This is a genomic window from Rufibacter sp. DG15C (assembly GCF_001577755.1).
GTDB lineage: Bacteria > Bacteroidota > Bacteroidia > Cytophagales > Hymenobacteraceae > Nibribacter.
This window is the reverse complement of the sequence record NZ_CP010776.1, coordinates 634,386-692,056: the sequence shown is the minus strand read 5'-3', so window position 1 is coordinate 692,056 and position 57,671 is coordinate 634,386. Positions and strand designations below refer to the sequence as shown.

43 protein-coding genes and 3 tRNA genes (2 of these 46 cut by a window edge) are annotated in these 57,671 nt (G+C 48.3%); 15 read left to right on the top strand and 31 right to left on the bottom strand.

Going from position 1 to position 57,671, the window contains the following annotated elements:
- Positions 1 to 78 carry the 3' portion of a methionine--tRNA ligase gene (gene metG, locus TH61_RS02985; protein WP_066512472.1) on the top strand. The gene continues 1,965 nt to the left of window position 1, outside the view, so 78 of the gene's 2,043 nt are visible here — the last part of the coding sequence; its start codon lies beyond the left edge, outside the window; the stop codon is at positions 76 to 78.
- Positions 79 to 195: 117 nt separating this feature from the next.
- Here the strand turns inward: metG and TH61_RS02980 are convergent, their stop codons facing one another.
- The 8 genes from TH61_RS02980 to purL form a co-directional block, all read right to left on the bottom strand.
- Positions 196 to 1,032, bottom strand: a complete 837-nt coding sequence (locus tag TH61_RS02980; RefSeq protein ID WP_066505698.1) for an energy transducer TonB — start codon at positions 1,030 to 1,032, stop codon at positions 196 to 198.
- A gap of 249 nt (positions 1,033 to 1,281) precedes the next feature.
- Positions 1,282 to 2,457, bottom strand: a complete 1,176-nt coding sequence (locus TH61_RS02975) for a lactonase family protein (RefSeq protein WP_066505696.1) — start codon at positions 2,455 to 2,457, stop codon at positions 1,282 to 1,284.
- An 80-nt stretch (positions 2,458 to 2,537) separates the two neighbouring features.
- Positions 2,538 to 3,740 carry an MFS transporter gene (locus tag TH61_RS02970; protein ID WP_066505694.1) on the bottom strand — a complete coding sequence of 401 codons (1,203 nt, stop codon included), beginning with the start codon at positions 3,738 to 3,740 and terminating at the stop codon, positions 2,538 to 2,540.
- A gap of 188 nt (positions 3,741 to 3,928) precedes the next feature.
- The gene (pth, locus tag TH61_RS02965; RefSeq protein ID WP_066505692.1) at positions 3,929 to 4,489 is read right to left on the bottom strand and encodes an aminoacyl-tRNA hydrolase; all 561 of its coding nucleotides are present in this window, start codon (positions 4,487 to 4,489) and stop codon (positions 3,929 to 3,931) included.
- A gap of 793 nt (positions 4,490 to 5,282) precedes the next feature.
- Positions 5,283 to 5,867: a 50S ribosomal protein L25/general stress protein Ctc gene (locus tag TH61_RS02955; protein WP_066505689.1), complete on the bottom strand. Its 585-nt coding sequence runs from the start codon at positions 5,865 to 5,867 to the stop codon at positions 5,283 to 5,285.
- 55 nt (positions 5,868 to 5,922) lie between these two features.
- Positions 5,923 to 6,855, bottom strand: coding sequence for a ribose-phosphate pyrophosphokinase (locus tag TH61_RS02950; protein ID WP_066505686.1), 933 nt, complete (start codon positions 6,853 to 6,855; stop codon positions 5,923 to 5,925).
- A 136-nt stretch (positions 6,856 to 6,991) separates the two neighbouring features.
- Positions 6,992 to 7,064: transfer RNA gene (locus tag TH61_RS02945), tRNA-Gln, on the bottom strand.
- A 94-nt stretch (positions 7,065 to 7,158) separates the two neighbouring features.
- Complete coding sequence (gene purL / locus TH61_RS02940) at positions 7,159 to 9,381, bottom strand: phosphoribosylformylglycinamidine synthase subunit PurL (protein WP_066512471.1); 2,223 nt, start codon at positions 9,379 to 9,381, stop codon at positions 7,159 to 7,161.
- Between the two features lie 362 nt (positions 9,382 to 9,743).
- Here purL and atpD point away from each other — a divergent pair, with 362 nt between their 5' ends.
- The 3 genes from atpD to TH61_RS02925 all read left to right on the top strand — a co-directional run bounded on the left by atpD (position 9,744) and on the right by TH61_RS02925 (position 12,940).
- Positions 9,744 to 11,249, top strand: a complete 1,506-nt coding sequence (gene atpD / locus TH61_RS02935; RefSeq protein WP_066505684.1) for a F0F1 ATP synthase subunit beta — start codon at positions 9,744 to 9,746, stop codon at positions 11,247 to 11,249.
- A gap of 92 nt (positions 11,250 to 11,341) precedes the next feature.
- Complete coding sequence (gene atpC / locus TH61_RS02930) at positions 11,342 to 11,590, top strand: ATP synthase F1 subunit epsilon (RefSeq protein WP_066505683.1); 249 nt, start codon at positions 11,342 to 11,344, stop codon at positions 11,588 to 11,590.
- A 222-nt stretch (positions 11,591 to 11,812) separates the two neighbouring features.
- The gene (locus TH61_RS02925; protein ID WP_066505678.1) at positions 11,813 to 12,940 is read left to right on the top strand and encodes a PLP-dependent aspartate aminotransferase family protein; all 1,128 of its coding nucleotides are present in this window, start codon (positions 11,813 to 11,815) and stop codon (positions 12,938 to 12,940) included.
- Positions 12,941 to 13,170: 230 nt separating this feature from the next.
- Here the strand turns inward: TH61_RS02925 and TH61_RS02920 are convergent, their stop codons facing one another.
- The 4 genes from TH61_RS02920 to TH61_RS02905 are packed head-to-tail and all read right to left on the bottom strand — an operon-like array spanning position 13,171 to position 16,693.
- Positions 13,171 to 14,307: a DegT/DnrJ/EryC1/StrS aminotransferase family protein gene (locus tag TH61_RS02920; RefSeq protein ID WP_066505671.1), complete on the bottom strand. Its 1,137-nt coding sequence runs from the start codon at positions 14,305 to 14,307 to the stop codon at positions 13,171 to 13,173.
- Positions 14,304 to 14,957, bottom strand: a complete 654-nt coding sequence (locus TH61_RS02915) for an acetyltransferase (RefSeq protein ID WP_066505669.1) — start codon at positions 14,955 to 14,957, stop codon at positions 14,304 to 14,306. Before TH61_RS02915 ends, TH61_RS02920 begins: the two co-directional genes overlap by 4 nt.
- The gene (locus tag TH61_RS02910) at positions 14,954 to 15,571 is read right to left on the bottom strand and encodes a sugar transferase (RefSeq protein WP_066505667.1); all 618 of its coding nucleotides are present in this window, start codon (positions 15,569 to 15,571) and stop codon (positions 14,954 to 14,956) included. Before TH61_RS02910 ends, TH61_RS02915 begins: the two co-directional genes overlap by 4 nt.
- Before the next feature lie 12 nt (positions 15,572 to 15,583).
- On the bottom strand, positions 15,584 to 16,693 hold the full coding sequence (locus TH61_RS02905) for a transglutaminase domain-containing protein (RefSeq protein ID WP_066505665.1): 1,110 nt from the start codon (positions 16,691 to 16,693) through the stop codon (positions 15,584 to 15,586).
- Positions 16,694 to 16,875: 182 nt separating this feature from the next.
- Here TH61_RS02905 and ispE point away from each other — a divergent pair, with 182 nt between their 5' ends.
- On the top strand, positions 16,876 to 17,688 hold the full coding sequence (gene ispE / locus TH61_RS02900) for a 4-(cytidine 5'-diphospho)-2-C-methyl-D-erythritol kinase (RefSeq protein WP_066505663.1): 813 nt from the start codon (positions 16,876 to 16,878) through the stop codon (positions 17,686 to 17,688).
- On the opposite strand, the gene TH61_RS02895 is transcribed toward ispE, so the two are convergent.
- The 3 genes from TH61_RS02895 to tgt form a co-directional block, all read right to left on the bottom strand.
- On the bottom strand, positions 17,665 to 18,588 hold the full coding sequence (locus TH61_RS02895; protein WP_066505661.1) for a DMT family transporter: 924 nt from the start codon (positions 18,586 to 18,588) through the stop codon (positions 17,665 to 17,667). The two genes, ispE and TH61_RS02895, sit on opposite strands and share 24 nt — an antisense overlap.
- A 147-nt stretch (positions 18,589 to 18,735) precedes the next feature.
- Positions 18,736 to 19,812: an LptF/LptG family permease gene (locus TH61_RS02890; protein WP_066505659.1), complete on the bottom strand. Its 1,077-nt coding sequence runs from the start codon at positions 19,810 to 19,812 to the stop codon at positions 18,736 to 18,738.
- A 127-nt stretch (positions 19,813 to 19,939) separates the two neighbouring features.
- The gene (tgt, locus tag TH61_RS02885; protein WP_066505650.1) at positions 19,940 to 21,070 is read right to left on the bottom strand and encodes a tRNA guanosine(34) transglycosylase Tgt; all 1,131 of its coding nucleotides are present in this window, start codon (positions 21,068 to 21,070) and stop codon (positions 19,940 to 19,942) included.
- Between the two features lie 168 nt (positions 21,071 to 21,238).
- Here tgt and TH61_RS02880 point away from each other — a divergent pair, with 168 nt between their 5' ends.
- From TH61_RS02880 to rsmG, 3 genes are all read left to right on the top strand, one after another.
- Positions 21,239 to 22,369, top strand: coding sequence for a glycosyltransferase (locus tag TH61_RS02880; protein ID WP_197464089.1), 1,131 nt, complete (start codon positions 21,239 to 21,241; stop codon positions 22,367 to 22,369).
- Entirely contained in the window at positions 22,360 to 22,968 is a 609-nt protein-coding gene (locus TH61_RS02875; protein WP_066505647.1) for an RNA polymerase sigma factor, read from the top strand. The genes TH61_RS02880 and TH61_RS02875 overlap by 10 nt, the downstream gene beginning before the upstream one ends.
- Positions 22,969 to 23,160: 192 nt before the next feature.
- Positions 23,161 to 23,802 carry a 16S rRNA (guanine(527)-N(7))-methyltransferase RsmG gene (rsmG, locus tag TH61_RS02870; RefSeq protein WP_066505646.1) on the top strand — a complete coding sequence of 214 codons (642 nt, stop codon included), beginning with the start codon at positions 23,161 to 23,163 and terminating at the stop codon, positions 23,800 to 23,802.
- Positions 23,803 to 24,244: 442 nt separating this feature from the next.
- Here rsmG and TH61_RS17895 read toward each other — a convergent pair whose 3' ends face one another.
- Entirely contained in the window at positions 24,245 to 26,179 is a 1,935-nt protein-coding gene (locus tag TH61_RS17895; RefSeq protein WP_082780282.1) for a peptidylprolyl isomerase, read from the bottom strand.
- 673 nt (positions 26,180 to 26,852) lie between these two features.
- Between TH61_RS17895 and TH61_RS02855 the strand changes: the two genes are divergently transcribed.
- On the top strand, positions 26,853 to 28,025 hold the full coding sequence (locus TH61_RS02855; protein ID WP_066505631.1) for an MFS transporter: 1,173 nt from the start codon (positions 26,853 to 26,855) through the stop codon (positions 28,023 to 28,025).
- A gap of 237 nt (positions 28,026 to 28,262) precedes the next feature.
- On the opposite strand, the gene TH61_RS02850 is transcribed toward TH61_RS02855, so the two are convergent.
- A complete protein-coding gene (locus TH61_RS02850) occupies positions 28,263 to 30,122 on the bottom strand; it encodes an ABC transporter ATP-binding protein (protein WP_066505627.1) in 1,860 nt (619 codons plus the stop codon).
- Between the two features lie 289 nt (positions 30,123 to 30,411).
- Here TH61_RS02850 and TH61_RS02845 point away from each other — a divergent pair, with 289 nt between their 5' ends.
- Positions 30,412 to 31,245: a serine O-acetyltransferase gene (locus TH61_RS02845; protein WP_066505626.1), complete on the top strand. Its 834-nt coding sequence runs from the start codon at positions 30,412 to 30,414 to the stop codon at positions 31,243 to 31,245.
- Positions 31,246 to 31,331: 86 nt separating this feature from the next.
- A complete protein-coding gene (cysK, locus tag TH61_RS02840; protein WP_066505619.1) occupies positions 31,332 to 32,246 on the top strand; it encodes a cysteine synthase A in 915 nt (304 codons plus the stop codon).
- Positions 32,247 to 32,328: 82 nt separating this feature from the next.
- Here the strand turns inward: cysK and TH61_RS02835 are convergent, their stop codons facing one another.
- From TH61_RS02835 to TH61_RS02810, 6 genes are all read right to left on the bottom strand, one after another.
- Positions 32,329 to 35,382 carry a hypothetical protein gene (locus TH61_RS02835; protein ID WP_066505616.1) on the bottom strand — a complete coding sequence of 1,018 codons (3,054 nt, stop codon included), beginning with the start codon at positions 35,380 to 35,382 and terminating at the stop codon, positions 32,329 to 32,331.
- An 843-nt stretch (positions 35,383 to 36,225) separates the two neighbouring features.
- Positions 36,226 to 36,299 (bottom strand) — tRNA-Ala (locus TH61_RS02830).
- A gap of 184 nt (positions 36,300 to 36,483) precedes the next feature.
- Positions 36,484 to 39,849: a TonB-dependent receptor gene (locus TH61_RS02825; protein ID WP_071887765.1), complete on the bottom strand. Its 3,366-nt coding sequence runs from the start codon at positions 39,847 to 39,849 to the stop codon at positions 36,484 to 36,486.
- Between the two features lie 257 nt (positions 39,850 to 40,106).
- On the bottom strand, positions 40,107 to 41,240 hold the full coding sequence (locus tag TH61_RS02820; RefSeq protein ID WP_066505610.1) for a hypothetical protein: 1,134 nt from the start codon (positions 41,238 to 41,240) through the stop codon (positions 40,107 to 40,109).
- Between the two features lie 71 nt (positions 41,241 to 41,311).
- Positions 41,312 to 43,879 carry a TonB-dependent receptor domain-containing protein gene (locus tag TH61_RS02815; RefSeq protein WP_066505608.1) on the bottom strand — a complete coding sequence of 856 codons (2,568 nt, stop codon included), beginning with the start codon at positions 43,877 to 43,879 and terminating at the stop codon, positions 41,312 to 41,314.
- 374 nt (positions 43,880 to 44,253) lie between these two features.
- Positions 44,254 to 44,916, bottom strand: coding sequence for a C40 family peptidase (locus TH61_RS02810; RefSeq protein WP_231862291.1), 663 nt, complete (start codon positions 44,914 to 44,916; stop codon positions 44,254 to 44,256).
- Positions 44,917 to 44,986: 70 nt separating this feature from the next.
- On the opposite strand from TH61_RS02810, the gene TH61_RS02805 reads away from it, so the two are divergent.
- Positions 44,987 to 46,399, top strand: a complete 1,413-nt coding sequence (locus TH61_RS02805) for an FAD-binding oxidoreductase (protein WP_066505607.1) — start codon at positions 44,987 to 44,989, stop codon at positions 46,397 to 46,399.
- A 100-nt stretch (positions 46,400 to 46,499) separates the two neighbouring features.
- Here the strand turns inward: TH61_RS02805 and TH61_RS02800 are convergent, their stop codons facing one another.
- Together TH61_RS02800 and TH61_RS02795 are read right to left on the bottom strand one after the other, a co-directional pair.
- Positions 46,500 to 47,588 (bottom strand): YaiO family outer membrane beta-barrel protein, encoded by a 1,089-nt coding sequence (locus TH61_RS02800; RefSeq protein WP_197464088.1) that lies wholly within the window; start codon positions 47,586 to 47,588, stop codon positions 46,500 to 46,502.
- Between the two features lie 361 nt (positions 47,589 to 47,949).
- A complete protein-coding gene (locus tag TH61_RS02795) occupies positions 47,950 to 48,912 on the bottom strand; it encodes a YheT family hydrolase (protein ID WP_066505605.1) in 963 nt (320 codons plus the stop codon).
- A gap of 292 nt (positions 48,913 to 49,204) precedes the next feature.
- Here TH61_RS02795 and TH61_RS02790 point away from each other — a divergent pair, with 292 nt between their 5' ends.
- Positions 49,205 to 49,357 carry a hypothetical protein gene (locus TH61_RS02790; protein WP_197464087.1) on the top strand — a complete coding sequence of 51 codons (153 nt, stop codon included), beginning with the start codon at positions 49,205 to 49,207 and terminating at the stop codon, positions 49,355 to 49,357.
- Between the two features lie 79 nt (positions 49,358 to 49,436).
- On the opposite strand, the gene TH61_RS02785 is transcribed toward TH61_RS02790, so the two are convergent.
- The 5 genes from TH61_RS02785 to TH61_RS02765 form a co-directional block, all read right to left on the bottom strand.
- Entirely contained in the window at positions 49,437 to 51,821 is a 2,385-nt protein-coding gene (locus tag TH61_RS02785; RefSeq protein ID WP_082780281.1) for an endonuclease, read from the bottom strand.
- A 64-nt stretch (positions 51,822 to 51,885) separates the two neighbouring features.
- A complete protein-coding gene (locus tag TH61_RS02780; RefSeq protein WP_066505592.1) occupies positions 51,886 to 52,317 on the bottom strand; it encodes an STAS/SEC14 domain-containing protein in 432 nt (143 codons plus the stop codon).
- A gap of 284 nt (positions 52,318 to 52,601) precedes the next feature.
- Positions 52,602 to 53,255: a YIP1 family protein gene (locus tag TH61_RS02775; RefSeq protein ID WP_066505590.1), complete on the bottom strand. Its 654-nt coding sequence runs from the start codon at positions 53,253 to 53,255 to the stop codon at positions 52,602 to 52,604.
- A gap of 169 nt (positions 53,256 to 53,424) precedes the next feature.
- Positions 53,425 to 53,498: transfer RNA gene (locus TH61_RS02770), tRNA-Arg, on the bottom strand.
- A gap of 74 nt (positions 53,499 to 53,572) precedes the next feature.
- On the bottom strand, positions 53,573 to 54,334 hold the full coding sequence (locus TH61_RS02765) for a TVP38/TMEM64 family protein (protein ID WP_071887764.1): 762 nt from the start codon (positions 54,332 to 54,334) through the stop codon (positions 53,573 to 53,575).
- 132 nt (positions 54,335 to 54,466) lie between these two features.
- Here TH61_RS02765 and TH61_RS02760 point away from each other — a divergent pair, with 132 nt between their 5' ends.
- On the top strand, positions 54,467 to 55,606 hold the full coding sequence (locus tag TH61_RS02760) for a cystathionine gamma-synthase (protein ID WP_066505588.1): 1,140 nt from the start codon (positions 54,467 to 54,469) through the stop codon (positions 55,604 to 55,606).
- Positions 55,607 to 55,839: 233 nt separating this feature from the next.
- Complete coding sequence (locus tag TH61_RS02755; RefSeq protein WP_066505586.1) at positions 55,840 to 56,526, top strand: hypothetical protein; 687 nt, start codon at positions 55,840 to 55,842, stop codon at positions 56,524 to 56,526.
- Between the two features lie 251 nt (positions 56,527 to 56,777).
- Here TH61_RS02755 and bglX read toward each other — a convergent pair whose 3' ends face one another.
- Positions 56,778 to 57,671, bottom strand: partial view of a beta-glucosidase BglX gene (gene bglX, locus TH61_RS02750; protein ID WP_066505576.1) — the 3' end only. It continues 1,374 nt past the right edge of the window; the window shows 894 of its 2,268 coding nt (coding positions 1,375-2,268); its start codon lies beyond the right edge, outside the window; the stop codon is at positions 56,778 to 56,780.

Here is a 57,671-nt window from a genome sequence, read left to right as displayed (position 1 = left end):
ATGGCCGAGAACGCTGATGGCTCCCTAGCCTTCATGCAACCGTCCAAACCCGTGGTGAACGGCGGCGGCGTGTCTTAAGTAAATAGAAACTTCGTTTTTGGGCTGTTTCCAGTGAAACAGCCCAAAAACAAGCATCATAAAAAAAGCCTCGCAGAGATTAGTCTGCGAGGCTTTTTTGTGGTTATAGCTGATTCCTTATTTGGCTTGCTTAAAGGTGATTGGCACCGACTGCCTAGTCTTAACCGCTCGCCCTTTGTAGGTGGCTGGGGTCCAGGCCGGAGAAGCTTCCAGTTTGGCAATAGTGGCTTCGTCAAAGGTATAACCCGGTTTATCTAACGGGGTAAAGTCCTTCAAGGCACCTTGCTCATTGATGGTGAACTGAATGTAAATAGTGGTCTGGCTGCCTACCATCACCTCTTTGCTTGGATATGGACAGGCAGAAGAAAGTTGGAACCTGAATACCTCCAAGCCGCCTTTGGGCGTAGCCACCTTGTCTACCTTGGTGTACAGCGTATCTTTCTGAGTTAGTCTGTAAATGTAAGAAGCCACCAAGGCAGAGTCTTTGTACACTGTGATGTTTTGCTCGGTCTTGTCTGCGTTCCAATACGTGTCACGGCCGGCGCCTTTTACCAAGAACGGTTGGTTCTCATTGCCCCAAACCTGGCCATATTTAATCTTTTCTGCTCTGGCATAGATTTCAGAAGACGGCGCGCCCGCATCTGAGTAAGTCTGTACTACTCCTTTTAACTTAGTAAAGTAAGGCTTTACCAGGTTGGAGGCTTGGTTTTTAAGGTACCACAAATAGGCGTCGGCCTCTACAAAATCTGTAGTACCGGTGATGGTGCTTTTTTGGACAAGGTTGCTGTTCTGATAGTCCTCTGCCCGCAACTTATCGCCTTCTACCACATAGCGTCGCTCTTGGCCCGTCTTGGAAGGAACGTTGGCCTGAAAGTTTTTGGAATAGTATCTCACCTCCTGCGCGGACGCAGTATAGGCAAAGAAAAAGAGAAAAAAGAAAGCTAAGAAACGCATGATTGTTTGAATTGGAAATCCAAGATACAAGAAAATTGCGTTTCACAAAACATAAATTAGCTAAATACAGCACCTTGCACGTTAGAAATGACAACTTTATTGCCCAATGACCGTACCCACCCTGCTATTTTTGGCGCATCTTATCTGACTTTACCCATGTAGATTGTGCAGAATACTGGTAAAATAATAATCATAGAGTTGATTTTGGCCTGTTTTCTAGAAATTGCACCAAAACGGAGTTGAGCTTTGTTACTTGGGAGTTGCCATAAATTCGGGCACTACCTGCAAATATACCGGAGATGCCAATTCTATTGATTTTCCGGTGTAGGTCAGTTCTCCCGTCTGCGTGTTTACGTGGTAAGTTGTGATATTATTAGAACGCTGGTTGGCCACCAGAAGCATCTTGCCCGAAGGCGTGAGCGTGAAGTTGCGCGGCCAGTCCCCGTGCGTGCTCACGTGTTGCATCAAGGTCAGCTTGCCAGTCCTCTCGTCTATTTTGAAGACCACAATGCTGTTGTGCCCTCTATTGGAGCCGTACACATAACGCCCGTCAGGCGAGACGTGTATGTCTGCACCAGAAACCCCGCCCGTGTAGCCTTCAGGCAAGGCAGAGACGGTTTCTATCTCAGTGAAAGAACCCTTGGAACTATTGTACTCTAAAGCCGAAAGCGTGCCGTCCAGTTCATTCATGAGGTAGGCAAACCGTTTGTTGGGATGAAAGGTCAAATGGCGCGGCCCTGCCCCAGCCTTCGCCTGAAACGCTGGCTGTGACTGTCTCTCCAACAGGTCTTCAGAACCGGTATTGACTTTGTAGCGGATGATCTGGTCAATGCCCAGGTCAACGGCAAGGACGAACTTATGGGCTGGGTCTGGCAGGATGCAATGCGCGTGGGCGGCGTCTTGCTGGGGCTTCGGGCCTTTGCCCACGTGTTGATCCATGCCGGTGGCACTCTTCAGTTTTCCGTCCTCCTGGATTGGGAAGGCCGTGACGTTGCCGCCCATGTAATTGGCTATCAGTGCCAGCTTATTCTTCTCGTCTACGCTGATGTAGCACGGGGCGCCGCCTAGGCTCAACTGACGGTTCAGCAAGGTGAGGTCGCCGGTTTTGGAGTCAATGGCGAAGGCGCTCACTGCACCGCTTTTCTGTCCCTCATACTCGGTGACCTCATTGACGGCGTAGAGGTGCTTGCGGTCTTTGTCTAAGGCAAGGTAAGAAGGATTGGGCCCGGCTTTTACGCGCAAGACTTGCGTGAGCTCGCCGGTCTCCTCATTCAATTGGTATCCGAAAATCCCCTCGGCGTCTGGCTTGGCGTACGTGCCCACGTATACAAACATTTCTTTCTGCTGTTGGACCTTATTAACGGATGCGCAACCAGAAAAGATAAGAACGGTGAGCAGGAGTAGAACCGCATTGACGTTTTTCATGGAATTGTATTCAAGTGCTGAGTTGAAATAAATTTGTTCGTTTTTGGCCTCTTTTGACCAAAACAGGCCAAAAACGCAGGCTATGCCAAGGCCGTCAGGCGCCTGACTATAAAATAAAACCCGACTGCGGTGGCCAGGCACACGACGCTGGCGCCCCACCACAGGGTGGCAAAACCATGGTTGGCGATGACGGTGGTGCCCACGTAGGGCGCTACAATGTGCGCTGCCGAGTAGGAGAGGCTGTACAGGGCCATGTAAGAGCCCCGGTTCTGTGGGCCAGAGCGCTGCACCGTGAGCGTAGACATGTACGGCATGGCAAAGATCTCAGCTAGGCTCATCAACAGCACAGACACAATCAACACCCAGAACCCGAAGAAGACGTTCAAAAACACGAAGGCCGCCGCCAGCAGGAACAGCCCGAAGACAATGAGCTTCCAGAGAGATACTTTGTCCCCCAGCAAGTACACCAGCACCATCTCAACAAAGAATACAATCAAGCCATTAAACGCCAGCAGCGCGCCAATCTCCAGCTCGCTCAACCTATACACCTGCCTGAAATACAGCGGCATGGTACTGAAAAACTGCATGAAACAGATGGCAAATAGGCAGCATAGCACCGCAAAAAGCACAAAAAGCCAATCCTGATAAGGAGACTTGGATGGTGCTTTGTCCTTTGTTTTGGGTGGAATGGTATGGCCGGTCTTGTTTCTGAAGTAAAAGTAAAACAAGGCGCCCGCTGCCAGGCAGGTGAACCCGTCGGCCATGAACAGAAACTGGTAGGAGATAGTGGCCAGCAGACCGCCCAAGGCCGGACCAATGGAGAAGCCCAAGTTGATGGCCATTCTATTCAAGGAGAAGGCGCGGGTCACGTTCTCAGGGCTGGCATAGTGACTCACCGAAGAGGCGTTGGCGGGACGCAGGCATTCGGTCATGACGCTGAGTAGGAAGATGCCAATGGCAAACAGCGCAAAGGTGTCCAGCTGGATCATGACGAAAAACCAAAGTCCGCCCATCACTAGACTGCCCAGCTGCACCTTAAAATGCCCGATCCTATCTGTAAGCCAGCCGCCCAAGAAGGTGCCGCACATGGAGCCCACCCCAAACAGACTGAGCAAGATGCCCGCCTGCTTGAGCGTAAAGCCCAAAGACTCGGTTAGGTACACGCTCAGGAAAGGCACCACCATGGCCCCGCTTCTATTGATGAACATAACGGCGGCTAGAAACCAGGCTTCTCTGGAGAGGCCCCCGTAAGCGTTGCCGTACAGGGCTAGGATGCGTTTCATGAAATGGAGTTTGCGCCGTAAAAGTAGAGAAACTTCCATTCTTGCAAAGAAAACAACTCAGTTTATCCTAGGCTGTTTTCTTTGCTGAAGGTCTTGCATTTGGTGTCAACCTCTTAAAAAGTGAAGCTCATAAAAAAAGGAACAGCTATTGTTCTGTTCCTTTTTTTATGAGCCTGTATCGGCAATTTCTATTTATTAAAGAAGTTCATGGTGCGCTCCAGTCCAATGGTCCCGAAGGAAAGGCTCATCTCAGCGGCTTTTTCAATGTAGGTGCCCAGGTCAATTTTCTCGTCTTCAGAGAAGGGGCTCAGCACATAATCCACCTGCCGTCCCTTGGAGAACTGCGAGTCCACGCCAAAGCGTAGCCGAGGGTATTCATTGCTGCCCAGGGTCTGTTCAATGTGCTTGAGGCCGTTGTGCCCGCCCGCGCTGCCTTTTGCCCGCATGCGCAGCTTGCCAAAGGGCAAGGCCAGGTCATCGGTGATGACCAGCATCTGCTCTGCGGGTATCTTCAAAACGCTCAGCCAGTGCGCCACCGCCTTGCCGCTCAGATTCATATAGGTGGTAGGTTTTACCAGCGTAAAGTGCTTGCCCTTGTGTTTGAACTCGGTGACAAAGGAATGACGGCCGGTGTCAAAGGAGACCTCCTGCCTCTTGGCCAAATAGTCCAACACCATAAACCCGATGTTGTGCCGCGTGTCTGCGTATTCTGGGCCAATGTTGCCCAGGCCCACTAGTAGATATTTCATGTCTGAAGGTATTGCATCCGTTGGCTGTGGCGGTTTGCTTCCGGTAAGCCAGTTGAATAAACGGTGTAGCATTTTACAAAGGTACTGAACAGGAGACAGCGAGCAATACTGTGTCTTTTGTAAGGGGCAGAAAGGTGCTTCGTTTTTGGGCTGTTTTCTGAGAAATAGGTTGAAAATGGTTTTTTTGGTTAAGGGCTTCTTTATACTCCTTCGAAGGAGGTAGGGGGATGACTTCTTTTTCTGATTATTTATTTAGGCCTTTGCCTCCCAAACCCATCACTACCAATCTCATTTTCCCTTACTTACTGCCTGCGTTTGTTACTTTTCTCCTTGATGCTCAACCTAACCAAAAGAATCAAGAACCCCCGAACTCGCTGACCGCTCGGACAGGGCGGGCTCAAAGTTTTGCACTTGGCCGGCGTGACGTGTTTCATGGCAGGCTTACGCCATTGCCATTTGATAATCCGATGCTTGCTCCCTGCCCATGCTCCGGGCGCACAGCCGATGGCTGCCCTGCGCAAGGTCAGTCGGGGGACTTCTAGGTGGTGAAGGGTTGCAATGCCTGCGTGCGCTGGCGCGGTTTGTAGAGACAATGGCATTGCCTTGTCTCTGGCGCATTGCGGATAAAACGGCAGCGCCAAGGATCGTTTTTCGGCTGATTTCTGGAAAACAGGCTAAAAACGGACTCTGACTGAATTAGGAGAATGTATTACTGATTTAAGGATTTCACTTAAAAAGAAAAATCCTGCCCTGCCGAGGCAGAACAGGATTTTTGAAAAGGGAAAAGCTAAGACTATTTCTTGCCTTTTTTCTCCTCTGTCTGAGCACTCTTCAGGGCTCTTGGGATAGTTACCGTAGCAACTGGAGAAAGTGGGTTGGTCAAGATAGTGTAGCCTTCAGGAGTGATTTTGTTCACTTTGATAGACTTACCTAACTCAAGGTCAGAGATGTCAACCGCAATTGAATCTGGCAAGTTAGCTGGAAGCGCCTTCACGCGTAGTTTACGCAGTTTGGTTACCAATTTACCACCGGCCATTACACCTGGAGAAGTTCCTACGTAACGTACTGGAACGTCTACTTTTACTTCTTTTTCGTCATCTAGCAACAAGAAGTCCACGTGTAACAATTGCTCATTAACTGGGTGGAACTGCAAGTCTTGCATGATGGCCTTGTAGATAGTGCCTTCTACGTTCAATTCTACCTGATACACGTTTGGAGAGTAAACCAACTCACGGAACAAGATAGCCGGTGATGAGAAGTGAACTTGCTCAGAACCGCCGTACAATACACATGGAACTTGAGCTTCCTCACGAAGCGCCTTAGCTTCGGATTTACCGAGATTTGCTCTTTTAAACCCTATAATCTCTAAGCTTTGCATAAAAATTGTTTATAAATAAAAAATGAAAAAACTACTCTTGGATTCTGGTCTCTAACTAAATGAATAGGGACGAGATAGAATCATGGGTCACTACGTTGCTGATGGCTCTGGCAAACAGGTCAGAGAACGTCAGTACTTTTATTTTAGAAGACTGCTGCTTTAAAGGAATGGTGTCTGAAATCACCAGTTCTTCCAAGACAGAGTTCTCAATGCGTTCATAGGCCGGTCCAGACAATACGCCGTGTGTGGCAATTGCCCGTACGCTCTTGGCGCCTTTGGCTTTCAACAACTCGGCGGCTTTGGTAATGGTTCCGGCGGTGTCTACCAAGTCATCTACCAAAACTACGTCCATGCCTTCCACGTCTCCAATCACCTGCATTGAGGCAATCTCATTGGCACGTTTTCTATGCTTGTCGCAGACTACCATCTCCACACCAAAAACTTTGGCAAAGCTTCTGGTTCTTACCACGCCCCCCACGTCCGGTGAGGCGAAAATAAGGTCCTGACCCAGGTTCAAGCTGCGCAGATACGGCACAAATATAGCCGACCCGTCCAGATGATCTACCGGTATGTCGAAGAAGCCCTGAATCTGGCCAGCGTGCAAGTCGCAGGTCATCAAACGGTCAGCACCTACAGACTGAATAGCGTTGGCCATTACTTTGGCTCCAATAGAAACCCGTGGCTTGTCTTTTCTGTCTTGGCGAGCGTAGCCGTAATAAGGCATCACCACAATCACTTTGTGCGCCGAAGCCCTTCTGGCCGCATCTACTAATAACATCAACTCCATCAAGTTGTCTGCCGGCGGAAAAGTAGACTGAATTAAGAATACTTCACAACCACGCACAGACTCATTGAAATGGACAGAAAGCTCCCCGTCAGAGAACCTATTAATCGTTAAGTCGCCTAGCGTAGTACCGTAAGCAGCCGCTACCTGTTCTGCGAAATACCGGGACTCAGTGCCGGAGAAGATTTTTACCGTGGGAGTCATAGTTGTATGGATGAAGGGTTTGGTGGTGCAAAAGTACGGTATAAATACTTGGCTAACACCCTATCCTTCAAAAAAATACAACTGAGCACATAAAAAAAAGACGCCTCTCCGGTTAAGGTAGAGGCGTCTTTTTACGTTGTCCGACCAGGTTTCGAACCTGGACTCTTCTGAACCAAAATCAGACGTGTTGCCAGTTACACCATCGGACAATCTCCCTTAGACAGCATTGCTATCGTTTGGTGATGCAAAGGTAGGAAAGAAATTATTCAGCGCAATACCCCGCGCCAAAAAAAATCAGAAAAATTATTCCATAATCCGCTCCAGCGCGGTGTCATAGCTGTTTTTAATGGTCTCAATGTCATGGAAAACCTCGCCGTCTACCACCACGTTCTTACCAGTCACCACGCCAAGTTGAGTGAAAACCAGACCGTTGCCTGTCAGGGCTTTCTCAAAAGCCTCGCGCTGGGCTGGGCTTACGCTCACCACAATGCGGCCCTGGCTCTCACCAAATAAATAAGCATCCTTCCGGAAATTTTTATCTGTGGCAATCTCAAAACCAAGGTGATGGTACATGGCAGACTCTAGCAAGGTGATGTACAAACCGCCGTCTGCACAGTCATGCGCCGACTGGATTAAGCGGTTAATAATCAGTTCTTTCACTGTTTTCTGCACCAACAGCTCTTTCTCCATGTCAAAGGCCGGGGCCGGAGACAGTTTTACGCCGTGGTAAGAATACAGATACTCACTAGAGGCGATGTCATTTTGGGCTTCGCCTAATAAATAAATGAGGTCACCTTCTTTCTGGAACGCCAGGGTCATGGTGTTTTCCTTGTCTTCAATGAGACCCAGCATACCAATAGTTGGAGTAGGGAACACCGGACCTTCATCTGAGGACTGGTTGTAAAAACTCACATTACCACCCGTCACTGGCGTACCAAATGCGGTACAGGCTTTGCCCATGCCTTTGATGGCGCCCACAAACTGCCAGTACACTTCCGGCACGTACGGGTTCCCGAAGTTGAGGCAGTTGGTAATGGCTACGGGTTCACCGCCGGCGCAGACAATGTTACGGGCGGCCTCAGCGACGGCAATGGCGGTGCCTTGCTCTGGGTCGGCGTTCACGTAACGGCTGTTGCAGTCCACGGTCATGGCCAGGGCTTTGTTAGAGCCTTTCACTTTCACCACGCCCGCGTCTGCCGGACGGTTGGTGGTCAAGGTGGCCGTGCCAATCATGGAGTCATACTGCTTGTACACCCAGCGCTTAGAGGCAATGTTGGGGTGCGTGGCCAGGAACTCGGCTACTTCTTTGTAATTGGTTGGCTCTTGAACAGAGTCAATGTTGAATTTTTGGGCCTCTGCAAAATAAGCAGGCTCTCTGTATTCTCTGTGGTATACCGGGGCGCCACCGCCAAGAACCAAGTCATCAGCGGGAACATCGGCGACCAGTTCGCCTTTTACATAATAGCGCAGACGTTGGGTGTCGGTTACTTCGCCAATCTGGGCGCAGGACATGTCCCACTTGTCGCAGATTTGGTGAATAAGGTCTTCGGCGCCTTTCTCCATGACTACCAGCATACGCTCCTGGCTTTCAGAAAGAAGAATCTCAAACGGTTGCATGTTGGCCTGGCGGGTAGGCACTTTGTCTAGCCAGATTTCCATGCCGTGTTCGCCTTTGGCGCTCATCTCTGAGGTAGAGCAGGTGATACCGGCGGCGCCCATGTCCTGCATACCAATCACACGACCTGTGGCCAGAATTTCAAGGGTAGCTTCTAGTAATAGTTTTTCCTGGAACGGGTCACCCACTTGAACAGAAGGCAGGTCATTTACAGAATCCTCGGTGATGTCTTTAGACGCGAAGGCCGCGCCATGGATGCCGTCCTTGCCCGTAGCCGAACCGATGATGAACACCGGGTTGCCTACGCCATAAGACGTAGCACTGGCCGTTTTGCCTACTTCTACAATACCGGCAGAGAAGGCGTTTACCAGTGGGTTGATGTGGTAGCATTCGTCAAAGAACAGCTCACCGCCCACCGTTGGTATCCCGAAGGCGTTGCCATAGTCGCCAATGCCTTTCACTACCCCGCGTAGTAAACCTTTGGTCTTGTCAGAATTTGGATTGCCGAAGCGCAGAGAGTTCAACTGGGCAATAGGACGTGCGCCCATGGTGAAGATATCACGGTTAATCCCGCCCACGCCAGTGGCGGCGCCTTGGTAAGGCTCAAGCGCGGATGGGTGGTTGTGGGATTCTATTTTAAAGGAGCAAGCCAGTCCGTCACCGATGTCTACCAGACCCGCGTTCTCTTCGCCGGCCTTGGCCAGCATGCGCGGAGAGTCTTTGGGCAGGGTCTTGAGCCAGACAATGGAATTTTTGTAAGAGCAGTGCTCAGACCACATCACTGAGAAGATGCTCAGTTCTGTGAAGTTGGGCGTGCGGCCCAGGATTTCCTTGATGCGATCAAACTCTTCGGGGAGGAGGCCCAGTTTCTGAGCGGTGTCAACAGTGGTGAGCGTGGTCTGGTTTTCCAAAGCAGGTACAGGTTTGGTGAAATGACAAGGCAAAAATAGAGATTCCTTTTGAACGCGCCTGCCTCTTTTGCCTTCGTTTTTAGCCTGTTTTCAGAAAAGTAGCCCAAAAACGGGAGATCGGGCAGAAGATGCTCTTTTGTCACGGCCATAAATGGGAGTGATGGAGCGGTGGCTTGCCTCTGGTTATAACGGGTAAAACAGAGCGGAACGCATATTATAGAGTAGGTGGTGAGGGTAAAGGATTTTCATTGGGGCATAATCCCAAAGATTTTTAGATACTTCTATGGAAATCAAGACAGAATGCTCTATTTTTGCACCCTGATTGAGTACTGTATCTATCTAAATATTTATAAACCAACCAAATGGCGAATATTGGCAGAATTACCCAGGTGATCGGTCCGGTAGTGGACGTTAGCTTCTCGGGTGAGAATTCTAAGTTGCCCAACATCATGGATGCCCTGGTGGTGGTGAAGGCGAACGGTGCCCGCGTGGTACTTGAGACTCAGCAGCACTTAGGCGAAGACCGCGTACGTACCATTGCAATGGACGCAACCGAAGGTCTTACCCGCGGTATGGAAGTAACCGACTTGGCGTCTCCTATCTCAATGCCTACCGGCGATAACGTGCTAGGCCGTCTGTTCAACGTAATTGGCGAAGCCATTGACGGTATTCCACAGCCAGTAAGCGAAGGCGACCTTCCTATCCACAGAAACGCGCCTCGTTTTGAGGACCTTTCTACGTCTTCTGAGGTTTTGTACACAGGTATCAAAGTAATTGACTTGATCGAGCCTTACTCCAAAGGGGGTAAAATTGGTTTGTTCGGGGGTGCCGGTGTAGGTAAAACTGTATTGATCCAGGAGTTGATCAACAACATCGCCAAAGGCCACGGTGGTCTTTCTGTATTTGCCGGTGTAGGTGAGCGTACGCGTGAGGGGAACGACTTGCTACGCGAGATGATTGAGTCTGGCATTGTGCGCTACGGTGACGCCTTCATGGAGTCTATGGAGCACGGTGGATGGGACCTTTCTAAAGTAGACCAGGAAGCCCTGAAAGAATCAAAAGCAACCTTCGTGTTCGGTCAGATGAACGAGCCTCCTGGGGCCCGTGCCCGTGTAGCCTTGTCAGGTTTAACGGTAGCAGAGTCTTTCCGTGACGGTGACGGTACTGGTGCTGGTAGAGATATCCTTTTCTTTATTGACAACATCTTCCGCTTTACGCAGGCAGGTTCTGAGGTATCGGCCCTTCTAGGTCGTATGCCATCTGCGGTAGGTTACCAGCCAACGTTGGCGACTGAGATGGGTGCCATGCAAGAGCGTATCACGTCTACTAAGCGTGGTTCTATTACGTCTGTACAGGCCGTTTATGTACCTGCAGATGACTTGACTGACCCGGCTCCAGCAACAACGTTTGCTCACTTGGATGCTACTACTGTATTGTCTCGTAAAATCTCTGAGCTTGGTATCTACCCAGCGGTAGACCCTCTGGATTCTACTTCACGTATCTTGACCGCAGACGTAGTAGGCGAAGAGCACTACAACACTGCCCAGCGCGTAAAAGAGATTCTTCAGCGTTACAAAGAATTGCAAGACATCATCGCTATCTTGGGTATGGACGAATTATCTGAAGAAGATAAGTTGGTAGTACACAGAGCGCGTCGTGTGCAGCGTTTCTTGTCTCAGCCATTCCACGTAGCCGAGCAGTTCACTGGCTTGAAGGGTGTGTTGGTAGACATCAAAGACACCATCCGTGGCTTCAACGAAATCATGGACGGTCTGCATGACAACCTTCCTGAGTCTGCCTTCAACTTGGTTGGTACCATTGAGGATGCCGTTGCCAAGGGTCAGAAAATGATGGCCGAAGCGAAATAGTTTTCATTAGTCGCGAGTCTTGAGTCACGAGTCACGAGTCTTTTATAGATTTTGACTCACGACTCGAGACTCGAGACTCAAGACTAACATAGATGTATTTAGAAATCATCACCCCAGATAAGAGAGTATTTGAAGGCGACGTGACCTCGGTTCAGTTTCCTGGTATTAATGGTGGCTTTGAAGTGTTGAATAACCACGCTGCCATCATCAGTGCCTTGGCCAACGGACCTGTGCGCGTAACGCCAACTACTGGTACATCAGTGGTATTCCAGATTGACGGGGGAGTTGTGGAAGTGTTGGACAATAAGATTATTGTATTGGCCGAAGCCGTAACCGCCTAAGATTTCCTGTTTTTCATTTTGAGAGCCCGTTTTTCTGCAAAGAAGGCGGGCTCTCGCTTTTACCATCGTTTTTGGCCTCTTTCCCAGAAACCAGGTCAAAAACGGCTTTTCAATTTCCACCGCTTTCTGCTTACCTTTAGAATTGCTGATTGTTAATTGCTGCTCCACCAAGTATGTAGCTAACAATCAACAATTGACAATCAACAATTAATCAAAACCGCCGTGTCCATCTCTCCTAAAGTTACGCCCATCTACCAGACCTCTGTGTTTACCTTTGAGGACTTGAACGCCTTGGAAGCCTATTTTGAGCAACCGGGCCAGAGTTACCTGTACAGCCGAAACGGTAACCCCAACACAGACGAACTGGCCGAAGCTGTGAACCAACTGGAGAACGGACAGGGCGCGGTGGCTACTTCCTCGGGCATGTCGGCAATTCTGACGGCGGTCCTGGTGTACTGTCAGTCTGGGGACCATGTGCTATGCGCCGAGGAAATCTACGGAGGCTCGGCTGCCTTGCTCACGCAGGAACTGACGCGCATGGGCGTGCAAGTAAGCTTCGTGCCGATGGAGGAGATGTACAGCTTTGGCAATTATGTGCAAGCTAATACCAAGGTGCTGTTGGTGGAGACCATCAGCAATCCCATGATGACGGTGCAGGACCTGGCCAAAGTAGCCCAGGAATGTCTGAAGTACGGTGTGAAGTTGGTGGTGGATAATACCTTCGCCTCACCGGTCATCACCAAACCTCTGGAGCTGGGCGCAGAAATGGTCATTCACAGTGTGACCAAGTATTTGTCGGGGCACAGTGACGTGACGGCTGGGGTGGTAGTGGCCAAAGAAGCCGCTGATGCTCAGCGCGCCAAACAGATTGTGGTGGCCTGGGGCCTAAACCTGAGTCCCTTTGATTCTTGGCTGGCCGCTCGTGGTCTCAAGACTTTGAAACTGCGCATCCGTCAACATTCAGAGAATGCCTTGGCCTTGGCAACCTACTTGCAAAAGCATCCCAAAGTTAGTGAAGTCTATTATCCAGGTCTACCCGATCACCCGCAACACTCCTTAGCTTCTGCCCAAGGAAAAGGCTGGTTTGGCGGCATGCTGTCCTTCAGAATCAAAGACGAAGTGGAGACTGTGAACCGCTTCATGCGCGGACTGTCGCATATTCCCTTTGCGCCGTCGTTGGCAGGCGTGATTTCCTCTATTTCTTATCCATTGGGCACGTCGCATAGAGCGCTCACCGAAGAGCAACGTGCTAAACTGGGTATTTCCGTTGGGTTAATTCGGTTGTCTGTGGGCATTGAGGAGGCCGAAGACCTAATCGCGGATTTAGAGAAAGCACTGGCTGCTATCTAGCATTGTTAGTTTTTGGCCTGTTTTCTAGAAAATAGGCTAAAAGCGCATAAACTCAGTCCCTTCTCCCTGAGAGAAGGTTAGGATGAGGGGGCATTGCACATACAGTAGAGACTAAGCACTGCCTAGTCTCTACTGTATGTGCTAATTTATCTACTATTGTAAACACCCCTCTTCGCTCCCCTCAAGGGGAGAATCCGCATTTTGGAGAGCTCTTAAGTAGAGATGGTACGTTACTTCCTAAAGCATTTCTTAATCACTTCCGCCACGCGCTCTTGTTGCTGAATTGTAAGCTGAGTGCCTGAGGGTAGACACAATCCTCTCGCGAACAAATCATTACTTACGTTCTCCCCGAAGTAGTCACAACTTTCGTACAGCGGTTGCTGGTGCATAGGTTGCCAAAGTGGTCGACTTTCTATCTGTTCCGCTAACAAGGCCAGCCGTATTTTCTCTGGTGTGATAAAACTTCCTTTTTTAACAGTGAAACAGGAAAGCCAGCGGTTGCTGACAAAGCCTTCGGGCTCTGGTTGCCATTGGATTTCCGCTATGTCTTGTAACAGAGTTTGGTATTGGTTAAACACCTGGCGCTTCTGCTGAACGCGGTCCTCCAAGACTCCTAACTGCCCACGCCCAATTCCCGCGCAGATATTGCTAAGCCGGTAGTTATACCCGATAGTGGTATGATGGTAATGTGGCGTGGGTTCTTTGGCTTGGGTGGCTAGCCATTTGGCTTTCTCTACCAAGGCTTGGTCCTTGGATACCAACGCGCCGCCGCCAGACGTGGTGATTATTTTGTTTCCGTTGAAAGAGTAGAAACCGGCCACCCCAAAACTGCCCATCTGCTGGCCGTTATAAGTAGATCCTAGGGCCTCAGCGGCATCTTCAATGACCGGTACACCATGGTGTTGGCAAAGGTCAAGAATCTCCTGCATGCGCGAAGGCATGCCGTACAGGTGCACCAAAATCAGTGCTTTGGGAAGTTTACCTTTCTGCTGGCGTGAGTGTAGGGCTTGCTCCAGCTCTTTCGGGCAGAGGTTCCATGTAGAAGGTTCGCTGTCAATCAAAACAGGCGTTGCGCCTACGTAACGAATGGGGTTGGTACTAGCCACGAAGGTAAAGCTAGAGCAGAATACTTCATCTCCGTGACCAATGCCTAGGGCCAACAAGGCCAGGTGCAAGGCCGCTGTGCCCGAAGAAAGCGCGGCGGCATGCGGCATTCCTACATAAGAAGAAAGTTCTTTTTCAAAACTGTCTACATTCGCGCCCGCAGTGGTAATCCAGTTCTGGTCGAATGCTTCTTGGATGTAGTGTTGCTCTCTTCCGCCCATGTGCGGCGGTGACAGATAGATGAAATCCTGGTTGACGCTCATACCGCTTGCTTGATAATACGCGCTGGTACACCCACGGCCGTGCAATGGTCGGGGAGGTCTTGGGTGACGACTGCGCCGGCGCCTATGGTGGTAAACGCGCCCATGGTTTTGTATTGCAGGATGGCGCTGTTGGTGCCCATGTAGACGCCTTTGCCTAGGTTGACCCCGCCGCTTACTGCTACCTGCGGCATCAAGGAGCCGCAATCGCCTATCACGGCATCATGCCCTATGGTGCAAGCCAGATTGAGTAAGACATGTTTTCCCAGGTGTACATTGGTTGTAAGGATGCAGTTCTGACAGATGATGCTTCCTTCGCCTATCAGGTTTGCTTGAACGGACTCATTGATGACCGATGCATGCACTAGTACTGGAAACAACAGGAAGTTATTAAAGAGCCTTTCCACTACCTTGGCCTTCGCCTGACAGTTCCCGATGGAGATGACCGCGTGCAGGGGACCAGGGGTGGCGTTGAGGTCGTCCACGTTGCCTAAATAAGGGTAAAGGAAGCCTTCTGCCGGAGCGACATCGTCGTAAAAGCCTAGGAAATTCCAGGTGGGGGTGTGCTGGTTGATCTGATGAATGAGCATGAGCACCTCACGACCCAGACCGCCGGCCCCTACAATGACAATATCTTTTCCTGAGTTACTCATGAAGCAGTATTAGTAGAACCGGTAAACCGAGGCATGGTGGCCGTGTTGGGTGCCGAGATGCCTTCTGGTTTGAAAACGTGTTTGAGGGTACGCCACAAAATTTGCAGGTCAAGTTTAAAAGAGACATGTTCCACGTACCACACGTCAAAAGTAAACTTTTCTTCCCAAGTAAGCAGGTTCCGGCCGTTGACCTGCGCCCAGCCCGTGATACCCGGTTTTAGGGCATGGCGTCTTGCCTGCTCTAGAGTGTACAGAGGCAGATACTCCATGAGTAGAGGGCGCGGACCTACCAGACTCATATCTCCCTTGACTACGTTCCACAACTGCGGCAATTCATCTAGTGACGTCCTCCTGATAAACCTACCCAGGGGTGTGAGGCGCTGTTCATCTGGTAACAACTCTCCATTTGCATCACGGCGCTGGGTCATGGTGGTGAACTTGTAGAACGTAAAGGCCTTACCGTGTAGTCCCGGCCGTTTCTGTCTGAACAATACCTTTCCGTCAAACCCAAACCACAACGCCACCGCCACTATCAGCATGACCGGCCACAGCAACAGCAGTGCTAGGCCAGCAAGGACAAGGTCTAAGAAGCGTTTTCCGAAGGAAAGGTACATGTAAAAGCGTAGTTAGTTTTTCTTTTTCAAGCCCAGTGGATTGTAGATGCGCTGGATGAACTTCTGCTGGTCCAGAGCCATGGCATAGGCTTGGGAGAGGTTGTCTTTTATGGAGCCAATCTCATATTTGTTAGAATGCCATTTGACGGTGTCCAGCTTGTTCTTCGCTGACTGAAAATTACAGACAGACGTTGTGATCAAGGTTTTCAATTCGGCTTCCCTTTTTCTGCCAAAGAGCATGTTGTTTCGGTAATACAAAAACTGGTTGAGCAGGTCTATTCCTTGGTTGTAAGCAGTAGAAAGCGCCAAGTAGTTCTGGTAGTCAATTTGTTGTTTTAAGGATTGGAGGTGGTTGCCCAAAAAGGGTTGGAAGTTGCCGGGTGCTTCCATCCGGCGGACGGTACTCACTAAGCGTCCAAGATCATCTAGTTTCTCATACGCCGCCAGCGTGTCTTTGAATTGGAAGCAATTTTTAGGCTTTGATGAGGAGAAAACGCCTGTGGCAAACTCTCTTCCAGTGATGGGAGCTGTTGAAAACTGCCAAAGGGGGTCAGAGGGTAAATGCGTGGGCGCCAGGCTAGCGGGATCAGCCTTAAAGTACTGCTCGTTTCTGTGTTTGGTAAACGTTTTTCCAGTCACATATCCTGCGCCCCAGGTAGGGTCAAATAGGAACCACTTGCCGTTTAGTTGCGCGGCGCACCATGCATGCGCCTGTGAACTTATTTGATTATTTACCGCTGTATATCCCGTTACCATGTAGGCTTTTATGCCCATTCTGTTGCATAAGGTTTGAAAAACTTCGGCGTACCCTTCGCATACTGCTTTTTTGGTTTTTAGGGTCTGCTCAACAAGATACTTGTTCTTGCCAATGGGGGGCGTTAAATACAAAGCCTGAATATCATAGACAATGTTCTCCGTGAGCCAGACAAAAGCAGCCCTGGTTCTCTCCTCGGGGGTGGTGAAATGTTGGGAAATAATTTTTGCCAACTCCTCCAACGTCATGGTTTGCTTTTGAGTCAACTGTATGACTTTTTTGTCTACCGCCGCATACGGAACCGACTTCTGCGCAAACGAAGCAGCCGCATAGAAGATACTCAACAAAAGCAGGACGAAGCGTTTCATCTTATTTCAAGAAAAGGTCAGAAGATAATTGGTTGCTGGAAGCACCTAAGGTTTCTGACAGGATGCGTTTTTGGCCTATTTTCCATAAAACAGGCCAAAAACGAAGTTACCATTTTATAGCCGGTTTAGGAATGAGCGGTCAAATTAACTGATTACTGATACCCGTTTCGTATTTTGCGGGCATGATTCAGTTTCCGAACGCGAAGATAAACATTGGGCTGCAGTTGGTGGAGAAGCGGCCAGATGGGTTTCATAACCTGGTTTCCTGCTTTTACCCCGTGGGCTGGACCGATGCGCTGGAGATTCTGCCTACCACGGGCGAGGCGTCTTTCACGCTCTCTGGTTTACCGGTGCCAGGGGAGCCCACCCAAAACCTTTGCTGGAGGGCCTATGAACTGCTTAAAAAGGATTATGAACTGCCGGCCATCCAGATGCATTTGCACAAGGTCATTCCCATGGGGGCTGGCTTGGGCGGTGGATCAGCGGATGCGGCCTTCACCCTCAAAATTCTGAATGACCTCTTCGCGCTGAATTTAACTCCGGAGCAACTGGAGAACTACGCCCGGCAATTGGGGAGCGACTGCGCCTTCTTCATACAGAACAAGCCGGTGCTGGCCGTAGAGAAAGGTGATGTCTTTGAACCACTGACTTTGGATTTGAAAGGCTGGCATATTGTGTTGGTGTATCCCAACTTTGGCAATAGTACCGCCGAAGCCTATGCCGGCGTTTTGCCTCAATTCCCAGAAAAAAGCCTGAAAACGCTCTTGGTGCAAGCCCCAAACACTTGGAAAGATGCTGTGGTCAATGATTTTGAGGCCAGCCTCTTTCCCAAATATCCTGTCTTGGCAGAAGTAAAAGAACAGCTTTATAGCTTAGGAGCAGAGTATGCGTCCATGTCAGGTTCAGGGTCTACCATGTACGGCCTGTTCAGAGAATCCCCGACACAACCACTACCGTTCCCTGAGGACTACTCAATTTGGCAGGGCATCCTTTAAAAGTCGCTGCCGGCGGGCAATCAATGACTCCAGAATAGGGTGCAAAAATACGCTGAACAGGATAATAGCCGCTCCATAATAGAAGCCCTTTGTCATTTTTTCGGTCTCTGGGAAAATAAATAGTGCTAAAACTATTCCATAAACTGGTTCCATGTTTACCGTGAGGTTCATAGTGTAAGCAGAAAATTTATGCATAAGCCGCACGGCAGCGGTGTAGGCGTAAACGGTACAGACTAGCGCTAATATTCCCACCCACAGAAAATCCCACAGGCTAGCCTCTAATTGTAACGTGCCAGAATCCGTCATGTAATTGCGGTAAAACGGCAGGAAGAGGGTAGTGGCCATCCAGGCCCCCGCCATTTCATAACAGGTAATAGTAGTAGCTGCATGTTGTTTAGTGAGCTTGCTATTTATAATGGTAAAGCAAGAAGCTAGAAACGCAGAGCCCAAGGCCATTGCTATGCCTAGGGCATGCTTGAACTCAAAGCGAAAAATAATATATAGACCAACCAATATAAAGAAAGGTAAAACCACCTCATGGGCTTTTATTTTCTTTTTCGTGAAGATGGGTTCCAGAATAGACGTCCAGAGGCTGGCGGTGGCCATGCCTGCCAGACAGATGGAAACCGAAGACACCCGGGCGGAGGCGAAGAACAGAATCCAGTGCGCCGCTATCATAAAGCCCACACCTATGATTTTTATGATATTCCTTCGGCCAATCCTAAAGGACTCACCGCGCAGTTTGATGACCACCGCCAAAGCCACCGCCGCCAAAATGGTTCTATAAAACACTAATTCCACCGCTGGAATGGAGATGAGTTTGCCCAAAATAGCCGTGAATCCCCAGAGCAGGATAATGAAATGAAGTTCTAAGTAGTCTTTGAATAGAGGCTTCTGCACGGCGTAAATAATTTAGACTGTATTAAAACGGCTTAAGTTTTGGGAGAGAACCTAAATAGGTTTTTAAAAAAGTTTCTCCCGTTTTTGACCTGTTTTATCAAAAGTAGGCCAAAAACGGGAGAAGAAAAGCATTAGCGCTTACAGGGTTTACCTGGGCACGGTTTTGTAGAGCACCACGCCAATGACTGAGAAGACGGCCAAAGGAATCCAGGCGGCCAACTGCGGAGGAATACCGCCAACCTGGGCCAAGCTTCGGGACATCATCACGAAGATGATGAAGATAAAAGCCAGGATAAACCCAAGGGCAATCTGAAACCCGACGCCTCCGCGCACTTTTCTAGAACTTAGAATCACACCGATGACCGTGAGCACCGTGATGGCGAACGGGTAGCTGTAGCGTTCATATTTTTCGGTCATGAACTCGGCAATGTCTGTGGCGCCGCGCATCTGTTTCTCCTTGATCACATCGTCCAGTTCGGCCATGGTCAAGGTCTCGCGCATGCGGTAGGTGCTAGCAAAGTCTTTGGGTAACATGTTGAGCGTAGTGTCTACTGGCCCGCCCGTGGTGACGGTTTCTTTGTCGCCGTTAAAGGTACGCAGGGTGTAGGCGTCCATGTGCCACTTCTGCTTGGTGCTGTCCCATCTGATAGACTCTGACGCCAGTTTGCGTACCAGTTCCTGCTTTTTGATGGTTTCTAGTGTGAATTTATAACCCACGTTGGCGTGGTTGTTATAGCTCTCCAGATAGGCGTAAGTCTCGGGGCCAATCCTGAAATGGACGTTCCGGCCCTCATAGGTGTAGGGATTCTTGACGTATTTGATCTCAAAGGCCACGCGGGTCTTGTTGGCATTGGGGATCACGTAGGCAGAGAAGAAGAAGATGAAAATGCCAATCACCACTGATCCAATAATGTAGGGCACCAGCATACGCTTGAAAGAAACCCCGCTGCTCAAGATGGCTACAATCTCTGTATGTGAGGCCAGCTTGGCCGTCACAAACACGGTGGCAATAAAGACCGTGATAGGACTGAGCAGGTTGGCGTAAAACGGAATCATGTTGATGTAATAATCAAAAATGATGGTCCGTGCGGAGAGGTTGTTCTGGATGAAGTCATCGTTCTTCTCCACAAAATCAATCACGCAGATCACCGCCATGAGAATGATTACCACAAACACAAACGTGGTCAGGAACTTCTTGAGAATGTATTTGTCTAGGAGCTTCACGCTTTCTTTAATGAGTAGTGATTAATGAATAATGATTGAATGATAGCTAGTGATTAATTCCCACTTACTAAACGCAGCACAGAAGGAGAGTCTAAGATATTAATCATTGGTCATTCCACATTAATCATTACAATCTGGTCATCAACTTCTTCACCATCACGTCTTTCCAAGAGGCGAAGGTGCCGGCAATAATCTGTTCGCGCGCCTGGCCTACCAACCACAGGTAGAAGGTGAGGTTGTGCACGCTGGCAATCTGGGCGCCCAGCATCTCGGTGGCATGCATCAGGTGACGCAGGTACGCTTTGCTATAGAACGTACTCGCATAGCCGCCCAGTTCAGCGTCAATGGGTGAGAAGTCTTCTTTCCAACGCTCGTTCCTAATGTTGATGATGCCCTGCGTGGTGAACAGCATGCCGTTTCTAGCATTTCTAGTAGGCAGCACGCAGTCAAACATGTCTACGCCCAGCGCAATGTTCTCCAGAATGTTGGCCGGCGTGCCCACGCCCATGAGGTAACGTGGTTTGTCGGCGGGCAGTATGTCGCAGACTAGTTCGGTCATCTCATACATCATCTCGGCGGGCTCGCCCACAGAAAGACCGCCAATGGCGTTGCCCGGACGGTTCTTGCTGGCAATCATCTCAGCAGACTGAATACGCAAGTCTTTGTAGGTGCTTCCCTGCACAATTGGGAAGAGGGTCTGCTCATAGCCGTATTTGGGCTCTGTGCTGTCAAAACGGTCAATGCAACGCTGTAACCAGCGGTGCGTGCGGTCCATGGAATTTTTGGCGTAGTTGTAGTCACACGGGTACGGCGTGCACTCGTCAAAGGCCATGATGATATCGGCGCCAATGGTGCGCTGCGTGTCCATCACGTTCTCTGGCGTGAACAGGTGGCTGGAGCCGTCAATGTGGCTTCTGAACTTAACGCCGTCCTCAATGATCTTGCGCGTGCCTGACAAAGAGAACACTTGGTACCCGCCACTGTCAGTGAGGATGGGTCTGTCCCATCCGTTGAATTTGTGCAGACCGCCGGCTTTCTCCAGCACGTTCAGGCCCGGTCTCAAATACAGGTGGTAGGTGTTGCCCAGAATAATCTGCGCCTTTACGTCTTCCTTGAGTTCGCGCTGGTGCACGGCTTTAACGGTGCCGGCAGTGCCCACCGGCATGAAAATGGGCGTTTGTATGGTGCCATGCGCCGTGGTGAGTTCACCGGCACGGGCTTTGGAAGCAGGGTCTTTCGCTACTAAATCAAAGGTCATGGACAAGGGGTAAAGTGCTGGAGAAAAGCCAGGTGCTTTTATTGCTGGGTGCTAAAAAATCAGCAATCGACCTTGAATTTTCTCCAAACCACAAAGATACAGATTGACCACGGTATAACCGCAGAACAGAGAATTTTGTACTACTTTTGGGTATACTTTACTCAACCCTTGGACGCCTTCCTCACCATACCTCATTTGCTTCTTTACCTGCTGGGTGCCTGTGTGCTGGTGCAGTTGTTTTATGAGCTGTATTACTTTCTGCCGCTGGCCTTTCACAAACACCAGGCGCCGGCCTCCCCAGAAGAACTGCCACCTTTGTCTATTTTGGTCTGCGCCCACAATGAAGTGCAGAACCTGCAGGAGCTGTTGCCTTTGCTGTTGCAGCAAGAATATCCGGCGCCTTGGGAAATTATTATCATAGATGATCGTTCTTGGGATGGGACCGGGCTGTTATTAAAAGAATATCAGCTAGAGAACCCGCGTTTGAGAATAGTGCAGGCCCAGGAAACGCCCAGCCAGATGAGCCCCAAGAAATACGGCTTGTTTCTGGGCATTAAGGCGGCCAAATATGAGCATCTTTTGTTCACGGACGCAGATTGCCGGCCGGTGTCCAATACGTGGGCCCAGGCCATGGCAAGCGGGTTTCAGGAAAACAAGGACATCGTTTTAGGCTATTCTCCGTATATCAGAATATATGGATTTTTAAATCAACTGATAAGATTTGAAACCTTCTTGACGGCAATGCAGTATCTGTCGTTTGCCAAGCGGGGCCAAGCGTACATGGGGGTAGGCAGAAATCTTGCCTATACAAAATCAACTTTCTTCCGGAACAAGGGATTTGCATCACACATACGGTCGTTGGGCGGCGATGACGATTTATTCGTTCAGGCGGCCGCCAAACATTCCAAGGTTCAGATTGTCATTGAAGAGGAAGCCCACACCCAGAGTGCCCCCGAAACGCGGTGGCGCAAATGGTGGCGACAGAAGACGCGGCATATGGCCGCCGGCAAGCAGTACCAGAAACGGGACCAGTTCAGAATCGGACTTTTTGTCTTGGCAAACGGGCTATTTTATGTAATATCACCCATTCTTTTGGCCATGCAGCAGCAGTTGCTCTGGGTTGGCCTCATTATTGGGGTACGGTATCTGGGTCTTTTGGCCTCTTATGTGCCCGTGGCGCGGCGTCTACACAACCCAGTGGCCTGGTGGTTGCTACCAGCGCTGGAAATGGGGTATTACCTCACTTATATAGGGATTGGAATCTCTGTTTTAACGACTAAAAAGGTAAGATGGAAGTAAATAAGCAGTTCTCCGCGAAAGCGAAACACGATTTTAAACTGATTCAGTCGGCGGTTGAGGACGGAGATGAGAAGGCGTACGCTGAGCTGATGCAGATCTACAAGAAGCCCGTGTACCACGTGGTCCTGAAGATGGTGCGCAACCCAGACGATGCTGAGGACTTGACTATTGAAGCCTTTGCCAAAGCGTTCCGCAACCTGCACAAATTCAACCCAGAATACGCATTCAGTACCTGGTTGTTCAGGATTGCCACCAACAACTGCATTGACTTCATCAGAAAGAACAAGATCAAGACCATGTCCATTGACTCGGCTATCAAGATTGATAACGGCGATGAGATAACCATAGATTTCAAAGACAACAACCTCAATCCGCAGGAGACAGCCATCAAGAACCAAAAGATTGAGATCATGCAGTACATTGTGAGCAAGTTGCCAGACAAGTACCAGCGCTTGGTGACCCTGCGCTACTTTGACGAGCTTTCTTATGAGGAGATTGCCACTGAGCTGAGCGCCCCGTTAGGTACTGTAAAGGCCCAGTTGCACCGCGCCCGCGAGTTGCTCTATGACATGGTGAAAAACAAGAAACACCTTATTTAGACGTAAGACACAAGACGTAAGATTTTAGACTCACTCTTGGTGTATAAGATAAGAAGAGAGCGGCCCTATGGTCGCTCTCTTCATTTTTAGCCTGTTTTGCTGAGAAATAGCCTAAAAATGGAAATCCGATTTCAAAAAAGACTCGCGACTCTAGACTCAGAACTCGTGACTCATTTTACTATCTTTGGGCGTATGAAGGCAACCTCGGTAGAAATCCTCACGAAGTACTTTCCGGAGATAACCCCGGAGCAATTACAGCAGTTTGCTCAATTGGCCGAGCTGTTGGTGGATTGGAACGCCAAAATCAACGTCATCTCGCGCAAGGACACAGAGAACATTGTAGAGAACCACATCCTGCACTCACTGGCCATTGCCAAGGTGGTGACGTTTCCGGCGGGAACCAGCGTGATGGACGTAGGCACTGGCGGCGGCCTTCCGGGTTTGCCACTGGCTATTCTGTTCCCCGAGGTGAAATTCCACTTAGTGGATTCTATTGGCAAGAAGATTCACGTAGTACAGGAGATTGCGCATGAACTGCACTTACACAATGTAAAGGCTACCCAGACCCGCGCCGAACAGGTACATGACAAATACGATTTCATTGTGAGCCGCGCCGTAGCCAGACTGGCCACCTTTTACCAATGGATTCAATTCAGCTTCAAGAAAGAGTCAGTGCCTGAGCAAGGCCTCTACTATCTCAAAGGTGGCGACCTCACCGAAGAACTAGCCGAATCTGGCTTGGTGCACCAAGTGTATGATTTGAATAACTATTTTTCTGAGGAATTCTTTGAGACAAAGAAAGTGGTGTACGTGCCGCAGCATCCGACTGCGTAAATCGCTTTTGACCTATTTTAGAGAAATTAGGCCAAAAGTGGAAACCATATAAAAGCAGACGCCTCTACAATTGTAGAGGCGTCTGCTTTTATATGGTGCCTGAACTATTCTGGATAAATCGCAACGAATTCTATTATTCAAATGGCAATAAGAATGGCGAATGTGCCAAAAAAATATTTTAACGCCTTAGTTTTGCCATAACCCTCCTTCTTCAATAAAGCTCTACTTAGATGCCAAATTGTAAGACTGAACCCTACTAAGAAGAATCCTAACTTTAGGAAGGTAAGGCTTGCTAGAACAGTTGTTTTCATTTTTAAAGCTCAGGACTCAGTAAGTCCATTAAAGAACAAATAAGCCTATCTAATTGGCACACAAGGTTCTGCCAGGATGACAAAAAGAAAAAATATTGAGTCTTTTATCTTGATATTTGTGTCTCAAAAAACTACTTCACCAACGTCACCTTCTCAATAGTATCGCCAATATTCAACTGGTGCACCACGTCCATGCCTTTCACCACTCTCGCGAAGATGGTGTAGCGGCCGTCCAGGTGTGGAGTGGGCGAGTGGGTGATGAACCATTGGCAGCTTTCGGTGTCTTTGCCGGCAGAGGCCATGCCCACGTAGCCTTCCAGGTAATGCAGATTGGCAAACTCAGACCGGATGCCGTCCTCAGAGCTTCCCCAGCCGTCCCCGCGCGGGTCGCCGCCCTGGGCCACGAAGTTGGGAACCACTCTATGGAAGTTCTTGCCAATGAAGAAGCCTATCTCCGTTAACTGTACAAAATTAGCCACCGAACCCGGCGCATCTTCCACCAACAATTCAAAGGTGATATCACCTTTAGACGTCTTTAACAACGCCCGCTGGCCTTTCTTTAGTTTGTTCACCGTGGCCCAGTTGATAGGATTGCCGTACGGGGTAGGAGGCGTAGGGGCCGATGTTTTGCCTTCCAGGTAGTCCAGGGTTTTCTGCAGTTCCAGGTACGTTTCAATGTCACGCGGCAAGACCAGTTTGTCTCTAGCCTGGGTCAGGAAGGAGTGGTCGGCGTAGGTGCTCTTCATGTTCAGCTCTGGGTTGCGGATGGCTCCGGCGGCCACGCCCACCAAGGCCACATCACCAGAGGCCACGGCCTGCTGAAATATCTGGTCGAAGGCCTTTACATTAACCTGATTGAAATTCTTTTGTCCTCTAATAGCCGCCAAAGCCTCAATGCCCGCAGTGCTGATGGCGTTGTGCTTTCTATTGAAGGTCTGCTCCTGAATGAACGCAAACTGCGTGGCGTCTTTGCTTAGGGCCGTCAACAAGGCCGCCTGCTCATAGGGGTTCTGGCTGGCGGCAAAGCGTTGTTTAATCTGCGCACTGATGGCGCTTTTGTCATTGGCAGACGCCAAGGCAGCACCATACAAGGTGGCACGCACACGCCAATCCTGCTGTTTGTTGGCGTGCTCCAGCAGTTTGGGAGACTCCGTTGCCGGAGCTTTGGCAACCAGGTAGTCGGCGGCACTGAGGGCCACGTGCGGGTGCTTGTCTGCTAACGCATTAAAAGCCGCCTGCTGCGCCGAGGCATACGACAAGGCATACAAGGGCCTTACCGCGTTCACGCGCACTCTGTAATCTGCATCGTTCTTCAAGAGGGAAGCCACTACGGGAGCCAAGCCCACGGTGTCGGTCATTTTGCCTAAAGCCAAGGCTGCGGCCATGCGTACTTCGGCGCTAGGGTCTTTTTGTACGACCGTGAACACCTCAGATTTAATGGAGGAAGGGTCCAGCTTAGGCGTTCTTCCCAAGAAATGCGCAATGCCCAATCTGGCAGATTCCTGATTGGAGCGCAGGAGTTCACTGGCTTTCTTGATGGCAGAACCGTAGGCTAGTTTACGCTGTCCGGCGCGGTACAAGCCCCAGGCCTGACCCGTCTGCAGTTGCGGTTGCGAGGTAGAAATCATGGCCATCATGTCCAGGCCTTTCTGCGTGGCTACTTTGCCCCAAGCTTCCAAGAACTCGGCACGGGTGGCAGGGTCTTTCTCGGCGCCGTAAGCGGCAATCAAAGGCGTCTCAGCGGTAGAACTTCCTATTTGACCCAAGGCGTAGGCGGCGGCTTTTCTAACCTCTTGGTCTGGGTCCTGCAACAAAGCGGCCAACGGTTGCAAGGCCGTACTGTCCTGTACTGACCCGAAGGCTAGGGCGGCCTCGCGGCGGTACATGGCTTCTGGGCGTTGCAGGAACGTCAACAGCTCCTGGGTTTTGCGCTCGTCTTGCAGAGTGTAGATTTTGCGGAGCGTGGCGTCTGAGAATTTGTTAGTGCCGCCGCTTTCCTGGCCCGGCTGTTGGCAGGCCGAAGCCACCAACAAAACCGCCACTGCTATTTTAAGTTTGTTTTTCATAGGTCTGGTTTGATACCGGAAGATACGAAAGGCCGCGGGAAATGCATTAGTTCTCTCTACCGAAGCCGTTTTTGGCTTGTTTTCTGGGAATTAGCCGAAAAACGAACCTAATCTCTTCACTTTCCGCCGTTGTTAGTGTTATTGCCAACAACTCAGACTGCCTCGCCTACTTCACTACCTTGTGCCATCCAATGTGCGGATTTACTTGCGTGACCCTCTTTGCCGTGCGCTTCCGTTGGCTATGCCTGAGAAGGCTCTTTCTTCCGGTGCCCTTATGCCCTTCATTTCATTTCTACCGCTAAGCGCTCGCGGCCGCGGGGCCCCGTCTTCCCGCCTCGCGCTGTACCAGCTTGCCTCTTTTGCATAGCGCTTGCCCTAGCTTTTTCAGCTTCCTGTTTATATAGAGACCGCTTTCGGGCCAGAGCGGGTAACCTGCTTAGGCGCTCGTCAGAAAGACTGGCTTGGGTGCGGGTAGGAAAGGCTTCTACTATTCGCAGATTCTCCCCTTGAGGGGAGCGTAGAGGGGTGTTTACACCTGCAGTTAAAACAATCAACAACCAACAACCAGCAATAGAATCGTTTTTGGCCTCTTTTCTGGAAAACAGGTGAAAAACGGTGGTTTGATTGGAGCGGCCGCCAATCTTTCTGACCTTTGCCTCGCATAACCTTCGCCATGTCTGTCGCCCCCAACGTCTACAACCGTCAATTCTGGATGCTGTGCCTGAGCTCGTTTCTGTTCTCGGCCAGTTTCAACATGATTATCCCAGAACTACCCAACTACCTCACCAGCCTGGGCGGCGGCGAATACAAGGGCTTCATCATTGGCTTGTTCACGCTCACAGCTGGTTTGTCCCGACCTTTCAGCGGCAAACTCGCCGATACCATTGGGCGCCTTCCGGTCATGTACTTTGGAGTGGCGGTCTGCGTGCTCTGCGGATTTTTGTATCCCTTGGTCGCCACGGTGGCCGCGTTCATGCTCTTGCGCCTCATCCATGGCTTCTCTACCGGCTTCACGCCCACCGGCGAATCTGCCTACGTCGCGGACACGGTGCCATTGGAGAAGCGCGGCGCGGCCCTAGGTATGTTTGGCTTGGCGGGTAGCTTAGGCTTAGCCGCTGGACCTGCAATTGGCGGCGAGTTCAGCCGCTATTTCTCCTTGAATGCACTGTTTTACTGTTCCTCCGGGATGGCCTTGCTGTCTATCCTCGTCCTATCTGGCCTGAAGGAGACCTTACCCAATCCACAGAAATTCTCTATGGGTTTGTTGCGCATCAAGAAGCACGAGATTCTGGAGCCCAAGGTGATGCCGCCGTTTATAGTCATGTTCCTGACGCTCTTTTGCTACGGCGCCGTGCTCACAGTGGTGCCAGATTTTAGTAGTTCTCTTGGCATTGCCAACAAAGGACTATTCTTTACTTTCTATACATTATCTTCCATTGGCATCCGGTTCATGGCTGGCCGCGCCTCAGACAAATACGGTCGCGTGACCCTGTTGCGCATCTCCACATTAGTCATGGCTCTCTCCATGCTCACCATCAGCCTGGCCACCGACAAGACTTGGTTTCTGGCAGGGGCTGTGGTCTATGGCATTGGGACGGGCATGAATTCCCCTACACTTTACGCCTGGGCCATTGACCTCAGCGACCCGGCTCACCGCGGACGCGCCATGGCCACTATCTACATTGCCTTGGAAGCTGGCATTGGCATTGGTGCCCTAGCCGCCGGCTGGATTTTCGGGAACCACTTGGACCGCTTGCCCTTAGTTTTTCAAGTGGCGGCGGGTCTATGTAGCGTAGCGTTTTTGTATGTGATGCTAGGCAAATTCCCGAAGCGGGCAGAAGCGTAAAGCCGTTTTTGTCTTGTTTTCTGAAAATTAGGCTAAAAAAGGAATTGATGTAGAGACCAAGCACTACCTTGTCTCTTGTGCATTGCTTCTTCTATTGATATAAACACTCCTCTATGCTCCCCTCAAGGGGAGAATCTGCGGTTGGCAAAGGCTCATAGAAGTGAAACGTTCTTATGTACTATGAACCATTAGTTATGAATCTTGACTCGAGACTCAAAACTCATAACTCGCGACTATTTACAAGTATCCCTTCGCCTGAAGTCTGAATAGTTCTGCGTAGCGTTCACCTTTGGCGAGGAGCTCTTCATGGGAGCCCATCTCTACGAACTGGCCATTTTCAATGACCAGAATCCGGTCGGCCATGCGGACGGTGGAGAAGCGGTGGGAGATGAGGACGGCGGTTTTGCCTTTGGTGAGTTCGGCGAAGCGCTGGAACACCTCGTGCTCGGCGCGGGCGTCCAGGGCGGCGGTAGGCTCGTCCAGAATCAATAACTGCGCATCCCGCATGTAGGCACGTCCCAGGGCTATCTTCTGCCATTCTCCGCCCGACAAATCCACGCCTTTGTTGAACCGGCGGCCGATGACCTGGTCATAGCCTTCGGGGAGCTTGGCGATGACGGTGTCGGCCAAGCTCTGGTGCGCCGAGGATTCTATACGCGGCTGGTTGCTTTTCTCTTCAATGCGGCCAATGGCAATGTTGGTGCCGGCACTCATCTGGAAACGCACAAAGTCCTGGAAAATGACGCCAATCTCACGGCGCAAATCGGCGGGGTCGTACTCGCGCAAGTCAATGCCGTCTAGCAGGATGCGTCCCTCGGTGGGGTCGTACAAGCGGGAAAGCAGTTTAACCAGAGTGGTTTTGCCAGCTCCGTTCTCACCTACAAGAGCCAGTTTCTCGCCGGCGCGCAAGGTGAAATTGAGGTTCCGGATGGCCCAGCGCTCTGAGTTGTGGTACTGGAAACCCACGTTCTCAAACGTAAAGCCGTGTTGGATAGGATGCGGGAAGGCGGGGGCATTGGGCTTGCGATGGATGCGGGGCTGTAGCTCGAAGAAATCGAAGAAGTCCTGGAGGTACAAGGCACCTTCAGCCACGCTGGTAAAGCGGTTCAGGATGGCTTCCAGCAGGCTGCGCATGCGCATAAAGGAACCGGCAAGGAACGTGAGCTGACCAATAGTCACTTGGCCCTGCACCGTCTGCAGAATAATGTACACGTAGGCACCATAATAGCCCGCGCTGCCCAGGGCCGCGAAGAAACTCCCCCAGGCCGCCCGGCGCGTAGCCAGCTTCTTGTTGTCCAGATAGAATTTAGAAGAAAGGTCTCTAAAACGGGTCACCAGAAAATCTGACAGCCCGAAAATCTTTACCTCCTTGGCCGTGTCATCACTAGCGCCGGTCTGGCGCAAATAGTCCAGTTCGCGGCGCTCTGGCGTCCAGCCGTGCACCAGGGAGTAACTACGCTCGTTAAAATGAGACTCGCCCAGGAAGGCCGGTAAGACCGCAATCAAAAGCAACAGCAAGAGCCATGGGTTAAACGAGACCAGGCCTACGGCCAGGAACAGCATGGTCACCAAGTCCTGCAACTGGCCCAGGACCTGGCTCATGAGTATGGTGCGACTCAAGGTCTGTCGGCGGGCGCGCTCCAGCTTGTCATAGAAGGTAGAGTCCTCAAACTGGTCCAGGTCCAATTCGGCGGCGTGCTCCATGAGCCTGATGGAAGACTGGTTCGCGAACAAATCCCCCAGCAGCCCGTCAATCAAGGCAATGCCCCTGTTGAGTGTGTCTGAGACAACGGCCAAGCCAAATTCAATGGCGACCAGCGTAAGGAGGTAGCGTAGTTCAGGCTCACCGGTAACTTGGGTAAGCCGGATTACCTCGTCAATGATCAATTGGCCCACATACAGCATGGCCAGAGGCACCGCCGCTTTGAGTAGGCGTAGCACCACGTTCAGGAAGGCCATCCGCGGATTGGTCTGCCACACCAGTTTCAGGAACGGAGGCAGGTGTTTGAGGGCGCTCACGCGCTGCTGCACAGACAGCGGCGGCTTGCCGTTGGTAGAAACCCTCCTGCTTTTAAATAGATTGGACCAGAATGCCATAGGTAAGTGAAGGTACGCTAAAGTGTTTACCTACGCGAATCTGAAATTATCAGCCTTGCCGTTCAGGAACATTCTTATAAAATCCTGTTTGGGGTAGCATGCCCACTAGCACATAATAACCTCTTCAGCTTCTAATAATTGACTTTAAGGATGAATGTCGTTTTTGGCCTCTTTTCTAGGAAATAAGCCAAAAACGAGCTTTTGGGCAGTAGCCTAAAGGAAACCTATTGCTATGTTTTCTGGCCTAAAAATGTTAGCGCAATCTAGATTTAAACGTATTAATACTATTATGGAAGAGGTGTTTTTACATAGACTTTGGAGCTTGCACCAACAGAACCAGCTGCGCATACCCACTGCATTGCTTTGCCAGTTTCTGGAACGGCTTATGCAAATGCTGTTTCCGCCGCTAGCCGAACCTCCTTACAAAACGGAGCACGCGCTGCGACAGGAGGCCCATTTCCTGGAAAAGGAATTGGTGCGCCTGTTGGAAGGGGTGCAGCACCTAGGAGAATTTTCGGCGGCAGAGACGGCCCAGCGTTTTATCCAGCAGTTGCCGCGTCTCTATGACCAGATTGTGGAAGATGCCCAGTTTATTCAGGAGCAGGACCCGGCCGCCCGGCATATTGAGGAAGTAATGCGCACCTACCCTGGGTTTGTGGCCATTGCCGTATACCGCATGGCCCATTTCCTGCACCAAGAAGGCGTCCCTATTCTGCCCAGAATTCTAACTGAGTACGCCCATGGCAAAACCGGAATTGATATTCATCCCGGGGCTCGTATTGGAGTACCTTTCTGCATTGACCACGGCACCGGGGTAGTGATAGGGGAAACCACGGAGATTGGCAGTTTTGTGAAGCTCTACCAAGGCGTGACGCTGGGAGCCTTGAGCGTAGCCAAACACATGCAGGATATCAAACGGCACCCTACCATTGAGGACCACGTGGTCATTTACGCTGGTGCCACCATATTAGGTGGGGCCACGGTCATTGGCACGCACAGTATCATTGGCGGTAACGTATGGCTGACTGAGAGCGTAGGGCCGTACTCCAGACTCTACCATCGCGCTCAGATCAAGGTGAGCCGTACCGAAGAGCCTGAAGGCGTCCTGGACTTCTCTATTTAGCGTTTGATTGCCCCTGAAGCATAAACATCTGGCTACTTCGCTAAACGCTTTTCATCAGTAGTCCTTCCAATTCCTTATCGCCTTTTATGAGAACCGACAATATTCTGCAAACCATAGGCAACACGCCCACCGTTAAAATTAACCGCTTGTTTGGCCCGGAGGCTAATGTCTGGATGAAGCTGGAACGTGCTAATCCCGGCGGAAGCATCAAAGACCGCATTGCCCTCTCCATGGTGGAGGACGCAGAAAAGCGAGGTCTTTTGAAAGAAGGAACCCGCATCATAGAACCAACCTCAGGCAACACCGGCGTGGGCTTGGCCATGGTAGCCGCCGTGAAGGGGTATTCGCTCACTTTGGTCATGCCAGAATCTATGTCTATTGAACGTCGTCGCCTGATGACCGCCTACGGGGCCCAGTTGGAACTTACCCCGCGGGAGAAGGGCATGCGCGGCGCCATTGAGAAAGCTAATGAACTGGCCCAACAAAACGGCAACGCCTGGATTCCCATGCAGTTTGAGAACGAGGCGAATACCCAAATCCATATTAACACTACCGCTCAGGAAGTGCTGGCAGACTTTCCGGAGGGTTTGGATTACCTGATTACCGGTGTGGGGACGGGCGGCCACATCACTGGCGTGGGCCGCGTGCTCAAAGAGAAATTCCCCAACCTAAAGGTGTTTGCAGTAGAACCCACATTGTCTCCTGTTCTAAGCGGTGGCGAACCGGGGCCTCACCCCATCCAAGGCGTGGGCGCGGGGTTCATTCCTAAAATCATGGACATGTCGTTATTAGATGGCATCATTCAAGTAAGCCCGCAAGAAGCGTTTGACTATGCTAGAAGAGCCGCCCAGCAGGAGGGTATTTTCATTGGGGTTTCATCGGGTGGTTCCTTGGCAGCCGTGGCCCAGAAAATAGGGGAGGTAGAGAACGGTGCGCGTATCCTCACCTTCTGCTATGACACCGGTGAGCGTTATTTGTCAGTGGAAGGATTGTTTGTGTAGGGAGATAGCTATTATATAAAAAAGAAAGACCACTGTATTTACAGTGGTCTTTCTTTTTTTGATTTTATTCGAATAGGTATTATTATATTTTAATAATGTGTGAGTTCATTTGGTTTCCATCCTCAACAACTTTTAAAATATAGTTTCCTGGTTTTACGTCCTTTAGATTTAAATTATACTTATCAAGAAACGCAGGTTGTTTCCATTCTTTAATTGATTGATTAGTATATACATCTATGAGTAAAAATTCTACCATGTTTTTATCATTTTTTGCTTTCAAAGAAGTAGACTGACCTCTATTAATTATTACATCTACATTGTCAATAGTTGGATTCGGAGAGACAGCCATTGTGTAGGTGTATACGCCACATTGTGTGGCTACTTGCACCTCTCTTGTACTTATATAACCTGCTCCACAAGCATTAGAAACTTGTACTGTAATTAGGTAGGAACCAGTACTAGCAAATCTAACCCTTACAGATGGATTCATAGTATTTATTGTAGTGGTAGTGGTAGTCCCTAGTTTTTTATAAGTCCATTTGATATTTGTATAGTTTGCATCGGCAGCGCTCAGATTGATAAAGAAATTATGATACCCTACTGTAAAACAAGAGGAGTTTGGATCACCTTGAGTTTCTGGAGTTATTGTGTAATAAGTAGATGGTTGGCCAATTGTAAATTTTCTTTCAGCAATTCCTTCACAAGTTCCTGCCACATCAAATGTTACCCATGCAGTGCCAACAGCACCAGGATTTCTAGAAACATTGGCAGTTGTTCCAATGCCAGAAGTTGGGTTTACATTACTACTTGCAGTCCATGTAACATAAGCAGAAGGAGGAGTGTTAATAATTGATACGGAAGCACCCGAACAAGTTTCATTAGAAGTAGTTGTATAAGCAAATGGTCTTGTGGGTAACCCAAACAATTCATTTTTTAGCCATTCAGCTGCTTCAGGCCAAATTGATACGTGTTTTGTGTTAGTGCCTACTGGACCAAAGTAACTATTAAATGGCGTTTCTCCTGTACAAGTCAAGTTCCTAGCACTAATATCTTCCCCTAAATCTTGATTAGTACCTGAAAAAGCTAATGCGCTTTTGGTATTGATAAAGCTATGGATTGGTACAAGTGAAGTAAATTCACCACTGGCCACTCCATAGTCAAATTCGCCCTGGCCTGCTATTATACCTTGGGTGTTATAAGTGCCTCCTGGTGCCACATCTATACCAACTGTATTATTTGGTGCAATCATATCAACTGTTCTTCCAGAAGCTAAATCAACTCTTCCTGAGAAAATGTTGCAAGTATTACCATAACTTGGTGAAAAGCTCATAGTAGTAGTAATTGAAGAATTATTAAAAAAACTACCAGGCATGGCTTTTGCTTCGAAATCGAAACCCTTCTGACAAGCGTTATATACTAATACCCCGTTTAAGCTTCCATTTGCTAAAGCAACCTTGCGGAATTTGTGTTCTTGACTAGGATCGCCTTTAGGAAAGCCCAACGCATTCAAATCATCATAAAATCTCTGGAAAAATCCTGGCGCACTAGAAGGTGTGCCATAAAGGGTATTTCCTGATGAAGGTAGATTGGTGCCTGTAAAATGGTTGACTAGCATTTGTTTTGCAGCAGGAGACATAATTTTTTTATCTCTATTGTATTTAGCGGCCTCAACTCCTATCTTCTTTGCGATATAGTCCAGAAACTGTTGATCACCCATCGGAATATTAGCTCCTTTATGAGGAGAGTCAAAGGAGATCCAAAGCTTAGTGTTATGAGGGAGATTATTCTTTTCCATGTAAGCTAGTGCATATCTACTAATTAGACCACCCATGCTAGGACCCAAAATTACTAGCTGCTCACTTCCCTGTTTTTCGGCATTAATCTTTTGTATTAATTTTATTAATACAAAAGCATTGCGCTCAATATAATCTGCACCACCATCTCTTTTTCTGTTTAACGGTGCTATGTTATATTTTGGAAAATTTAATATAATAATATCATATCCTTGACCTCTTAAATTATTAGCAAAATTGCCTCCAGATAGGTTGTTTCTATAAATGTCAAACGCATCGTCTTGGTCATCTGGATCAAACCCATCTACTACAATTAATGGTTTCTTTATAGCCGTAGCTGTGCTGCAGTCTACATTAGTGGCATAAAACACTGTGGCCTCTCCATATCCTTCAGTAGCCACAGATTCATCATAGCCTTTAAAAGTTAAATTACTTCCCCCAGGGAACGATGGCATAGTATTACCGCTCCAAACTTTTATTACTGGGTTTGGGCAGGCTGGAATGCCACCTCCTGATGTATCATCTCTATTATCTACCACATCACTTCCTATATCTATCACTCCATATGTAGTACTTGTTGAACCGTCGCTAAATGAAGCTACAAATCTTAATGTTTTTCTGCCATTTTGAGAATAAGTTACAACAGTTGAACTTGTTGTGCCAACGCTTTTTAACCCCAATCCATCACCAAAATCTATCATTAGATAGGTAATGGTTTTGTCTGTATTGTTGAAAATTAAATTTGAATTTAACTCGTAAGTTACTCTTAACCCATTTATTCTATTTAATAAAGGGCTGGCTATAAACGTTGTTCTTGTCAGATATGGATGACGTGGTCTATTTGGTACATCGTAATAAAGACCATTCGTTAGCTGAATTAGACCTAAATCTATTGCACTGGTATCGATTACATTAAATTTAAATGCAGCTAAGCCTAATGCTACTTTCTTTTGAATCTTAGCATCTGTTGATAAATCTCTGATTTCAGATACAGTTTTCAAGTTTGTAGTGTCATAGGCAGCTCTGAATATTTCACTATATGCCTGAATAAAATATGAGTAATTACTAGTATCGGGTTGTACTAGATTGAATTTATGAACATTCGCAAATGGAAATATTCTGTCATAAAGAATTCCAGTATTTATGCTAGATTTATCAAGATGTTGTATTAAGCTATCAATATGTCTTTTGTGAGAGTCTGGACTACCTAGAGATGCAAATGTATTGGGTGCAGATGCTGCATTATAACTTGTTTGTGCTAGGAGGTTATTGGGGAAGCATACAATAAAAGTGCATACGAACAGCAAAATTGGAATAAATCTGATAGTAAGTTTGTAATGCATATTATTAGAATAGATTATAAAGTGATTAAAATTTAAAATGTTAGTTGTTTATATTAGAAAGCAGTATTTGCTTATGAACTAATGTTTTGCCTTAACATGAAGAAAATTTGACAAATATTAGAATTAATAATTAAGCATTCTTCTTCGTTAAAATTACACAAAACAGATTATGTATATAGGGAAATATTTAATTGTTATGTAACTATAAACATTATAAAAAAAAATATAATTATTATACTGTATGGTATTTTAAATGACTAAGTTGTTTGTTGAATCCATTTGAATAAATAGATTAAAAGGTATAGGGATACTACTTAAAAGTATATCGATTTTATTTCTTAAAAGATATTTATATAGTCATACACATGTTTGGATATGTAAAGATTTCATAAATAAATAATTGGGATTAAGTGTAAATAATTAAGAAAACAATTAACTATTTAAAATTATTGAAAAAAAAGAGGCCCTTACAAGTAACTGTAAGAGCCTCTAACCAAAATGAAGAGTATTGGAGATGAACCTATAAATCTCTCAAGAACCTTGGAGCTCTTTAGCCAATTGAGTTAGTAAGCCATTAAAGAAAAATGCGCCTGTGTTTTTTTGATGGAGGTTTCTCCTTGTATTGCTTCTGACCTGCCGTTAAACTGCATGAATATTTTAAGGCCCAACGCTCCGCTTTTGTTGGAGAGGTTCCTTCCAGTGTTCTGCTATTCTAATCTAAGGGTAAATTTTTCATAGCTTTTTATGTTTTACTTAATTTAGCTTTTCTGAGTAGAGGATGTATAAGAGGGAGGGCATAAGATTTACATAAAAAAAGCCCCACTATTTCTAGTGAGGCTTTTGTGGAGAATATCGGAGTCGAACCGATGACCTCTTGCATGCCATGCAAGCGCTCTAGCCAGCTGAGCTAATCCCCCGGTTAGTGATACAAAAATAGCAGGCTTTTTTAAAACTGCCAAATCAAAAGTGGGATTTCCTGCAAATAATATTTAAAAGGATTCCGTTACTGGGGGATAGCTATTGGCAACTACCTGTAAGCAAGAGGGTAAATATAAAGGGCGAACCAACGGTTCGCCCTTTATAAAAGTCAATAAATAAATATTAGTTGAAGATATAACGCAAGCCAAACTGCATATAATACGTAGAAGCGATGCTTACTACTGGTCTGTAAGACGTAGAGATTGGCAAGTTTCTATCTGTTGCCAAACGGAAAGTTGGTTTAACAGTACCGTCTGTCTGAAGAGAAGATACGTTGGTAGGCGTTAGGATAGAACGTTGGTTGGTTTGGTAAACTAAGCCCCAGTTCTCGTTCAAGAAGTTAGCAACATTGAATACATCCCAGCTGAACTGGAGAGTGTTGCGTTTGCCACCTACGTTTACGAAGATGTCTTGCATGATTCTGAAATCAAACTGGTTTCTCCAAGGCAACATGGCGCCATTACGCTCTGCATACTCGCCTTTGTGTGCATTTAAATACTCATCTTGCTCAATAAACCGGAAGAACATGTCGCTCTGCTGTTGTGGAGAATAAGTGATGGCGTTGGCACCACTACCTACAGTTAACGGAACGAAGGTGATTTCAGAAGCATTCTTTGGTATATAGATCAAGTCAGCATTGGCGCCATCTCTGTTAAAGTCAGAACCATACGTGTAAGAGTAACGACCATCTCTAGATCCAGAATAGAATAAAGAAATGCTGGTGCCAAAGTGGTTTAAATATTCTTTACGATAAGACAATGAACCTACAAATCTATCTGGCACAACATAGTTGGCGTGACTTAGTTCTGGATTGTTAGCGCCATTCACAGTTGGTGTACCACTCCAGGCAGAACCTGCTTGGTCGCCGCTACCATCGTAAAGGTTTTTGGCTTCACTTCTAATGTATGCAAAAGAGGTTGAAAGGCCGTTGTCAAATTGCTTGTCTACCTTAGCCGAAACGGACCAGTAGTAACCTTTAGAAGCATTGTCCAAAACAATAGCCTGGTATTGACCAGAAGCGGTTGGATCTGTTGAAGGAACACCGCTGGCTAACGTCACATATTGTTTGTCTCTATTGCTGTTAGGGTAGAAAGGTCTGTTGTCTGGGTATCCAGCTACATTCAAGGCTTTTGGTGCAACTAGGTTGGCATTTCTGAATAAGGCAGTGTTCAAATCCTTGTTATAAATACCTTCTAAGGTACCTACTAAGCCAAAGGGAAGCTGAGCATCAACGGCTAAGCTGCTCTTCCAGGTTTGTGGCATCTTGAAATCATTAGAAATGAATGTCATGGTGCTACCTAGTACTGTTCCAGCAGCTGGCTGTGTAGTTGGTCTGTAAGCGTTAGGATCTGGGTTGAATACACCACCGTTTGGTAATGCTCCAATTTCACTTGGAGTAGAATAGATCTGAGTTACCTGTAACATAGCGGCATCACTTGCTTGTGACACTATCCAAACAAATGGTACCCGACCGGTGAAGACACCAGAACCACCACGTACTTGCAATGTACGGTCACCTTTCACATCCCAGTTGAAACCAGCTCTTGGAGACCATAAAAGAGCAGATTTAGGCAATGTAGCTGTGTTGAACATTTCGCCGTCACCAGTTACTGCAGGATCGCCTCCAAACTCAAGTGTTTTTACAATTGGGTGCTCCGCCATCTTTTCTGGGTACGTTGGCAAGTCAACGCGTAACCCTACCGTTAAACGTAGATTGTCTGTCAAGGTCATCTCATCCTGTGCATAAGCAGAATACTGCGCAAATTTGAAGCTAGGGAACGCTTGCTCATAACCTGGCAACAAAGAGTAGGTGATGGCAATAGCGGCTGGCTTAGCACGTAAGGCTGGGTCTGGGTTAGTTTGACTGTAGAAGTCAGCTAATGAGTTGAAACGGTAGTAGCTGGTACCATAGCGCTGGAAGCCATTTTGAGTTTCTGACCAGTCTGCTTGAAGACCTGCGGTTACCGTGTGCTTACCAGCAAACCAAGTGAAGTTATCCACCACAGAGTGAGAGGTGACGTCTCTTAGGTTACCATAGGTAAACAGCTCATAGCCAAAAGAAGTCCAAGGCGTACCAGTGTTAAGGATGTCTACAAATGGAAACTCAGCACTTTCTGAGCTACGTGGGTCATTTTGGCGTGTGTATGAGTAACGGATAGTATTTGCAAACTTGCCGCCAAAGGTTGAGTTTACCTCAGAAGCCAATGAATAAAAATTTGCCTCTTGGAAGTAGTTGGCATTCTTGTAGGCCAATGCATTGTCATTCTGGCGACCACTTCCGCTTGAGAAACTGGCTGGGGCAGCAGATGTACCGTTCACCATTACAGGATCTTTGCTTTCTAGCTGGCTATAACGAATGTTGAAGCGGTGATTATCTGTGATGTTCCAGTCCAGACGGGCTAAAAACTTCATGCTTTCGTTTTCAAAGTCATACCCTTCATAAGGACCGGTTTCATAACCATATGTCTCTCTTAGGTATGTGCTTAAAGCATCTAGCTCACTGGCAGTAGGACGTGCCACGCTTGGGCTACCAAATGGTCTGCTAGAAGTAGCCGCAAAACGAGTCTGTCCTGGTCTTGTTTGCTTCTCTTGCTCTGCATTGGCAAAGAAGAACAACTTGTTTTTAATGATAGGGCCACCTAAACGGAAACCATATTGCTTGTAGTTCATGTCCTGAAGCGTTAATTCTTCTGGACCAACATCCTTACCCTGCTGATTTTGGTTTCTGAAGTAAGTATATACAGAACCTTTAAAGTCATTCGTTCCAGAGCGCGTTACAGCGTTAATTGCTGAACCAATGAAACCAGACTGACGAATGTCATAAGGAGTTACGTTAACAGAAATCTCTTCAATCGCGTCCAAAGAAATGGGCTGTGCAGATCCACCTGGTAGGTTTCCACCAATACCAAAATTGTTATTGAACTCTGAGCCATCAATAGTTACGTTGTTCTGCCGATAGTTACCTCCCCCCACAGATGTACCGTTGGCCTGCGGCGTCAAACGAGTAAAATCATTGATAGATCGGTTGATACTTGGCAAGGCCTGAATCTCTTGGCTGCTTATGTTGGTTATAGAACCACTTCTTTCTGCATTCAAAACAGATCTTGGATTGGCTGCTGTAACCACCACTTCCTGTAAATCTGTACCAGACTGTGGCAAACGCACGTTTAAAACAAACGGTTCTGCTAGCCTTAAAGTAATGTTTTCTTGCTTTTGTGTCTGGTAGCCAATATAGGTCACCTCTACTGAGTAAGGACCACCCACACGCATATTAGGGATGGTGAATTTACCATCTACGTTAGTAGATACGCCGTATCGTGTACCAGTAGGACCATGGATGGCTAACACCGTAGCGCCAGGCAAGCCTTCGCCACTTTGATCAGTAATAAGACCCGTCATTGATGAAGTAGTTACACCTTGCGACCAACTTAGGTGCACAGGCAAACACATCACCACGATGAGCATCAATCGGGTAAACAGGTTTTTCATAAAGGATTTTTTTTGAACAAAAGTAAACTGGGTAATTGAGAAAGGAGATAAGAGTATTGTTAAGATAACATTAAGAATGCTACCAGAACGGGCAAGAGAGGAAGTAGGCAATCTCCAACAGGAAGAGATCATGAGGATGGTCAATAAGATTTGACTCAACAAAGATAGCCTTTGCCTTTAAGATTATGCAAGCATATGTTAAATAAAAAAGCCCTGCTAAAACTAGCAGGGCTTTTTTATTTAATTAGTTATGAGTCCTATTTAAAAACCTCAAAACTGCCGTTGTCTTTTTTAATAAAAGTGGTTTGCACTGTCACATTGCTACCTCTGTAAACAATGTACGTCAATTGGTATTTTTGACCCACTTCAGCATTAGGATATTTTACTTTCAGAAGTTCAGCTAAACCAGCGTTAATTTGGGCTTCAGTCCAGTATCTGGTGTCAGTAGTGCTACCGGCTTGATAGAAGTTTTTGAATTGCTTTAGGTTAGCTCTGTTTAGCTCAGTACCTACGTTAGGGAAAGCGGCAATGGCTTCATAATCTGCAGTGACTAACGTGTATTTGATAGTCAAGTCTGGTACCCAGATACCATTGTTGAAAGCAAACGTTAATGTTCTGGGCTCAGTAAAGAAGTTACGGGTAAGCTTAGTCCAGTTGCTTCCATCATACACCATGGCCATTACTTGCTGTAAGGTAGAGCTTGAGCTCATCCGGACAGCGTAGCTTACATATTTGACGTCACCAGCCTTGGCCCCAAAAACCTTTGATTTAAGGAAGTTGTCAAAGTAGCCAGGCAGCATTGCCTCATCTGCCGGAGCAAATGCGTTGTTTCTGTTTCTGTCAACTTTTAGGTAATCTGCCTCCGTAACCAAGTAAGTCTCTTCCCAACGACCATTAGTGTAGAAGTAAGAATAAGTTCTAACTTGAGTAGTTGGCAATTGGTTGTTGCTGAACCAGTTGAAAGTTAAATTTACTAATCTGCCTTGTACGGGAGTAGGATATCTGGCATTTAGGTACGTCTCAACTTGAGAGAATCTGTCAAAGTTCTTAAAAGTTGTTCCACCTAAGGCGTAATCCTCATCAGTAAGGGTGTAAACGTCGCGCTCGGCAACTGTATTACCTTTAAAAGAATAGGTTAACAAGTTGTAAGTGACGGTGATCTCATCCTTATTGTCAAAGTTAGGATAAGCCGTGTTTAAGTAAAGCGGAATCAATTTACCAGCCTCTTCCTCTGTGGCAAAATAGAAGTTTGTGTTTACGTAAGAAGCTACTCCCGGCTTGCCTGCCAAGGTTTTGTAGTTAGCCTCAGACATGGTGATGTTAAGCTTTCTTACATCATTTGGATTGAAGGCTTTTGGAAGGGCATCCAATTCTTCATAGACGTCGTCCATTGGATTACAGGCCGTAACTGCCATCAGCAATGAACAGAATAGATAAAATATCTTTTTCATTATAATTCTAATTAGAAGTTAATTCTCAAAGTAGTCGTCCAAGATCTACCAGTACCATAGTACACAAAAGAGTTACTTGCGTTGCTCAAATAAGGCTCCTCATTGCTGGCACGGGTATAGTTAGATAAAGCATCAGAAATGTATTCAGTGTCAAACACATTGTTTACGTTTCCGATCACAGAAGCATTAAGGCCTGCAAATTTAAACTTGAAAACGGCGTTCAAATCCATTAACGAGTAAGTAGGCACTTTCCAAGGGTCGTTTCCTCTGGTTTCAGGTAGGTTAATTGGGTTGAAGTCTGAATTGAAGTTAGCATAATAGTTATAGTCAGCTCCAATTTTGAAATCGTCTGTTAATTTAAGATCTAACCCAAGGGCTGCGGTAGTCTGAGGGGCATCACCAACCTTTAGGCCAGCCATAGTCACCGTAGGAACAGTTCCACGCTTTACTTGGTTCTCATCAAATATCTCAACACCTTCAATGTCATTCAACCAAGTCCAGTCACCCACAGACACCATACCAGTTAAGGTAAGTCTGTTGATTGGTTCATATCTGAAGTCTACTTCAATTCCTTGGTGTAAAGCATCTACTCCTAATAAGTTAGCAAACAGAAGTTCAGTTCCTTGTCCAGGGAAAGATCTTGTGAATGATCTGTCTTTCCATGTGGTTCTGTACAAGTTTACATTACCAGAAAGCGACTTGCTTCTATAACCATAACCCAACTCGTAGCTCAAAATTTTCTCATTCTCAGCGTTGTCATTAGCAAGGTTTTGGTTGCCTATGAACACAGCACTAAAGAAGGGAGCCTTCGCAAAATAACCAAGGTTGGCAAACACGTTGTGGTTGTCATTTAGGTTATAGTTAGCCCCACCTTTTGCTTGGTAACCGAAGAAATTGACTTTCTCACTTTCCCGCAAAGGATCATCATTTTTGTATCTGAAGTAATCTATGCGCTGGTAAGAAGTATTAGAAGCGGCCAAGGATAGGAACGTAGCCAATGCGCCGGTTTTGTATTCACCTTGCAAGAAACCACCTGCCCAGTTCACAATACCATCATTGTAAAAACCAATTTTATCGCCATTCTTAGCTCTAAAGTTAGGGTTGTTTACGTTTCCACTGTTCAACACATACTCTGCACCAAGTAGGTTTCTTACAGAGTTAAAGTGGATTCCTTTGTAGTATCTCAAGTCAACACCTGCCAATAAATCAAAGTTTTCGGTAAGTGCTTTCTGGTAAGTACTCAAGGCGCCATACCATCTGTGGTCATTGCGGTTAGACTGCAAGTAAGCAACGGCGTTGCCATCTTGTGAAGCCACGTTTAAGTCTACAAGCTTATCAATGTCAACAGGAGAGTATTTGTCTCCGGTTCTGGTGCCTAAGAATAATGAAGCATTGTTAGGGAATTCATTTCCTCCTGAACCAGAAGAAGCATAAAGCGCAGTAGACAAAGAGGACGTACCGTCAATTGTCCAATAGTGGTTTAATGACACTTGTGGTTTGTGGTAGAAGTTACCACTGATAGTTTTAGTCTCGCCGTTCAATACTCCCCAGTTAGGGTTGAACCTGATGCCTTGTGGAGCATCTCTGTAGTATTGGATGTTCTGGCGCTCAAATCTTGAGCCGTGGTATTGAGGAGCTCCAAATCCAGTCAAAGAAAGAGTGTGCTTCTCATTAAGAACCTTTGAAACGTTGAAGAAGTAGCTATACGCTTCAAACGCCAAGCCTTCAAACCAGCCGTCACCTTCAGTCTTTGAACCTGCCACAGAGAAAGACCAGCCTTTTTCTGTCAAGCCAGAAGAAAGAGAGAAAGCCGTTTTGCTGAAGTTGTTGTTACCAATAGCCTGAGAAACGAAACCACCTTTTTGGGCGTCGGTTGTCTTAGTTAGAATATTGATGGTACCACCCACAGAAGGCACGGCTACTTTTGAAGCGCCTAAGCCTCTTTGAGTCTGCATAGAACGAGTAACATCTGTTAAACCTGCCCAGTTAGACCAGAATACTCTGCCGCTTTCCATGTCATTTACCGGTATGCCATTAATCATTACAGCAATGTTGGCACTTTGGAAACCGCGCATGTTAATTCTAGAGTCACCATATCCTCCACCGGCACCTCTGGTGGCATAAACCCCAGGAGTTGACTTTAATAGCTCAGGGAATTCCTGCTGACTGGCCTTTTCTACGATCACCTCGCTGGTAACGGTAGACATAGCTACTGGAGTTTCTCTTTCAATGGCATAGCTGGCCCCAGTCACTAAAACTTCATTGATGTTATTTTCAACACCTTTCATTTTAATAGTTCCGGCGTTTGAGCCAGAAACGGCAACTTCTTGCTGGGTATACCCAATGTAATTGATTACCAAGGTGACATTCTCAGCAGTAGTTTTTAAGCTGAACGTTCCATCTACCTCAGTAGTAACACCTTCGCTGCTTCCTTTCACAGACACAGAAGCACCAGGCAATGACTCCTGCGTAGTGGCGTCCACCACCTTGCCTCTAATAGTCCTCTGTGCAAATGCGGTCGTGAAAACCAGCAGCAGTAAAGGAATAACGCACAAAATTCTTTGTAACTTAATCTTCATAAAGGGTTTTTTTTGAACAAAAGAAAAATTGGTATTTGAAAAAGCGGGTAAGGCTATAGGTAGGTTAACATAGGGCATGTTAACGGAACTTCTTGGGGAACAAGAAAGAAATCTCCAACAGGAAGAGATCATGAGATAAGTCAGTAAGTTGACACTACAAAGATAACTACTTATTTGCTTTCAATGCTAGGCATAGCGGGAACATAATTGCAAGAAAATGTAGCTCTTACAGGTACTGGCTTAAATAGATGGTACGCAAACAACTTTTTGCCTTAAACAAGTTAAACTAGGCGCATTACTTTGATTAAGTTTTCCTGTTCTATTAGCTGAGTGCTGCATTTCTGAGGAAAAAAATAAGCGGTAAACCCCCTAAGTTAAATACCAGGCCTTACCGCTTTGATAAAGTTTCTTTTGTAATAAGGGGCAAACAGATTGTCTTCTTTAACGCCCAGGGATGTGGAGGAATGGATGAAGTAAATCTCATTCCCATTACGCACCTCGGTGACCATGCCGGCGTGGGTAATGTTGCTAGGGCTCTGCGTGGAACTGAAGAATACTAAATCGCCGGCCTTAATCTCACTGGTGGAGACGGTGGGTCCAAAACGGCTCTGCTCACTGGAGGTGCGGGGCAGCGTCACGTTAATGGATTGAAAAGAGGTGCAGAGCAAGCCGGAGCAGTCCATGCCAATGCGGGTGGTGCCGCCAAATTTATACGGGGTGCCTCTAAAAGAGCGGGCCGTAGAAATAACCGTCTCTACTTTTTTGCTGCTGTAATTAGCGCTAACCCCATTGTTTCTTCCTTTTGAGTCTTTGCCTTTCTTCTTGGCCAGCACCTTCTTCTTGTCTTCCTTAGAGAAGATGCCAGACTTGCGGGCTAGGCGGCGCTGCTGCCGTTCGGCTTTTTTGAGCTCGGCAATCTCCTGCGCAGACTTATAAGCCTCGTCTGGTTTGCTGAACGTAGAATAAGAAGACTTTCCGCAGGAGGCCACCAGTAAAAGAAGCCCTAGCAGAAGTAGCGTTGAGTATTTATTTAACATGTTCAAAGCTTTACCTTAGCAGAAGTTTCCCTAGGAACGTTAAAGTTAATCCATTCAGTCTTTCTATAAAATGAATTTTAACCCAGTCACCCCAGAAATCTTGGCGACCCTGCAGCAGATAGTAGGAGAGGCCTTTGTGCTTACCTCTGCCATGCAAGAAGAGGTAAAACGGTACGCTCATGATGAAACCGAGGACCTGCATTTCTATCCAGAGGTAGTAGTGAAGCCAACCAACGCGCAGGAGGTGAGTAAGATAGCCAAACTCTGTCATGATAATTACATTCCATTGACACCGCGCGGCGCTGGTACGGGATTGAGCGGCGGGGCCTTGCCTATTCACGGTGGGGTGGTGCTGTCCATGGAGCGGTTTAATAAGATTATTAACATAGATGAGCGCAACCTGCAGGCCACGGTAGAGCCCGGCGTGGTGAATGAGGAATTCCAGAATGCGGTCAAGGCCAAGGGACTTTTCTATCCACCAGACCCGGCCAGCAAAGGCAGCTGCTTTCTGGGCGGCAACCTGAGCATGTCTTCAGGTGGTCCAAAAGCGGTGAAATACGGCGTGACGCGTGATTATGTCCTTAACATAGAAATGGTTTTGCCTACCGGCGAAATCATCTGGACCGGTGCCAATGTCTTAAAATATTCCACGGGTTATAACCTCACGCACCTCATGATTGGCAGTGAAGGCACCTTGGGCATCATCACCAAAATCGTGTTCAAGCTCATTCCGTTTCCGCCTAAGAACGTGGTGATGCTGGTACCGTTTAGGTCTTCAGAAGAGGCCTGCGCGGCGGTGGCCCAGATTTTCATGGCGGGTATCACACCGTCGGGGCTGGAATTCATGGAGCGGGAGGCCCTGCAATGGTCCTCAGACTATTTAAAGATAGACGTGCCGCTGCCCGAGGATATTGAGGCCCACCTGATTATTGAGCTGGATGGCTGGGATTTGGATTTGTTGTACCAAGATGCCGAGCGCGTGTACGGCGTGCTGGAGAAATTCAATACCGGTGAAGTCTTGCTAGCCGACACCGAAGCGCAGAAAGAAGACATCTGGCGCCTACGACGCAACGTAGGCAATGCCGTGCGCTACAATTCCATCTACAAAGAAGAAGACACCGTGGTGCCCCGCGCCGAATTGCCAGCCCTGCTCAAAGGCGTGAAGGAGATTGGCCAACGCTACAACTTCAAATCCGTCTGCTACGGCCACGCCGGCGATGGCAACCTGCACATCAACATCATCAAAGGCGACATGTCTGACGACGATTGGAACAACAAGCTCACCGAAGGCATCAAAGAACTCTTCAGGCTGTGCGTGGCGCTGGGCGGTACTATCTCTGGAGAGCACGGCATTGGTCTGGTGCAGAAACCGTACATGCACATAGCCCTGCAAGAAAAGCAGTTTGAACTCATGCGCGGTATCAAGAAAACCTTTGACCCGCATGGCATCCTTAACCCAGGTAAGATCTTTGAAATGGCGTAAGATTCTGGACTAGTACATTCAAAAGCGGCGTTGGCCCTTCATTGAGCTTTCGCCGCTTTTTTATAACAAGCCGTTTTTAGGCTAATTTCCAGAAAATAGGTCAAAAACGGCGGTCCAGTCCTAGGCCCACGGTGTAGTTGTTCCGGTAGGCGCTAGGTGAATACTCTTGGTAATCTAAGCCCAACCGACCGGTAAGTAAAAGCAGCGGCGCAATCTTCTTTTGAACGTCCAGACGTATTTTGCTTGACTGCAAAGTAGCTGAAGGAAGCAACGAGAGGTCCTTGTTCCTGTCATCCGGCGAAAACCCAGAACCCAGCGTCAAGCCCAAAAACTCATCTGTGGCCCCATAGTAATAGCGCAAAGTCAGGAAGTAGGATTGGGCAATCTCTTCTTGGCCAGGCGAAAAATACGGCCTAAACGAAAACCAGAACTTGCCCCAGTATTTGCTCACAGAAGCGGTATATATAACCGTGTTTTCTGCGTAGCGCAAATACCGCAGCCCGGCCTCCAACTCAAACCCGTGGCCCATGTTCCTGAACAGAGATATCCCTGATCTGAATTTGGGGAAGAAACTGGCGGTGGAGCCTCCTGCGTTCAAGTACAGGTAATAATTGTCATTCAGCTTAGGGTAGAAATCAGCCTCCACCAAGGTTCCGGTCTTCTCAAAACGGTTGGCTACATACGCGCGGCCAATCAAATTGCCTTGTTTTAAGCGTCTGGTGTAGGCCAAAGAAAGCGTATGCCAGCTGTCCAAGGCCTTGCTAAACGCATCCAGTTCATACAAGGCATACACACTGTTTTTAGCTGATTCCTCTTTGAATATTTCAGCCAAAGCCAAGCCTTGCTCATGCCCAGGATTTAAGGTTAAAAGATTTTGGAGCGTAGCGTCGGCCTCAGGTTGGCGCGACAACATTTGCAAAGCTTTCGCGCGTCTGTACAGCAGGTCCTGGTTTTTAGGGTCTCTTGCCAATCCAAAGTCTGTGAGCTGTAAGGCTTTCTCGGGGTGGTGGTCCCAAAGTTCCACATCGGTGAGCGCCGATGTAGCCTCAAGGTGAAATGATTCTGGGGAAGTTAAGGGCGTCAACACCAGCCTCGCCGAATCATAGTGGCCGTTCCAGGCATGGATTCTGCCAAGCAGAATCTGGGCGTCTTGGTAGTTTGGGGATTGCCGCAAAAGCTGACGGAGCACGGTTTTCGCTTGTTGGCGGTTACCGGCAAACGCCAAAGTGCGTGCCTCTTGAAAAGTAGTTTCTGTGTTCTGGCTTGTCTGTGCAGCTGCTGGGTGTAATAGGCCTAAAAATAAAGTTGGCGCGGCCATCGTGCGCAAAACGCCAGTCAAACGCCTATGTGTAATTCTCCTAAACTTTGTGATGAGAAAAATAATGGAAAGGTGCCGCAAAACAATTGTCTGTTGAATACCAAAAGGAACCGAGGTAAATATAAATAGGAATTGGCCTGGCGCTATATAAAAACGGTGAATGGTAGAAATCGCGCGTTCAACGCGTCTCTTTCGTTTTTAGCCTCTTTTCCAGAAAACAGGCCAAAAACAGTTAGACGGTGCCTTGCAAAAACTCCACGGCTCTTCTCTCTGAGTAATAAGTGCCGGCCATGAAGCTTTCGGTGAAGCCTACATGGCCCCCGGTCTCTGGCATTTCTAAAAACAGATAGGGATTTTGTTGCGCCTGTTCCAAGGGAAAACACTCTGCAGACAGAAACGGGTCATTTTTGGCATTCACCAAAAGCGTAGGAATTTGAAGGTGTTGCAAATGAAGAACCGAACTACAGCGCTCATAATAGTCTGCGGCATCCTTAAAGCCGTGCAAGGGCGCCGTAAAGCGGTTGTCAAACTGCTCAAAGGTTTTAATCTGGTGGTAATCCGCCAAGTCTACCGTGAATTTCTGGGCTTTAAGCTGCAATTTTTGATGCAGGGTGTTGAGAAAGCGGCGCATGTATACACGGTTCTGCGGCTTGGCCAACTGATTACAGGCGCTGCGCATATGGCAGGGGACAGAAAAGACCGCGGCTCGCTGCACTTGTATAGGCAATCGGGCGGCCCACTGGGACAAATAGTTCAAGGTTAAATTGCCTCCCATGGAAAAACCCACCAGATACACTTTTTGGTACTGGTGCTTCTCTAGGGCATGGGTGATGACCAGATGCAGGTCTTCCATCACCCCCATGTGGTAGGATCTGAGCAACCGGTTGGGCTCACCGCTGCAGCTTCTATAGTTCCAGGCCAGGGCGTCCCAGCCCGCTTGGTTCATGGCGCGGACCATCCCTTTCATGTACGGGCGGTGGGTGTCGCCTTCCAAGCCATGCGAGATCACCACTAGTGTGTTGGCACCCACACAAGACCAGTCCAAATCCAGGAAGTCCTGGTCTGGGGTGTCAATGCGCTCCCGGGCATACTGCACCGCCGGGGCTTTGCGCAACGTGCTGGGCACGATGGTTTGCAGGTGCCCGTTAAACAGGAAAAACGGAGAGCGGTAGGAACTAGACGGTACTAAGGGCATGGCAATCGTTTTTGGGCTGTTTTCTGGGAAATGAGCTAAAAACAACCAATGCAAAAATAACCATTTTTATAGAAAGCATTCATATTAGCCACTAGGCATATAGTGTAATTGTACTTTTTGCGTTTAACCAGCTATAGAAGGCGTTCATCGTGAGCTTTTCTGCGTACAACCAAAAGTCCTCAATTGCTATCTGGTAGTCAGTAACTTTGTTGTGTCATTTAAGAACACCGTTATGCTCTACAAATTGAAAGAAAAGCAAGGTACTATAACTCTTTTTAAAGAGGCAGCCGGTGTGTCCACGAGTGACTTTGCAACGCCGGGCTTTCTGCCGGTAGAAGATTTTAGGTCGGCGGCTGTAAGTCGGCTAGATGCCTTGAAAGCGGCGTATCTGCAACAACTAGAAGCAAATAGGCAGCAAGGCCTTCAGCAAGATACCTTAACCTAGATAGAGACAAAGCGTTCCATGAAAGAAGAAGGGCTGCTCCAATTGGGGCAGCCCTTCTTCTTTCATGGAACGCTAACCGTTAGTTGAGCAATATCCTTCTAATAGAAGTGCCTTGGGTAGTACGCATTTGTAAGAAATACACCCCGGCCGGTAAATGACGCAAGTCTAAGGTAAGCGAAGTGCCTTTGGTGAATTCTGATTGGTGCACTACTTGACCAACGGCATTCAGTACTTGAATGCCTTGCACCTTAACGGCAGCAGGTACATTGACAGTCACCAGTCCCTTTGATGGGTTAGGGTATACCCGTATCTGCTGCTCTAGGTCCTTAGCAAGGCCCGTGGTGGTGAGAGCATTGCCATACAAAGTCACGTCATCAATGTTGAGGTACTCTTTGTCTGAATTGGTTTTCAAAAGCACTTTTACCTGCACTGAGGTGGCGCCAGTTGGTAATTGCACCAACAACCTAGACGGCGCCGCATTTTGCGCGATGGTAGGCAGGGCAGAACCTGTAAATGTCTTAACCAAAGGCGTACCAGCCACGGTTTCTAGCAGCAAAGTGCCGTCCATGCCATAGCGGGCGTTGTTGTCGTTGGCATCGCCGGTGATTTTGATGTCTGGGGTGGTAGAAAAGCTGGCTCCATTGATAGCCGTGTACACTTCCAAGAAGTCACCAGATTCAATGCCGTTGCCGGTGGTGGTAGAAACTGAGCTGTTGAACAATTCAAGAACCAGGTCCTTATAGCCGGTGGTGGTCACTGGTTTGAAGATTACCTCTTGCAAGGTGGTAGTAGCCTGTAAAGACTTGGTGCCACCGTGTACGCGCTGGCCGTTAGGAGTACCAGTGTTCACCTCTGAGCTACTGAAACCAGAAGTAACTTCCCAGCCATCTGTCGCGGTGGTCTCAAACGTCTGGCGGGCCAATACTGTAGATGGCAGCGTGCCACCGGCGCCAGGTGCTGTTTTCACGAGCAGGGCAGAAGCGCTGGCAGCATACTGCCAACCATTAGAGCAGCTCTCAAATACCGCTACGTGGTAATCAACGCCAGCTCTTAAACCAGAGATAGACACTTGAGTGCCATTGCCTGCATACACCAACCGCGAGCCATCTGCCTGAGCGGTAGCTAAGTTGAAGTTGCTGTTGGCGCCTGTATAAGTAACTCCTGCCTGTGGGGCAAAGGTCCCGGCCTGCGCCTCTCTGATGAATACCAAACGGCCGTCACCGTTGCCGGCGGTCATGTTAAGGGTGAAACCAGTGGTTGAAATGGCCGAAGAGGCCAAAGATGTCACATTCTGGGTAGGCATGCCTGCGCACGCGTAATCAGGTAAGGTTACCTGGCTTGCTGGTGCAGCGGCGGTGCTATATGCTGTATTAGAACTGCAATACTCAAAAATCTGGATGTGGTAGGTTTTGGTAGCAACCAGCCCAGTGACCGTCACGGTATTACCCGTGTTGTTGTAGACAATTTTCTGGCCATTGCCTTGGTCTGTCGCCAAAGAGTAGTCTGCGTTCACGCCGGTGGTATATGCCCCTGACGGAGTAAAGTTAACTGCCGAACCTTCTTTTACCACTACTAAACGGCGGTCGCCGCTGCCTTGGGTCCAGGTGAGTTTAAACGAGGTGGGTGTGGCTTCTGTGAAGACCGGTTGGCTGGCAGCGGTGGTAGTAGTGCACACCACAGGAGCAAACCCGTACGCGCGGGCTACTAGCTCTGGGTAGTCAATGTAGGGGTTTCGGTTGCCTTGGGCTCTTTGCACGCGGTTGTTGCGTTCCAGTTCACGGGCGTCTGCCGGATCTTTCAAGTGCCAGTTGTAAAGGGTCTGTAGATCGCCCACGGCGCTTACCACGTTTTTGCCAGCGTCAAAGGTTTGGCCTTCATGCATGGTGTAGAAATAGAAAACCGCGCGGGCCAAGTTTCCTTTATGGTCCTCGCGCGGTTCAAACTGGGAGCCTGTGTCCTCGCTGTATTCGTCAATATTAGAAGTAGGGATGGACGTCTGCGACGACAACAACCTAATCCATTTCTGGGTCTGGGCATCAGGAATCTCAGCAAACGGGTCGCTGCCGCGGTCACTGTTCCATTGCATCACCGTTGGGAACAGGTGGTGAATGTCAGATTTCATTCTAGACACCTCGTTAAACCAGGACTGCGGCACGGTGTGCTCACAATTCAGTTCGTTTAAGGAAGGAGAGGTGTTGGTTTCACTGTACGGGTTGCTCTCTTGGTAGCCAGAATAGACGCAGGTCACTTTGTTGTCATAGTTGTCTACGTAGTTGTACATTTTGCCTCGGGCTGCATCATAGCCCAAGTCAACGCGTTTGCCGTCATACCAATTCTGACGTAGCCAGGCTTTTAATTCTGAGCCAGAAAGGTTGGCAGGTGGGGCAGATTGGGCGAAGGCCGTAAAAAAGCCAGACCAACCCACCAAAAGTACTAGCAGGAGAGGGCGTAAGAATGTTCTCATGTAATAAGGTTATGGAAGGAAGCGCAAAGGTACCAGAAACTCCCTGAAGCAGAGCGCCCTTGTGTTAATTTTGTGTGAAATACGCCAGAGGGTCTGTATTGGCTTTTTCATTCAGCCAGGACAAGGCTTCTTGCTCTTCTGTGAAGTACTGCACCTCCAGGGGCTTCATGACCTGGGCCACCTTAATCAGCTGTTCAATAGACATTTGGTTGTCTAGGTACTGCGAGGGAATTAATGCGAGCTTGTAAATAGGCAGACTCAAGAAGTTTTCAAGCCACACCGTTGACAGCCAGTTCTCATCTTGGAAATCAATGTCCTGCATTTCTTCTAAGTGTAAAAACCACTTGTTGAGCTTGAATTCCTGGGTCTTCTCTAATAAGGCTTGGGCAATCTGTTTTAGTTCTCTGCTAAATACAGCGCCGCACCATTTGGCAATGAGCACGCTGTCTTCCTCTCTCCAACTCATGGTGGCATGAGCGGTAGTTAATTGTGACATGATAAGGATTTCTGTAGCTGTAAAAAATATCCACAAAAATAGCATAAAATAGTTTGGGTATTAGTAATATGCTTGATAATTAATTGTTTATATAAAAATAAATATAACTATATCAACTTAAGCTTTGTACTATTGTGGATGTATAGAGACTCCTGTATGCCTCTGAATTTATAGATGAATTGGAAAGAGGAAGGCAGTTGATTCTTTGACTGTTTCAATTGCTGTTTTTGGCCAGTTTCCCATAAAACGGGCCAAAAATAGAAGCAATGTTGGAAGGCTACCTGCTATTGCAGCAGGTAGCTGAAGATTAGGCTTAACAAAAAGGGAACAAACAACACCAACCCAGGCAATATGGCATTGAAGGTAGCCCTGGCAGAAGAGAAATTCTGAATGATGGAAATTCCATTCACCAAGATGACAAACGTCCATATGTTCAAGGTGAGTTGCATTGCCCCGAAGACAATCCACATAGTGCTATGAAACGTTGATGCTTCTGAGGATGAGCTCTTAAATACGTCATCCTCAAAAATGAGTATCTCAGGTAGTAATAGGAAAAGAGAGGCGATAGAGGGGACAAGCGACCATGCCAGCACGGTTCTGAATTCGTATAGTTTCGCTTTCCCGCCTAGCCAGCCACCTGTCACGCGCAAAGCCCAAGCATATAGATAATAAAACATCCAGCCAAACAAAGCGCCCCCAGCCACCGAAAACAAAATAACGGCATACGTGGGAAGGCGGTCCCCCGCATTTTGCGCTGAAGCTCTGTCAATTGCCCTGACTATACCGCCAAGAATGAAGAGAATTGTTAAATGCTGGTGAGGACAGTAGCGTAGAATATACTGTAGCGTGTCTGTTGGCGACAGCCAGATGCTCACTAATATATTTTCTCTGTCAATTTCTAGGGATTCATGCTCCACTAGCTGATTACCTCCTGGCATAGAGTAGATTACTTGGGATTTGGGTGCGGCTCTGGAATAAATATAAAGAGTTTTAAAAGAGGAAGGGTGCTTTGGAGCTTTATTACTTGAGCGGGCAGGAGCTTTTTTTAATAAAAGCCTAAACAAAAAAGCCCTTCAGATTTCTCTAAAGGGCTTTTGAAGATAACTGTGGTCGCGTAGGGAGTCGAACCCCAAACCTTCTGATTCGTAGTCAGATGCTCTATCCAGTTGAGCTACGTGACCAGTTATTTAGTGATGCAAAGGTAGTAGGTTGCCCCTTTATACGCAAGTTCTGCTCAAAGATTTTCCAGAAAAATCTACTGATTGTTTCGTTTAGGCTGAAAGTCAAGGGATTCTGGTTCGATTCCTGACGCAGCTACGGGCCTGTTTTTCTTGGCCAGCGCCTTTTTAATGGCGCGGTTAAGTAATACATAGATACCTCCCAAAGAGATGATCACCAAAGCGCCCATCAACAGCTTGCCGCTAGTACCCGCATTTGGGTCTTGCAGCAAGGCCAGCAAATCCTGCGCCTGTGTGCCCACCCAAAAGAAGAACAAGGTGCGCGGTAGCATGCCTGCCATGCTCGCCAAAAGAAACCGGGTTCTAGGCACTTGCACCAAGGACAAGACAAAGGTCATGAACGCGAAGGGCAGCACCGGCGAGATACGGGTCAGGATAATCAGACTCCAGCTTTGCTCACGCAGCTCATTAATCACGCCTTCGGCTTTGGGGAACTGGTGCAGAAATGCCGTCATCTTGCCATGGTCAATGAACCGTGCCACAGTGTAGCCAATCAAGGCGGCTATCCCATAAGAAACCACCACCCCCGGAAAAGAGACCCAGCCAAACAGAAAGCCCGTCGCCAGGGCCACAAAGGTGGTGGGCGTGAGCGCGAAGGCCATGGTCAGGGACACCACCACAAAGTACAGGACCATGCCACCCAAAGAAAGGTTTTGGAGTAGTTCCTGGTTTTTATAGAGCCAGAACGCCAGTCCAGAACTGGCCACCACGGGCACCACCACCAATAATAGCGAGTACAGGAGCGTTCCAGAATTTTGTTGCAGCAGTTTCTTCCACATAGGCGTCGGGATCCCCAATATCGGGTAATTTACCAGAACTACGGTAAAACGGATAGAATGGCTGAATAGGGTGGGGTTGGCAACTTGAAGTCAATTTCTCTAACTTGCACCTGTACTACCGTATAAGACTCTATGAAATTCGGAACCAAAACCATACACGCAGGGGTAGAGCCAGACCCTACCACCGGCGCCATCATGACGCCCATTTACCAGACCTCTACCTATGTGCAACGCTCGCCCGGCGACCACAAAGGCTACGAGTACTCGCGCACGCACAACCCCACCCGCACGGCCTTGCAAAATGCCCTGGCCGCGCTGGAGAACGGTAACCATGGCTTATGCTTCGCGTCTGGTATGGCCGCCACTGACTGCATCATCAAACTGTTAAAGCCTGGCGATGAAGTGATCTCTACCAATGACCTGTACGGCGGCACCTACCGCATCTTCACCAAGGTGTACCAGAACTACGGCATCAAGTTCACCTTCGTGTCCATGGCCGACATCCAGAGCATTGAACAGCACATCACAGAGAACACCAAGATGATCTGGGTAGAGACGCCCACCAACCCGCTCCTGAACATCATTGACATCAAAGGTGCCGCCGCCATCAGCAAGAAGCACAACCTCACGCTGGTAGTGGACAACACCTTCTCAACACCATATCTGCAAACGCCGCTTGACTTGGGCGCTGACATTGTCATGCACTCTTTGACTAAATACATGGCCGGTCACTCAGATGTGGTGATGGGCGCCATTGTGGTGAAGGATGATGCCTTAGCTGAGCAATTGGCCTTCTTCCAGAACGCCTGCGGTGGAACTCCTGGTCCACAGGACTGCTTCCTGGTGTTGCGTGGCATCAAGACCCTGCACATACGTATGCAGCGCCACTGTGAGAACGGGAAAGTGATTGCCGAGTACCTGCGCCAGCACCCTAAAGTGGAGAAGGTGTTCTGGCCAGGCTTTGAGAGCCACCCCAACCACCAGATTGCCCGTGACCAGATGCGTGATTTTGGCGGCATGATTTCCTTTGTGTTGAAAGGTGACCGCCAGGAAGATGCCATTCAGGTACTGGAGAAACTGAAGTATTTCGCCTTAGCCGAGTCTCTGGGCGGGGTTGAGTCCCTTTGCGGGCACCCGGCCACCATGACGCACGCCAGCATTCCGCAGGTAGAGCGCTTGAAAGGCGGGCTGTCAGATTCACTCATTCGCTTGAGCGTGGGCATTGAGGACGTAGAAGACCTTGTAGCAGATTTGGAGCAGGCCATCGGCTAGAATGGCAAACTGATATTTTTTGAAAGTCCCCGTAGGTGCAGAACCGGCGGGGACTTTCGTTTTTGGCCTGTTTTCCAGGAAACAAACCAAAAACGCCTAATCACGGACAAAGCGGTGACAACATTCCAAAATGCTACTTCGTTTTAGGGTTAGAAGCTGAGAAGGCTTTCCTGTCTTTTCAGAGTTCAATCACCCATAGAAAATCCACCTTATTTTGGAAAGGAGCGTGACCCATGGTATTAGCCAATTGCCGGGCCCAATTCACCGCCGAAGACTTTGATTTCATTGCCCGCATCCTGTCAAAACAGGGCGCCAAACATATAAGCCTGGTTGAACTGCTCAGCGACCCGGAGTGCCGCGACGAGATGCTGGACCATGCCGCGCTGCCCAAAGCCCTGCTTTCACAGGCCGGGCAGGTAAGCGTGTCCCAGCAACTGTACTTTTATGTGCTGGCCCGCACCGTGCTGCGCCGCCAAGGCATTGAAGACCGTGAGCTAGCCGATTACATTGCCTCTTTGCTCTGGCAGTTCTCCTCCACGCAGCGCATGCACTCGCCACATGAGAAACTGCCGCACCGGTTCCAGTACATCGTGGACATGCTGGATGCTTTGACCAACGCCTCGGCCGCCGAGGCCTTTCTGATACGGGTGCACATTGGCAACTATGCGCTGTTTCTCTCCGGAATGTTCCAGGCCTGGATTGAGCGCCGCCGGCAGCGCGGGGCCCCAGACCCGTCTTTCTATGACTCTATAGGGCGCTCCAGCTTTAAAGAGGCCGCCACCCACAAACTGGCCTATGAACTGGAACTGGCCGACGTCTACACCCAGCTGGCCGAGGGCTTCCGGAATGCCCGCCTGGCCCTGAACGAGCTGGCCCAAACCGTCTGGAAACCGGACCAAGCCCCGCCTTTCGCTCTATAAATTTAAAATCCGTTTTTGGCCTGTTTTCTAGAAATTATCCCGAAAACGCCGCTTGCATACTTCCTTAAAGAAGAAGCACCCCTGACCTTCGCAACCAGATATTGTAGTTTAAATTGCTAACTGACCGATTGGGTAAACAGAAAGTTGGTCTCACGACAGAAGTATTAAATAAAAAAACGCCAGCTAAAGTAGCTGGCGTTTTTTGGTTGTTTTCGGGGAATTAGGCCAAAAACGACTCTACATGAAAGAAATTAGATGGAGGTAGAGGTCAAAGTGAACGGCAAGGTCTGCACGTCTCTGGAGTTGCCTCCTACCATTATTTTGAAGTCGCCAGGCTCAGCGCCAAACGTCATGTCTTGGCGCCAGAAGGAAAGGTCTGTGGTGTTCAGGGTGAACGTCACGGTCTTCTTCTCGCCGGGCGCAAAGGACAGCTTCTGGAACTTCTTGAGTTGCTTGATAGGACGGGCGGTGCTGCCCACCAAGTCCTGAATGTAGAGCTGGACCACCTCTTCACCTGCGTATTTGCCGGTGTTGGTGACCTCTACGGTCAAGACCAGGTTCTCATTGCCGGCAATGCTGCTCTTGTTCAACTTGGGCTGGCCATAGGCAAAGGTGGTGTAGCTTAAGCCGAAGCCGAAGGGATACAGGGCGGTGTTGGGCACATCGCGGTAGCGGGACCGATATACGCGCTCACTGCCCGGCTCTGAGTGGGTGCCCTCATACATGCGGCCGGTGTTTTTGATGTTATAATACAAAGGCATCTGGCCTACGTGGCGCGGAAAAGAGATAGGCAGCTTTCCGGCGGGGTTGTATTCTCCAAACAAGACGCTGGCCACGGCATTGCCGGCCTCAGACCCTAGTGACCAAGTGGCCATAATGGTAGGGATGTTCTGGTCCAGCCAAGACAATTCCAAGGCGCGGCCACTGCTCACCAGCGCCACAATTGGTTTCCCGGTTTTATGAATCTCTTTCACCAAGTCCAGTTGTACACCAGGCAAACCGATGTCAGCTCTAGAGGCACCTTCACCATTCATGACGGCGCTTTCGCCAAGGGCCATAATCACCACATCTGCGTTGCGGGCGGCAGCTACGGCGGCGGCGAATTTGTCTGTGGAATTGGTGTACAGGTCACAGCCCTCGGCAAA

What these genes read in the sequence shown, in the direction of transcription:
- TH61_RS02760 (WP_066505588.1), top strand. Translation starts at nt 54,467, where the DNA reads ATGAAATTCGGAACCAAAACCATACACGCAGGGGTAGAGCCAGACCCT.
- TH61_RS02920 (WP_066505671.1), bottom strand. Translation starts at nt 14,307, where the DNA reads ATGAGCGTCAACCAGGATTTCATCTATCTGTCACCGCCGCACATGGGC.
- TH61_RS02780 (WP_066505592.1), bottom strand. Translation starts at nt 52,317, where the DNA reads ATGTCACAATTAACTACCGCTCATGCCACCATGAGTTGGAGAGAGGAA.
- rsmG (WP_066505646.1), top strand. Translation starts at nt 23,161, where the DNA reads ATGAAGGCAACCTCGGTAGAAATCCTCACGAAGTACTTTCCGGAGATA.
- ispE (WP_066505663.1), top strand. Translation starts at nt 16,876, where the DNA reads ATGATTCAGTTTCCGAACGCGAAGATAAACATTGGGCTGCAGTTGGTG.
- TH61_RS02785 (WP_082780281.1), bottom strand. Translation starts at nt 51,821, where the DNA reads ATGAGAACATTCTTACGCCCTCTCCTGCTAGTACTTTTGGTGGGTTGG.
- TH61_RS02850 (WP_066505627.1), bottom strand. Translation starts at nt 30,122, where the DNA reads ATGGCATTCTGGTCCAATCTATTTAAAAGCAGGAGGGTTTCTACCAAC.
- TH61_RS02950 (WP_066505686.1), bottom strand. Translation starts at nt 6,855, where the DNA reads ATGACTCCCACGGTAAAAATCTTCTCCGGCACTGAGTCCCGGTATTTC.
- TH61_RS02805 (WP_066505607.1), top strand. Translation starts at nt 44,987, where the DNA reads ATGAATTTTAACCCAGTCACCCCAGAAATCTTGGCGACCCTGCAGCAG.
- TH61_RS17895 (WP_082780282.1), bottom strand. Translation starts at nt 26,179, where the DNA reads ATGAAAAACAAACTTAAAATAGCAGTGGCGGTTTTGTTGGTGGCTTCG.
- TH61_RS02905 (WP_066505665.1), bottom strand. Translation starts at nt 16,693, where the DNA reads ATGAAACGCTTCGTCCTGCTTTTGTTGAGTATCTTCTATGCGGCTGCT.
- atpD (WP_066505684.1), top strand. Translation starts at nt 9,744, where the DNA reads ATGGCGAATATTGGCAGAATTACCCAGGTGATCGGTCCGGTAGTGGAC.
- TH61_RS02970 (WP_066505694.1), bottom strand. Translation starts at nt 3,740, where the DNA reads ATGAAACGCATCCTAGCCCTGTACGGCAACGCTTACGGGGGCCTCTCC.
- TH61_RS02820 (WP_066505610.1), bottom strand. Translation starts at nt 41,240, where the DNA reads ATGGACGACGTCTATGAAGAATTGGATGCCCTTCCAAAAGCCTTCAAT.
- TH61_RS02875 (WP_066505647.1), top strand. Translation starts at nt 22,360, where the DNA reads ATGGAAGTAAATAAGCAGTTCTCCGCGAAAGCGAAACACGATTTTAAA.
- TH61_RS02815 (WP_066505608.1), bottom strand. Translation starts at nt 43,879, where the DNA reads ATGAAGATTAAGTTACAAAGAATTTTGTGCGTTATTCCTTTACTGCTG.
- TH61_RS02855 (WP_066505631.1), top strand. Translation starts at nt 26,853, where the DNA reads ATGTCTGTCGCCCCCAACGTCTACAACCGTCAATTCTGGATGCTGTGC.
- TH61_RS02845 (WP_066505626.1), top strand. Translation starts at nt 30,412, where the DNA reads ATGGAAGAGGTGTTTTTACATAGACTTTGGAGCTTGCACCAACAGAAC.
- TH61_RS02795 (WP_066505605.1), bottom strand. Translation starts at nt 48,912, where the DNA reads ATGCCCTTAGTACCGTCTAGTTCCTACCGCTCTCCGTTTTTCCTGTTT.
- TH61_RS02765 (WP_071887764.1), bottom strand. Translation starts at nt 54,334, where the DNA reads ATGTGGAAGAAACTGCTGCAACAAAATTCTGGAACGCTCCTGTACTCG.
- atpC (WP_066505683.1), top strand. Translation starts at nt 11,342, where the DNA reads ATGTATTTAGAAATCATCACCCCAGATAAGAGAGTATTTGAAGGCGAC.
- TH61_RS02980 (WP_066505698.1), bottom strand. Translation starts at nt 1,032, where the DNA reads ATGCGTTTCTTAGCTTTCTTTTTTCTCTTTTTCTTTGCCTATACTGCG.
- TH61_RS02775 (WP_066505590.1), bottom strand. Translation starts at nt 53,255, where the DNA reads ATGCCAGGAGGTAATCAGCTAGTGGAGCATGAATCCCTAGAAATTGAC.
- TH61_RS02915 (WP_066505669.1), bottom strand. Translation starts at nt 14,957, where the DNA reads ATGAGTAACTCAGGAAAAGATATTGTCATTGTAGGGGCCGGCGGTCTG.
- TH61_RS02955 (WP_066505689.1), bottom strand. Translation starts at nt 5,867, where the DNA reads ATGCAAAGCTTAGAGATTATAGGGTTTAAAAGAGCAAATCTCGGTAAA.
- pth (WP_066505692.1), bottom strand. Translation starts at nt 4,489, where the DNA reads ATGAAATATCTACTAGTGGGCCTGGGCAACATTGGCCCAGAATACGCA.
- TH61_RS02975 (WP_066505696.1), bottom strand. Translation starts at nt 2,457, where the DNA reads ATGAAAAACGTCAATGCGGTTCTACTCCTGCTCACCGTTCTTATCTTT.
- TH61_RS02810 (WP_231862291.1), bottom strand. Translation starts at nt 44,916, where the DNA reads ATGTTAAATAAATACTCAACGCTACTTCTGCTAGGGCTTCTTTTACTG.
- tgt (WP_066505650.1), bottom strand. Translation starts at nt 21,070, where the DNA reads ATGACCTTTGATTTAGTAGCGAAAGACCCTGCTTCCAAAGCCCGTGCC.
- TH61_RS02755 (WP_066505586.1), top strand. Translation starts at nt 55,840, where the DNA reads ATGGTATTAGCCAATTGCCGGGCCCAATTCACCGCCGAAGACTTTGAT.
- cysK (WP_066505619.1), top strand. Translation starts at nt 31,332, where the DNA reads ATGAGAACCGACAATATTCTGCAAACCATAGGCAACACGCCCACCGTT.
- TH61_RS02910 (WP_066505667.1), bottom strand. Translation starts at nt 15,571, where the DNA reads ATGTACCTTTCCTTCGGAAAACGCTTCTTAGACCTTGTCCTTGCTGGC.
- TH61_RS02835 (WP_066505616.1), bottom strand. Translation starts at nt 35,382, where the DNA reads ATGCATTACAAACTTACTATCAGATTTATTCCAATTTTGCTGTTCGTA.
- TH61_RS02825 (WP_071887765.1), bottom strand. Translation starts at nt 39,849, where the DNA reads ATGAAAAACCTGTTTACCCGATTGATGCTCATCGTGGTGATGTGTTTG.